The sequence below is a fragment of the Paenibacillus radicis (ex Xue et al. 2023) genome (assembly GCF_024722015.1).
In the GTDB taxonomy this organism is placed as follows: domain Bacteria; phylum Bacillota; class Bacilli; order Paenibacillales; family NBRC-103111; genus Paenibacillus_S.
In genome coordinates, this window is sequence record NZ_JANQBD010000009.1 from 1 (window position 1) to 57,671 (window position 57,671).

Annotated in this window: 45 protein-coding genes, 2 tRNA genes and 2 rRNA genes (1 of these 49 running past the window's edge); 39 read left to right on the top strand and 10 right to left on the bottom strand. The window is 46.2% G+C overall.

Annotated features, from left to right (window positions below):
• The 11 genes from NV381_RS13510 to NV381_RS13560 all read left to right on the top strand — a co-directional run.
• Positions 1-173: ribosomal RNA gene (locus NV381_RS13510) — 23S ribosomal RNA — on the top strand; the annotation flags it as partial.
• Positions 174-266: 93 nt separating this feature from the next.
• Positions 267-383 (top strand): 5S ribosomal RNA (gene rrf, locus NV381_RS13515).
• A 243-nt stretch (positions 384-626) separates the two neighbouring features.
• A complete protein-coding gene (gene guaB, locus NV381_RS13520; protein ID WP_258213824.1) occupies positions 627-2,084 on the top strand; it encodes an IMP dehydrogenase in 1,458 nt (485 codons plus the stop codon).
• A gap of 132 nt (positions 2,085-2,216) precedes the next feature.
• The gene (locus tag NV381_RS13525; RefSeq protein WP_258213825.1) at positions 2,217-3,506 is read left to right on the top strand and encodes a D-alanyl-D-alanine carboxypeptidase family protein; all 1,290 of its coding nucleotides are present in this window, start codon (positions 2,217-2,219) and stop codon (positions 3,504-3,506) included.
• Positions 3,507-3,612: 106 nt separating this feature from the next.
• Positions 3,613-4,494 (top strand): pyridoxal 5'-phosphate synthase lyase subunit PdxS, encoded by an 882-nt coding sequence (gene pdxS / locus NV381_RS13530; RefSeq protein ID WP_258213826.1) that lies wholly within the window; start codon positions 3,613-3,615, stop codon positions 4,492-4,494.
• A gap of 25 nt (positions 4,495-4,519) precedes the next feature.
• The gene (gene pdxT, locus NV381_RS13535; protein ID WP_258213827.1) at positions 4,520-5,092 is read left to right on the top strand and encodes a pyridoxal 5'-phosphate synthase glutaminase subunit PdxT; all 573 of its coding nucleotides are present in this window, start codon (positions 4,520-4,522) and stop codon (positions 5,090-5,092) included.
• A gap of 11 nt (positions 5,093-5,103) precedes the next feature.
• Complete coding sequence (serS, locus tag NV381_RS13540; RefSeq protein WP_258213828.1) at positions 5,104-6,384, top strand: serine--tRNA ligase; 1,281 nt, start codon at positions 5,104-5,106, stop codon at positions 6,382-6,384.
• Between the two features lie 47 nt (positions 6,385-6,431).
• Positions 6,432-6,521: transfer RNA gene (locus tag NV381_RS13545), tRNA-Ser, on the top strand.
• 217 nt (positions 6,522-6,738) lie between these two features.
• On the top strand, positions 6,739-7,086 hold the full coding sequence (locus NV381_RS13550) for a hypothetical protein (protein WP_258213829.1): 348 nt from the start codon (positions 6,739-6,741) through the stop codon (positions 7,084-7,086).
• An 11-nt stretch (positions 7,087-7,097) separates the two neighbouring features.
• Complete coding sequence (locus tag NV381_RS13555) at positions 7,098-7,280, top strand: hypothetical protein (RefSeq protein ID WP_258213830.1); 183 nt, start codon at positions 7,098-7,100, stop codon at positions 7,278-7,280.
• Positions 7,281-7,303: 23 nt separating this feature from the next.
• A complete protein-coding gene (locus NV381_RS13560; protein WP_258213831.1) occupies positions 7,304-7,447 on the top strand; it encodes a small acid-soluble spore protein P in 144 nt (47 codons plus the stop codon).
• Between the two features lie 374 nt (positions 7,448-7,821).
• On the opposite strand, the gene helD is transcribed toward NV381_RS13560, so the two are convergent.
• The gene (gene helD, locus NV381_RS13565; protein ID WP_258213832.1) at positions 7,822-10,227 is read right to left on the bottom strand and encodes an RNA polymerase recycling motor HelD; all 2,406 of its coding nucleotides are present in this window, start codon (positions 10,225-10,227) and stop codon (positions 7,822-7,824) included.
• Positions 10,228-10,385: 158 nt separating this feature from the next.
• Here helD and map point away from each other — a divergent pair, with 158 nt between their 5' ends.
• The 13 genes from map (at position 10,386) to nagA (ending at position 25,994) form a co-directional block, all read left to right on the top strand.
• The gene (map, locus tag NV381_RS13570; protein WP_258213833.1) at positions 10,386-11,132 is read left to right on the top strand and encodes a type I methionyl aminopeptidase; all 747 of its coding nucleotides are present in this window, start codon (positions 10,386-10,388) and stop codon (positions 11,130-11,132) included.
• Between the two features lie 254 nt (positions 11,133-11,386).
• Entirely contained in the window at positions 11,387-13,111 is a 1,725-nt protein-coding gene (locus tag NV381_RS13575) for a methyl-accepting chemotaxis protein (RefSeq protein WP_258213834.1), read from the top strand.
• Between the two features lie 679 nt (positions 13,112-13,790).
• On the top strand, positions 13,791-15,119 hold the full coding sequence (locus NV381_RS13580; RefSeq protein ID WP_258213835.1) for an extracellular solute-binding protein: 1,329 nt from the start codon (positions 13,791-13,793) through the stop codon (positions 15,117-15,119).
• 54 nt (positions 15,120-15,173) lie between these two features.
• On the top strand, positions 15,174-16,208 hold the full coding sequence (locus tag NV381_RS13585; RefSeq protein ID WP_258213836.1) for a Gfo/Idh/MocA family protein: 1,035 nt from the start codon (positions 15,174-15,176) through the stop codon (positions 16,206-16,208).
• A 25-nt stretch (positions 16,209-16,233) separates the two neighbouring features.
• Positions 16,234-17,427, top strand: a complete 1,194-nt coding sequence (locus NV381_RS13590; protein ID WP_258213837.1) for a DegT/DnrJ/EryC1/StrS family aminotransferase — start codon at positions 16,234-16,236, stop codon at positions 17,425-17,427.
• A gap of 53 nt (positions 17,428-17,480) precedes the next feature.
• Entirely contained in the window at positions 17,481-18,344 is an 864-nt protein-coding gene (locus NV381_RS13595) for a sugar phosphate isomerase/epimerase family protein (RefSeq protein WP_258213838.1), read from the top strand.
• Positions 18,344-19,342 (top strand): LacI family DNA-binding transcriptional regulator, encoded by a 999-nt coding sequence (locus tag NV381_RS13600; protein WP_258213839.1) that lies wholly within the window; start codon positions 18,344-18,346, stop codon positions 19,340-19,342. The genes NV381_RS13595 and NV381_RS13600 overlap by 1 nt, the downstream gene beginning before the upstream one ends.
• A 34-nt stretch (positions 19,343-19,376) precedes the next feature.
• Positions 19,377-20,135, top strand: coding sequence for a glucosamine-6-phosphate deaminase (locus NV381_RS13605; protein ID WP_258213840.1), 759 nt, complete (start codon positions 19,377-19,379; stop codon positions 20,133-20,135).
• A 30-nt stretch (positions 20,136-20,165) separates the two neighbouring features.
• The gene (locus tag NV381_RS13610) at positions 20,166-21,089 is read left to right on the top strand and encodes a carbohydrate ABC transporter permease (RefSeq protein ID WP_258213841.1); all 924 of its coding nucleotides are present in this window, start codon (positions 20,166-20,168) and stop codon (positions 21,087-21,089) included.
• Positions 21,086-21,913: a carbohydrate ABC transporter permease gene (locus tag NV381_RS13615; protein WP_258213842.1), complete on the top strand. Its 828-nt coding sequence runs from the start codon at positions 21,086-21,088 to the stop codon at positions 21,911-21,913. Before NV381_RS13610 ends, NV381_RS13615 begins: the two co-directional genes overlap by 4 nt.
• A 49-nt stretch (positions 21,914-21,962) precedes the next feature.
• Positions 21,963-23,219, top strand: coding sequence for an AGE family epimerase/isomerase (locus tag NV381_RS13620; protein WP_258213843.1), 1,257 nt, complete (start codon positions 21,963-21,965; stop codon positions 23,217-23,219).
• 65 nt (positions 23,220-23,284) lie between these two features.
• Positions 23,285-24,775: a neutral/alkaline non-lysosomal ceramidase N-terminal domain-containing protein gene (locus NV381_RS13625; RefSeq protein WP_258213844.1), complete on the top strand. Its 1,491-nt coding sequence runs from the start codon at positions 23,285-23,287 to the stop codon at positions 24,773-24,775.
• Positions 24,776-24,800: 25 nt separating this feature from the next.
• Positions 24,801-25,994, top strand: coding sequence for an N-acetylglucosamine-6-phosphate deacetylase (gene nagA / locus NV381_RS13630; RefSeq protein WP_258213845.1), 1,194 nt, complete (start codon positions 24,801-24,803; stop codon positions 25,992-25,994).
• Positions 25,995-26,119: 125 nt separating this feature from the next.
• On the opposite strand, the gene NV381_RS13635 is transcribed toward nagA, so the two are convergent.
• From NV381_RS13635 to NV381_RS13655, 5 genes are all read right to left on the bottom strand, one after another.
• Positions 26,120-26,947, bottom strand: a complete 828-nt coding sequence (locus tag NV381_RS13635; protein ID WP_258213846.1) for a carbohydrate ABC transporter permease — start codon at positions 26,945-26,947, stop codon at positions 26,120-26,122.
• Complete coding sequence (locus tag NV381_RS13640; RefSeq protein WP_258213847.1) at positions 26,944-27,867, bottom strand: carbohydrate ABC transporter permease; 924 nt, start codon at positions 27,865-27,867, stop codon at positions 26,944-26,946. Before NV381_RS13640 ends, NV381_RS13635 begins: the two co-directional genes overlap by 4 nt.
• A gap of 332 nt (positions 27,868-28,199) precedes the next feature.
• Positions 28,200-29,495 (bottom strand): ABC transporter substrate-binding protein, encoded by a 1,296-nt coding sequence (locus tag NV381_RS13645; RefSeq protein WP_258213848.1) that lies wholly within the window; start codon positions 29,493-29,495, stop codon positions 28,200-28,202.
• 101 nt (positions 29,496-29,596) lie between these two features.
• Positions 29,597-31,114: a response regulator gene (locus tag NV381_RS13650; protein WP_258213849.1), complete on the bottom strand. Its 1,518-nt coding sequence runs from the start codon at positions 31,112-31,114 to the stop codon at positions 29,597-29,599.
• Positions 31,092-32,924, bottom strand: coding sequence for a sensor histidine kinase (locus NV381_RS13655; protein WP_258213850.1), 1,833 nt, complete (start codon positions 32,922-32,924; stop codon positions 31,092-31,094). The genes NV381_RS13650 and NV381_RS13655 overlap by 23 nt, the downstream gene beginning before the upstream one ends.
• A gap of 249 nt (positions 32,925-33,173) precedes the next feature.
• On the opposite strand from NV381_RS13655, the gene NV381_RS13660 reads away from it, so the two are divergent.
• Both NV381_RS13660 and NV381_RS13665 read left to right on the top strand, forming a co-directional pair.
• A complete protein-coding gene (locus NV381_RS13660; RefSeq protein ID WP_419182268.1) occupies positions 33,174-33,839 on the top strand; it encodes an MgtC/SapB family protein in 666 nt (221 codons plus the stop codon).
• Positions 33,840-33,933: 94 nt separating this feature from the next.
• A tRNA-Arg gene (locus NV381_RS13665) sits at positions 33,934-34,010 on the top strand.
• Between the two features lie 5 nt (positions 34,011-34,015).
• On the opposite strand, the gene NV381_RS13670 is transcribed toward NV381_RS13665, so the two are convergent.
• Positions 34,016-34,183: a hypothetical protein gene (locus NV381_RS13670; protein WP_258213851.1), complete on the bottom strand. Its 168-nt coding sequence runs from the start codon at positions 34,181-34,183 to the stop codon at positions 34,016-34,018.
• Between the two features lie 556 nt (positions 34,184-34,739).
• On the opposite strand from NV381_RS13670, the gene NV381_RS13675 reads away from it, so the two are divergent.
• The 8 genes from NV381_RS13675 to NV381_RS13710 all read left to right on the top strand — a co-directional run bounded on the left by NV381_RS13675 (position 34,740) and on the right by NV381_RS13710 (position 45,581).
• Positions 34,740-35,633 carry a helix-turn-helix transcriptional regulator gene (locus NV381_RS13675; RefSeq protein WP_258213852.1) on the top strand — a complete coding sequence of 298 codons (894 nt, stop codon included), beginning with the start codon at positions 34,740-34,742 and terminating at the stop codon, positions 35,631-35,633.
• A gap of 22 nt (positions 35,634-35,655) precedes the next feature.
• The gene (locus tag NV381_RS13680) at positions 35,656-36,624 is read left to right on the top strand and encodes an ABC transporter permease (protein ID WP_258213853.1); all 969 of its coding nucleotides are present in this window, start codon (positions 35,656-35,658) and stop codon (positions 36,622-36,624) included.
• A gap of 3 nt (positions 36,625-36,627) precedes the next feature.
• Positions 36,628-37,539, top strand: a complete 912-nt coding sequence (locus NV381_RS13685) for a carbohydrate ABC transporter permease (RefSeq protein WP_258213854.1) — start codon at positions 36,628-36,630, stop codon at positions 37,537-37,539.
• Between the two features lie 34 nt (positions 37,540-37,573).
• Positions 37,574-39,265, top strand: coding sequence for an extracellular solute-binding protein (locus tag NV381_RS13690; RefSeq protein WP_258213855.1), 1,692 nt, complete (start codon positions 37,574-37,576; stop codon positions 39,263-39,265).
• A gap of 32 nt (positions 39,266-39,297) precedes the next feature.
• Positions 39,298-40,587, top strand: coding sequence for an arylsulfatase (locus tag NV381_RS13695; RefSeq protein ID WP_258213856.1), 1,290 nt, complete (start codon positions 39,298-39,300; stop codon positions 40,585-40,587).
• Positions 40,523-42,139 carry a sulfatase-like hydrolase/transferase gene (locus tag NV381_RS13700; protein WP_258213857.1) on the top strand — a complete coding sequence of 539 codons (1,617 nt, stop codon included), beginning with the start codon at positions 40,523-40,525 and terminating at the stop codon, positions 42,137-42,139. Before NV381_RS13695 ends, NV381_RS13700 begins: the two co-directional genes overlap by 65 nt.
• Positions 42,140-42,217: 78 nt before the next feature.
• Positions 42,218-44,050 carry a DUF3604 domain-containing protein gene (locus NV381_RS13705; RefSeq protein ID WP_258213858.1) on the top strand — a complete coding sequence of 611 codons (1,833 nt, stop codon included), beginning with the start codon at positions 42,218-42,220 and terminating at the stop codon, positions 44,048-44,050.
• Between the two features lie 61 nt (positions 44,051-44,111).
• Positions 44,112-45,581 (top strand): sulfatase, encoded by a 1,470-nt coding sequence (locus tag NV381_RS13710; RefSeq protein WP_258213859.1) that lies wholly within the window; start codon positions 44,112-44,114, stop codon positions 45,579-45,581.
• 108 nt (positions 45,582-45,689) lie between these two features.
• Here NV381_RS13710 and NV381_RS13715 read toward each other — a convergent pair whose 3' ends face one another.
• The gene (locus tag NV381_RS13715; protein ID WP_258213860.1) at positions 45,690-47,513 is read right to left on the bottom strand and encodes a glycoside hydrolase family 5 protein; all 1,824 of its coding nucleotides are present in this window, start codon (positions 47,511-47,513) and stop codon (positions 45,690-45,692) included.
• 208 nt (positions 47,514-47,721) lie between these two features.
• On the opposite strand from NV381_RS13715, the gene NV381_RS13720 reads away from it, so the two are divergent.
• Entirely contained in the window at positions 47,722-49,026 is a 1,305-nt protein-coding gene (locus NV381_RS13720; protein WP_258213861.1) for a sulfatase, read from the top strand.
• A 776-nt stretch (positions 49,027-49,802) separates the two neighbouring features.
• On the opposite strand, the gene NV381_RS13730 is transcribed toward NV381_RS13720, so the two are convergent.
• Both NV381_RS13730 and NV381_RS13735 read right to left on the bottom strand, forming a co-directional pair.
• On the bottom strand, positions 49,803-52,106 hold the full coding sequence (locus NV381_RS13730) for a DUF4179 domain-containing protein (RefSeq protein WP_258213863.1): 2,304 nt from the start codon (positions 52,104-52,106) through the stop codon (positions 49,803-49,805).
• The gene (locus tag NV381_RS13735) at positions 52,087-52,656 is read right to left on the bottom strand and encodes an RNA polymerase sigma factor (RefSeq protein WP_258213864.1); all 570 of its coding nucleotides are present in this window, start codon (positions 52,654-52,656) and stop codon (positions 52,087-52,089) included. Before NV381_RS13735 ends, NV381_RS13730 begins: the two co-directional genes overlap by 20 nt.
• Before the next feature lie 236 nt (positions 52,657-52,892).
• Here NV381_RS13735 and NV381_RS13740 point away from each other — a divergent pair, with 236 nt between their 5' ends.
• The 4 genes from NV381_RS13740 to NV381_RS13755 all read left to right on the top strand — a co-directional run.
• A complete protein-coding gene (locus tag NV381_RS13740; RefSeq protein ID WP_258213865.1) occupies positions 52,893-53,570 on the top strand; it encodes a response regulator transcription factor in 678 nt (225 codons plus the stop codon).
• Positions 53,567-54,967 (top strand): HAMP domain-containing sensor histidine kinase, encoded by a 1,401-nt coding sequence (locus NV381_RS13745; RefSeq protein WP_258213866.1) that lies wholly within the window; start codon positions 53,567-53,569, stop codon positions 54,965-54,967. Before NV381_RS13740 ends, NV381_RS13745 begins: the two co-directional genes overlap by 4 nt.
• Positions 54,968-55,177: 210 nt before the next feature.
• Positions 55,178-56,308 (top strand): Fe(3+) ABC transporter substrate-binding protein, encoded by a 1,131-nt coding sequence (locus NV381_RS13750; protein ID WP_258213867.1) that lies wholly within the window; start codon positions 55,178-55,180, stop codon positions 56,306-56,308.
• Between the two features lie 2 nt (positions 56,309-56,310).
• Positions 56,311-57,671: the 5' portion of an ABC transporter permease gene (locus tag NV381_RS13755; RefSeq protein WP_258213868.1), read on the top strand. 292 nt of this gene lie beyond the right edge of the window; 1,361 of the gene's 1,653 nt are visible here — the first part of the coding sequence; it begins with the start codon at positions 56,311-56,313; its stop codon lies beyond the right edge, outside the window.

Below are 57,671 nucleotides of genomic sequence, written 5' to 3' on the forward strand. Positions count from 1 at the left end.
ATAGCTACGTACGGAAGGGATAAGCGCTGAAAGCATCTAAGCGTGAAGCCCCCCTCAAGATGAGATTTCCCAGTATGTAAGACCCCTTGAAGACGACGAGGTTGATAGGTTCGGGGTGGAAGTGCCGCAAGGTATGGAGCTGACGAATACTAATCGGTCGAGGGCTTATCCATAAATATCTGCGATGTGTAACATCGTTAGAACAAAGCGTTGCTCAACGCTGCTTGTTTCGGATCTAGTTTTCAAGGAATAAACCTTGACATTCGTTTGGTGATGATGGCGGAGGGGAACCACGCGTTCCCATCTCGAACACGACCGTTAAGCCCTCCAGCGCCAATGGTACTTAGACCGCAGGGTCTTGGGAGAGTAGGACGTTGCCAAGCAAAGCAACAGAAAAGAGTCTTTTGGGTTTATATCCAAAAAGACTCTTTTTGTTTTATGAAGCTTTGAATTTTTAAGGGGCATACTAAGAAAAGGAAAGTTTGGGAGTCATATTTGCATATTTTACAACTCCTTCCAATGCTTCCAAGCGCACAACAATATATACTTGACATTAAAAAAGGCCTTTTGATACTATTGCAATAATATCTACCGGCAAGTATGAAAATGAGGGAGGATTTAGTTCCGTGTGGGAAAACAAGTTTGCTAAAGAAGGACTAACATTTGATGATGTATTATTGGTGCCGCGAAAGTCGGAGGTTTTTGGTAAAGAGATCGATATTTCAACGCAGTTAACGGATAAGATTAAATTAAACATTCCTTTGCTTAGCTCTGCAATGGATACAGTAACGGAATCGGCTTTGGCCATTTCTATCGCAAGAGAAGGGGGCATAGGGATTATTCACAAGAATATGCCTATCGCCCAGCAGGCCGAGGAAGTTGACCGGGTTAAGCGTTCAGAGAGTGGAGTTATAACAAACCCGTTCTCACTTACAGCTGAGCATCATGTTTATGATGCCGAAGAGCTGATGGCTAAGTACCGTATCTCCGGTGTACCGATTTGTGATGAGAATAAAAAGCTTGTAGGCATTCTGACAAACAGGGATCTTCGTTTTGTACATGATTATTCGATCAAGATCAAGGATGTTATGACACGCGAGAATCTAGTCACGGCTCCTGTAGGAACAACCTTGCAGCAGGCAGAAGGCATTTTGCAAAAGCATAAAATTGAAAAGCTTCCAATCGTTGACGAGCATAACACACTTAAAGGTCTTATAACGATTAAGGATATTGAGAAAGCCATTCAGTTCCCTAACTCGGCGAAGGACAAGCAGGGCCGTTTGGCAGTAGGCGCTGCAGTAGGTGTCTCCAAGGATGTAATGGAGCGTGCGGCGGCTTTGGTTGAAGCAGGAATTGATATGATTGTTGTAGACTCCGCGCATGGACATCATATTAATATTTTAAAGACGGTTAGGAAGCTTCGTGATCAATACCCTGATCTTCCTATCTGCGCTGGTAATGTTGCTACTGGTGATGGTACGAGAGATCTAATTGAAGCTGGCGCATCGATGGTAAAGGTTGGTATTGGTCCTGGATCAATTTGCACAACTCGTGTTATTGCAGGTATTGGTGTACCGCAAATTACAGCCATCTACGACTGTGCGTCGGTTGCCAAGCAATATAATGTGCCGATTATCGCAGACGGCGGGATTAAGTACTCTGGGGACGTTACAAAGGCTATTGCAGCTGGCGCAAGCGCAGTTATGATCGGTAGCCTGTTCGCTGGTACCGATGAAAGCCCTGGTGATTCGGAAATTTACCAAGGCAGAAAGTTTAAAGTTTATCGCGGCATGGGCTCGCTTGGGGCTATGAAGGAAGGCAGCAAGGACCGTTATTTCCAGGAAAATGAAAGCAAGCTGGTTCCTGAAGGTATCGAAGGACGCGTTGCTTACAAGGGGCCGTTGGCTGATACGGTGTATCAATTGATCGGTGGTTTGCGTTCGGGAATGGGTTATTGTGGAGCGAGTACTATACCTGAGCTTATCAACGATACCTCTTTTATCCGTATTACCGGAGCAGGGCTACGTGAAAGCCATCCACATGATGTTCAAATTACGAAGGAAGCTCCAAACTATTCTATGTAAAAATAGCAGTGATTTTAGAAGAGAGACGGCGCCTGATGAGGCTGCCGTTTCTTTTTTTGAACATGCCTCTGGTGCTGTGGTACAATAGTAAATACGCGTTTATATACTATTTTACTAGGAGGAGTGAGAGCTTTGTTGCTGTCTGTAAGGCGCATATCTGTCCTGATTGTTGTTGCATTGCTAATTCAGTTATGTACGTTTGTTATTCAACCCAAAAGTGTTATGGCGGCAGATGCGCCGGCGCCGGATTTGAAGCTGGATGTGAAATCTGCCATTTTGATAGAAGCCAGTACGGGTCAAGTTTTGTTTGAGAAAGATGCGGATACAGCATTACCCCCAGCCAGTATGGCCAAGATGATGACAGAATATTTGGTTATGGAAGCTGTTAAGAGCGGCAAAATTAAGTGGGATGACATGGTGACGACAAGCCAGTATGCTGCGGATGTAATCGGGTCCGGGGGGCTTCTTGCTTTTAAAGAACAGGCCACGGTAAAAGATTTGTTTGCGGCAATGTCCATTTATTCAGCGAATGATGCTTCAGTAGCGCTTGCTGAGAAGATTGGTGATACAGAAGAGAATTTTGCTAAGCTCATGAATGAGAAGGCCAAGCAGCTTGGACTATCCGATCAGGCGCATTTTATTAATGCTACGGGTTTATCAAGGGCTGACCTTGGCAAATATGCTCCAAAGGAGCTGCAAGGGGAGACTCTTCTTACCGCAAGGGATGCTGCAATTTTGGCTTATAATATTATCAAGGATCATAAAGAAATTCTTGAATACACCAAGACTACTTCCAAGAAATTTCGCGAAAAAGATAAAACACCGATGATCAACTGGAACTGGATGCTGGAAGGCAATAAAGATAATGTTAACTTCAAGAAATACGCATATCCAGGATTGGATGGTCTGAAGACAGGTTCTACAGATGATGCGGGTTATTGCTTTACAGGTACGGCAGAACGGAATGGCTTTCGGTTAATTAGTGTGGTTATGGGAACGAAGAAAGAGCCCCAGCGTTTTGAAGAAACAAGAAAAGTGCTGGATTATGGCTTTAATAATTTTGAAACGAAACAAGTGCTTACAGCCAAGTTAGAAATAGATTCCTTGAAGGTAGTAAATATTAAGAAGGGTGTTGCTACTCAAGTACCGGTTGTAACACAAACAGGAATTACCTTCGTTGCGAAAAAAGGAGCTACACCGGATCAATTCGTAATAACCGCTTCACCGGCAGATGAAAGTAAGCTTGTAGCCCCTATCGCCAAAGGGGATGTGCTGGGAACGGTGAAGGTGACTTATGCGGGTACAGAAAAAACGGCTAATTTGATAGCTGTGGATGATGTTGAAAAGGGTAGCTGGTTCCGACTGTTCTTCCGGGCTATTGGCAACTTTTTTGTAGATATGATCTCGGGAACAAAGAAATAAGAAACCAAGCAAAGCGGTTGTGTATTTAAAGGTATTCCTGTAAAATAATTGTTTAGTAGTTTGTGGATTAAGAAATTTATTGATAGATGTTTGGAGGAGTAGGAAAATGGAAACTGGTACATCGCGTGTTAAAAAAGGTATGGCCGAAATGCAAAAAGGTGGCGTCATCATGGACGTCATGAATGCAGAGCAAGCAAAGATTGCAGAAGCAGCAGGGGCTTCCGCTGTTATGGCATTAGAGCGCGTGCCTTCTGATATCCGTGCAGCTGGCGGGGTAGCTCGTATGGCTGATCCAACGGTTATGGAAGAGGTAATGAAGGTTGTAACAGTTCCTGTTATGGCTAAAGCTCGGATTGGGCATTTTGTTGAAGCAAAAATTCTTGAATCTATGGGCGTCGATTATATCGATGAGAGTGAAGTACTAACACCTGCAGATGAAGTTTTCCATATCTTTAAAAAGGATTTCACGGTTCCATTTGTATGCGGAGCAAGAGATCTGGGTGAGGCATTGCGTAGAATCGGCGAAGGCGCGTCTATGATCCGTACCAAAGGTGAGCCAGGAACTGGCAACATTGTTGAAGCTGTGCGTCATATGCGTACAATGGTTGGCCAAATTAAAAGAGTACAAGCTATGTCAAAAGACGAGCTTATGGCAGAAGCTAAAAACCTGGGAGCACCTTATGAGCTGCTGCTGCAAGTTCACGAAACAGGTAAGTTGCCTGTAGTTAACTTCGCTGCTGGCGGTGTATCCACACCGGCGGATGCGGCTTTGATGATGCATCTGGGTTCAGATGGCGTATTCGTAGGATCCGGTATTTTCAAATCGGAAAATCCTGAGAAGTTCGCAAAAGCAATCGTAGAAGCTACAACGCATTATACGGATTATGCCTTGATTGCGGAGGTTTCCAAAAACTTGGGAGCGCCAATGAAAGGTATCGAAATCTCCAAGCTGGATGTTACACAGCGCATGCAGGATCGCGGCTGGTAATTGTCAGCTGAGAGGGTGGACAGGTATGAAAATAGGGGTTTTAGCTTTGCAAGGGGCCGTTGCTGAGCATATCAGGCTTATTAACAAGGCAGGCGGCGAAGGCGTCGTTGTTAAAAGAACGGAGCAACTCGATGAAGTTGAAGGCATCATTATTCCAGGCGGCGAAAGCACGACCATCGGAAAGCTGATGCGCACCTACAACTTCATTACGAAGCTGCAGTCGTTCTCGCAGCAAGGAAAGCCAATCTTCGGTACCTGCGCCGGTCTTATTGTGATTGCCAAGGATATCGCAGGACAGCCGGAGGCCCATCTTGAGTTGATGGATATCAAAGTAGCCCGTAATGCGTTCGGACGTCAACGGGAAAGCTTTGAAACGGATTTGGCTATTAAGGGAATTGCTGACGATGTTCGAGCGGTATTTATTCGAGCGCCATTGATCGAGGAAGTAGGTCCAGGCGTCGATGTATTAGCAACATACCGCGATCAAATAGTTGCGGCGCGTCAAGGACACTTGCTCGCGGCTTCGTTCCATCCGGAACTGACTGATGATGAGCGGATGCATGCATATTTCCTGGACATGGTACGTGAAACGAGGTAGGAGGAGTCTCCTTGTTGGATGTAAAGTTATTACGCAGTGATATAGGACGCGTGGAGCAGGGGATGAAGAACCGCGGCAAAACGCTGGACGATATAAGTCGCTTCACCAGCCTTGATACGAAGCGAAGAGAGCTTCTTCAAGAAGTGGAGCAATTGAAAAACCGCCGCAACGTCGTTTCTCAAGAAGTCGCCGCTTTGAAGAAAGCGAAGCAGGATGCTGATGCATTGATTGAGGAAATGAAGGGTGTTGGCGATCGGATCAAGGAGCTGGACGACGAAATTCGTGTTCTGGAAACCGATCTGAATGGCATTATAATGGCTTTGCCTAATGTTCCGAATGATAGTGTGCCTGTTGGGAGCTCAGAAGAGGATAACATCGAAATTCGTCGTGTAGGCGAACCTGCTAAGTTCTCTTTCGAGCCTAAGGCACATTATGATATTGGGCATGACCTCGGAATTCTCGATTTTGAGGCTGCTGGGAAAGTAACGGGCTCGCGGTTTGTTTTCTATAAAGGGTTGGGTGCGCGTCTGGAACGGGCTTTAATCAGCTTTATGATGGATTTGCACAGCGATGAACATGGCTATGAAGAAATGCTGCCGCCCTATATTGTCAACCGCGATAGCTTAACGGGTACCGGACAGCTTCCGAAATTTGAAGAAGATGTGTTCAAAATTGCGGATACCGATTATTTCTTGATACCTACAGCCGAGGTTCCGGTAACCAATTATCACCGGGATGATATATTGACGCTGGAGGAGCTTCCGAAATATTTCGTCGCATTCAGCGCCTGTTTCCGTTCTGAGGCCGGTTCTTCGGGCAGAGATACCCGTGGCTTGATTCGCCAGCATCAGTTCAATAAGATTGAACTGGTGAAGCTGACGGCGCCTGAGAAGTCCTACGAGGAGCTGGAAAAGCTCACAGCGGATGCTGAGAAGGTGCTGCAGCTGTTGAAGCTGCCTTACCGTGTACTTACGTTGTGTACAGGCGATATTGGGTTCTCCTCGGCGAAAACATATGACTTGGAGGTATGGCTGCCTAACAGCAATACGTACCGAGAAATTTCGTCGTGCAGCAACTTTGAAGATTTCCAGGCTCGCCGAGCGAATATTCGCTTCCGTCGTGATGCCAAAGCAAAACCTGAGTTCGTTCATACACTGAATGGCTCCGGCTTGGCACTAGGCCGTACGGTGGCTGCTATATTGGAAAATTATCAGCAGGAAGACGGCAGCGTTCTGATTCCTGAGGTGCTTCAACCCTATATGAACCATGCAACCAAGATCACTAAAAAATAGCACTTGATATTGCATGTACAATTATGATACAATGCTTTTTGTCACCTGGAGAGGTGGTCGAGTGGTTTAAGGCAGCGGTCTTGAAAACCGCCGAGGTCGTGAGGTCTCCGTGGGTTCGAATCCCACCCTCTCCGCCATTTATTTATTAAATGGCCACTTACGTGAGATGATAGATTACAACCCTACATAATTAAACCAAAAGCTGTGGAATCCATGTTAACTTGGATTGTGCGGCTTTTTTTCTCGTTATCAGGATGGCACCGCGCATTTATCAGGTTCCTTTTTTTACTGCTGTCTGTTGGGTATAAAGTCGTTTAGGGTTCCGCACCTTATAGAAGTGGAGGTGTTGATAAAATGGCAAAGACCGATAGCTTGGCAATCGATCAACAGCAGCTTGTAGAAGCATGGCAAAGAACGATACCAACGGTGCTTAATACATCCGACAAGGCAGAGGTTAAGGCGGATGCAGCTGATCCTAATGCCCTATGGGTAAGTATTGTAACTGAAGGGCGTAACGGTTACAGCTTTGACTTTAAGTGCACGTACGTGGACTCTAGAGAGGTTAAGGTGGAATTTGTCGATGTAGAGGTTGAAGGACGGAATGCGGATGAGCGAACTACGGTGATCCAAACGTTGATCGATGACTATGTCAGGCATATTCATGAGTGTGCGCAGCAGTTGCATGCTCTGACATCTAAATAGCGGAGGGCACAATGACAAAAAACAAAAGTGACGTAGATAAAAATTTGCAAAATGTAGTTAAGGATTTTGATAAGCAAGTCGTTACCAGTCATCAGGCGCAGCAGGTTCAGCAGCAAACGAATGATCACCGGCATCAGGATGCGCTCAATCACGATAAGCCGATAGGCGATTCAGTTCTTACCGATAAAGACTAATAGAGACGAAAGGAGCTCAGAATATGCCAAAGGATATTCCACAACCGGTAAACCCGCCAAGCGGTAAAAAGAATCAAGACGAGCATAATCAGGTTCAAGAACCGCTCTCGGGGTCTAAGAAGGTCAAACAGCAGAATCATTCCCGTCATAATAACGGCGAAGGATAGACGAGTGTCTATAAAAGAAAAAGAGCCCTTTCGAGGGTTCTTTGTTTGTTCATTTCTTTGTCAGTTGAGAATGGGTAAGAGAGGCGTCCAAGCTGCGAAGATTCGAGATTATAAGTTTTTCGATGTCAGGAAATGAAAGCATTCCAACAACATGGAGTGTGCCAGTTCTTCATCATCAGCATAGCTGTATAGCATTCCGCCTTGAGCCAATTCCTCGCAAACATCATCCAACTCGGAGCAGATCGTGATAGATAATTCATTATATATGATGTAGAACCTACCATTTGTAAGCAACCTTTTGCACACCCCATTTCCATAGTTTCCTCATTCTACCATGAAGTATAAAAAAAGAGAACCGACGAATCGGCTCATTTTTAATAGGTCTCCGAATGGTTATAAGCATGCGCATTAAGCGCTAAAATAAAGCGGGTCAGTTCATCGATATAGAAGATGTGAAGCCGATGCATGGCTCGCGTACAAGCTGTGTAGAATAGTTTGCGCTCGCTTTCTTGATCATATTGACTATGAGAAGCATTCCACAGCAGCACAGCATCAAATTCCAGGCCTTTGGCCAAATAAGCGGGCATGATCAGAATACCCTTTTCAAAGGAATGATCGTTCTTGGTGATTAATGCTACCGGTATCGAGGGAAATAGCCGCTCATAAGCTACACGGCTCTCCTCTGCCGTTTTGGTAAGAATAGCAATGGATTGTATTCCCTCAGCCTGCAAGGCATTCAAATCAGCGATTACGCTTGCTGTGAGGCTATTTATGTCAGTGGCTCTTAGGACAAGCGGTTTTTCGCCATTACGATTAAAAGGTTCTATGGCTTCACCATTCGGCAGCATAGCTTTGGTGAACTCAACGATCTCACGGGTAGATCGGTAGCTTCGTACCAAGCGAATGATATCCGTTTGTCCGGCGCCGAACAATTCAATGACATGGTTATATCCATGCGGATTGCTTGGTGTGTCTACGTTATTTTTTTCATTGGATTCACTAGTGACCGTGCTATTAGTATAGATAGCTTGGTTCATATCACCCAACAAAGTCATTTTGCTGCGGGGGAACAGTCTTTTCAAAAAGGTGAATTGGAATGCCGAATAGTCCTGAGCCTCATCTATAATGACATGACGAACCGTGTTGTATGATTGAAAGCCTTCAATTAGCTCATTCAAATATAGCAAGGGAGTGGCGTCTTCAAAAGCAAGCTGTTGGTTGTCGAGCTGTGCAACGGTTTGGAGGCATATAGCTTCCCAATCCGCCGGCAGCAATGTTCCCTCTATGGACTCGAGCAGGCTGCGGCTGTGTTCTTGGAACAACTGCTTGTAGAGGGCGTGAATGTTAATGAATTTCAGCTTTTTAATCTTACGGCGAAGCGGCTGGAAATTCTGATGAACGACATATCTGCTCAATAGAAATGCTTCCTGTTTGGCATCATAGAACAGTTGTTCCTGATCTGTGTTCCTCTCCTCCATAGTGCTGAAAGCCTTCTGGTACTCATCCTTGTCGAGCAGCTCCATAGCTTCCTTCACCCAAGCTTCAGTTCGCTCGGCTTTGGCCAAAGCCTTAAGCTCCTTAAGCAGCCAGTCTTTCATCAGTTGTACCCGGTTGCTCAGCTTAATGGACGGATCTATACCGTAAAAATAGTCGCTCAATTGCTGCTGGGATATCAACACTTTGCCGCGAAACCTAAGATCTTTGAAGATCATATCGGCTTGCTCCAAATGCTGCGCATAGCTGTCCATAATACGAATAAAAGCATGAGAGGACTTGAACTGGATACCGCTTTGGCGTATGGCGTACGCAGGGTCGTTTCTCGCTGTTAGCCTATATTCCATCTGGGTATACTGATCTTCGACATTATAACGGCTGCCTAAACGGTATTGTAAATATTGCTGATAGGTCGTTTGCTGCATGTTGGTTTCCCCGAGCTCCGGGAGCACCGTTGAAATATAGCTGTTAAATAAGTCATTTGGCGAAAAAAGCACCATATTATCAGCATTGAGCGTGTTTCTGTGCTTATACATAAGGTAAGCAACTCGTTGCAGCGCAACGGAGGTCTTACCGCTACCTGCTGCACCCTGGACGATTAGAACCTGATGCCGGTCATCCCGAATGATCTGGTTCTGCTCTTTTTGGATAGTAGCCACTATGCTTTTCATTCGATCATCGGCGTTTTGACCGAGCATAGTCTGTAAAATTTCATCGCCAATGGTGATTCCTGTATCGAACATTGCCTTCATTTCGCCCTGCCGAATGACATACTGCCGTTTCAACTCAACTGTTCCGTCAATTTGTCCGCCGGGTGTCTTATAAGAAGCAGGTCCTGGCGGGAAATCGTAAAATAAGTTGGAGATAGGCGCTCGCCAATCATAAATCCAATACTGCTGCGTAGCTTCGTCAAAGAAGGATGAGGTTCCTATGTAAATGCTCTCCGTATCCTGATAGCCGCTTTCTGTAAAATCTATCCGGCCAAAATAAGGAGTATCATGCAGTCGAAGAAGTTGCTTCAGCGTGTCCTCAGCATGCAGAAGATCTCTTTCCTGATTGACCATAACCATAGATTGCTGATTAATGCTTGTATAGGTCTCCATGATTTCGTCCGGATTATTCATATTAACGGTAATGTCGGCCCAAAAATCACGGTTGGTGTCGATAGCGGTTTCTAATCTTTGTTCGGCGAGCTGTCCTACTTCATTAACGCGAGTTTTGATCAACCCGGCAACGCGGCGAAGCCGCTGCTCTTCTTCGTTCCATGCACGGTCATGCATTGTCATACCTATACCAGCCTCCTTCACACAGAGTGTACAATTGCGGAAAATGTATGCGTACATTCTGAAGTTAATGTAACATATAGTCACTTTTTCATGCAATTGCGTAAGCTAGTAGTATAGGTAGGCCGTACAGCTGAGCGAAACTTTAAGGAGGTGGCCCCATGATCATTTTAAAGACACCACAAGAAATTGCCAAAATGCGTGAAGCGGGGAGAATTCTGGCTTTATGTCATCAAGAAATAGGTAAACGAATCGGACCAGGCGTTACAACCTTGGAGATCAATGATTTTGCAGAGCAGTTTATTACAAGGCATGGTGCTCAGCAGGTAACTAAAGGGTACAAAGGCTTTCCATTTGCAACTTGCGCTTCGGTTAACGATGTGATCGCTCATGGATTCCCGAACCCTGTGCCGCTAAAGAGTGGTGACATTGCCAAGATAGATATTGTGTGCAGTTATAACGGATGGATGGCGGATTCAGCCTGGACCTACATGATCGGAACGGTTTCCCCTGAAGCCAAGAGGTTGGTGAAGGTCACTAAGGAATGTTTGGATCGTGGTATCGCGCAAGCAGTGGCTGGACGTCATATTGGAGATGTGATGCATGTAGTTCAGAAGCATGCCGAAGATGCGGGGTACTCGGTTGTCAGAGATTTGGTTGGGCATGGGATCGGTCAATCGATGCACGAGGCCCCTTCATTCGAGCATACGGGCAAGCCGGGGAAAGGCTTCAAGCTGAGAGAAGGCATGGTCATTACGATAGAACCGATGATTAATGCAGGAGGCTATGAGATGTTCATCGACTCCGATGGCTGGACAGCGCGAACCTGGGATGGAAGCTTATCCGCTCAATTTGAGCATACCGTGGCGATAACAAAGGAGGGCCCACAAATCTTGACATTGGTGTAAAAGGATTGATGAGAGCTCTTCTTGTAGGGCTCTTTTTTATTCGTGCAAAAGCTATACTTGGATTCAAATACAGTAGTTAGTCAGAGAGTATGCAGGTATATGTTTTTATATTAGGTCTATATACCTATACATAATTGGAAACTCGGCACCGAAATTATCAAGGTGTTAATTTGACTGCAAAAAGCAATTTTTTCCAGTAGAAATTAACAACAAAAAATCCATATAGAGATAGATTATATTCGGAGGCTGCGAAGATGAAATTGACATTGTTCAAAAAACTTTTATTTAGCTTTTTGGTAGTTTTACTGCTGTTGTCGACCATAAGTATTACAGCAATAACGAACATGGGCAATATGGGTAAGAAGTCGAAGCAAACGACTGAAATAGGGTTGACGAATGTTATTCTGCTAGGCAATTTAAATCATAACCTGATTGAGCTTGACGATCTGATGTTGCGAATCCAGTTAAATCTCGAAGATCAAAGAGCACAGGAAGGCCTAGGCATGGATGCCGAAAGTCAAACGGATAAAGCAACCCGTCTGTTCAATGAAATTCAAGGAAAGGTAAAGAAGGTTGATGGAATAGCCTTTACTGAAAAGGATGCCGGTTTGATCAAGTATTTTGCTCAAAACTGGAATGCTTATGCTGAAAAGTTTCCGGCGATCTTGAGCGGTGTACAAAAACGCGGACCTGAAGGGATGGATCTCATTCGTCAGGGGAATGTTTTTTTAAGCAGCTGCAGCGCAATTGTCAGTATGCTTAGTGAAAATAACCAGGGATATGCCAATGAGTGGGCTGCTGAGCTCACTGATTCGTATGAGTCTGGCGTTGCCTGGGTTATAGCGTTGAGCTTAATTGCTATAGCCGCTGGCCTCGCTGTATCGTTCTTGATTGCCAGACATGTATCCAAACCGATACAAGAGATGAGCTCCATTGCAAAACGAGTATCATCAGGAGACCTATCCGTTAATAATTCCATTCTCACTCGTCAGGATGAAATTGGAGAGCTGAGTGGAGCTTTCGGACAGATGACTGACCATATGCGCCAAATGATACTTAAAATTAACGAGCATGCCCAGCTAGTGGCAGCTTCCGCAGACCAGCTTAATATAAGCTCGGATGAGATGCAGATCTCCTCACGGCAAATTGCAGAAACGGTTAAGGATGTAGCTGACGGCGCGAATAAGCAGACCCTAAGTATGGAAGAGACATCGCGTTCTATGGAGGAAGTTGGCGCAGGAATCGGACGACTCGCCGAGAATGCGGCTTCCATCTCTGAAACGGTGGAGTCATCAAGGCAGCAAGCGGAGAATGGGGGCAACTCTATTCAAATTACAGTCCAGCAGATGAGCTCTATAAGTGAATCCGTTCACCAAACGGATCTTGTTATCAAGATGCTCGACCATAAATCACAGCAAATTGGCAGTATCCTGCAAGCTATCCAAGATATCGCCCAGCAAACGAATCTACTCGCGTTAAATGCAGCGATAGAAGCGGCAAGAGCTCATGAACATGGAGCGGGATTTGCTGTAGTAGCGGCAGAGGTACGTAAGTTAGCGGAGCAGTCCAGCAGCTCTTCGGGTGAAATAGCTCAACTGCTGAATGAGATTCAAACGAGTATTCATGAATCCGGTGAATCGATGAGTAAAGTTAAGGATGAAGTACAAACAGGAATTGAAATGGTTCGCGAGACAGAGCTTAATTTCGATCATATCAGGCAATCAACAACAGAGATTGCTTCTCAGATTCAGGAAATGGCGGCGACCTCGGAAGAAATGTCCGCTGGAGCGCAGCAAATTACAGCAGCTGTCCAACAAGTTACGGCTATTGCCCATAAATCATCTACAGCATCACAGAATGTGGCGTTAACTGCGAGCAATCAGCTAAAAACGACGGGTGAGGTTCAATCCTCCGTAAAATCCCTATCCGAGATGACGGAAGAGCTGCATCGTCTATTATCACAGTTCAAGGTTTCGTAAGAAAAGACGATAGCAAGGCAGCCAACAGACAAGCATTCCAGTCCATAGGACTGAAATGCTTGTCTGTATTTTTTTGCAACTAATAAATGTATGAGAGATTGTTGCACTGAATTAGAAAAATTTTACTAAATTAAGAAAAGAGGGTTGAATAAAATTTGTAAGCGCTTTATAATACATTTGAAACGGTTCAAATTATCGGATCGGCTATATTTGCTTTTACAGTGTAAAAAGGATCCTTTACCGGAACTCTTTAGTAAAAACTTAGAATATGAAACAAACGTGTTACTACAATGATAATTTAGTTGACATTAAGTTATCGCGAATCTATACTGAAAATAATTATTTAACTCAAATTTTGAACCGGTTCAAATCCGAAAGCAACCACTTTTTCCTATTGGAAGACGATTTTTACTGGGTTTCAGCAGTTTTATAGGGTTTGTTTCTATTATTTATTGAAAAATCATTTATTGCGTCGACAGGTATTTTCATAATTCAATGTCATGTTATATAACGTTGAAGTTGTGTAGTGAGAAAAATGATTTTTTTTGAAATTGATTTGAACCGGTTCAAATCAATATTTAAGGAGGTGGTTGTAGAATTTTTATGATTGCTGGAAGTCAACCAAGTGTTACCTGTGGAAAATTTCTACCAAATTCATTTTCAGGGGGAGAATCAACTAATGAAATCAAACCGTTTATTGACAACCGCACTGACAAGCGCTCTTTCATTATCCATGGTTTTGGCAGGCTGCTCTAGCGATAGCGGAAAACCGGCCGACGGCTCGAAAGCACCAGCAGGAGATAAGTCAGCTAAGCCTGTGGAAATATCCATCTGGGGCGGATGGCCGGAGCTGGATCCGTGGTTTCAAAAAATGGCCGATGAGTTCAAGAAAACTAATCCGAATGTAACGGTCTCGATTTCTTCATTCCCGCTTCGCGACTACGAGAAGAAGGTTGCAGCAGCGCTTCCCTCAAAAAGCGGGGCAGATATCCTTCCCTTAAATCCGAATCTGGCGCTTCGCTATATTCAAGGTAATATGCTTCAACCCGCACCTGAGGATTTAGTCAAACAAGTGAATTCGGGTATTCATCAAAAATTGGTTGTCGATAACACAAAAGTGAAGGATAAGACCTATGGCGTACCTGCTCTGATGGGGGCGGGAGCCATTTACTATAACAAAGACATGCTGAAAGAAGCCGGGCTTACCGCTCCTCCAACTGCAGATCAACTGCTGGAGTACGCACAGAAGTTGGCTAAAAGAGATGCCTCCGGTAATCTGGAGCGTGCAGGTATGAGTCTTCGGTTAAGCGGCGGGGGCAGCGGGGTTGGAGAAAAGTTCTGGAATCTCCTCGCACAGAGGGGCGGCAGTATTATTAAAGAAGCTTCTCCAGGAAAATACAAGGCGGATTACAACACGGATGCCGGGCTTCAAACGTTGAAAATGTATGTAGATATGGTACATAAGTACAAAACGGATGATCCCAAGGTTAAGCATGATACTGAGGCGTTTCAAACCAAGCTGGCTGCATTTTATGTCCGGGAATCCAACGTTATCATCGATACTAAGAAAAAAGCTCCTGATTTAAACTATGATGCGGCACCGCTTAAGTCCAATGTTGTAAGTATAGTTAATTTCTACGTATCTAGCGCACAAAAAGAGAAGGCGGATGCAGCCTGGAATTTCATTCGCTTCTTAACGAAACCTGAGAATCATGCACAAATGATTGCAATGACGGGTTGGTTGCCTGCGCGTGATGACCTGGATCTGAGCAATCTATATAAAGATTACCCGCAATATAAAGCGTTCTTCACCAAGCAAGATTTACAGGCATACCCGCCGGTTGCTGAGTTTGATGAGATCCTGACCAAGTTTGCCGACCGTTTAGCTACTAAGGGCTTCACTGATGCATCTTTTGTTGACAATCCGGAGAAGATGAAAGCTTTCTTGGATGAAGCAGCTAAAGAAACGAACGATATTCTGAAAAAAGCTGGAGTATTGGCGGAATAGTGAGACAAAGCGAGTCTAATTGAAGATTAGGCTCGCCCATCTAAGGGGTGAAACATGCCAAGCAAATTGAAATTCGCCATTGTTGGGGCTGGTGTAATTGCAAGATTCCATGCAGAATCTATTCTTCAGAAGCATGCGGATGCAGAATTGATAGCCATTGCCGACCCAAGTATTGAAAAGGCACGAAGACTGGGAGAGCAGTTTAACGTTCGTTATGTATTTGATAACTATGAGGAACTGCTTAAGCTTTCGGACATTGATGTCGTATGCGTATGTACGCCAAGTGGTATGCATAGCGAAGTAACCATAGCGGCGGCCCAAGCCGGGAAGCATGTGTTGTGCGAGAAGCCATTGGAGATTAAGGCCGATAAAATGACCGCGATGATCAAGGAATGCCGAAAGCAGCAGGTTAAGCTCGGCTGCGTATTTCAAAGGCGGCTCATGCCGGCGGCGCTGCACGCACGCCAAGCGATTCAAGATGGCAAGCTCGGCAAGCTTGTTATGGGAAATGCGTATTTGAAATATTATCGCAGTCCCGAATATTACGGCAGCGGCGGATGGCGAGGCACTTGGGATCTCGACGGCGGGGGAGCTTTAATGAATCAAGGTGTACATGGAGTGGATCTAATCCAATTTTTAATGGGAGATGTTGCATCCGTATTTGCTTATACCGCTCCGCTTGTCCGCAGTATTGAAGTCGAAGATACGGCGGTAGTTGCCATAAAGTTCATAAATGGGGCATTTGGCGTTATTCAAGGGACGACTTCCATCTATCCGGGCCAGGAAACGCGCTTTGAGCTGCATGGGGATAAAGGAACGATTGAGTTTGGCGATGAAGGCATTAAGCAGTGGAATTTCATGGAGCATAAGGAAGAAGCGCCGGTAATTCATGACACACTTGGACTTGGCTCCAGCAGCAATCCGCAGCAAATTTCAATCGAGGGGCACTGCTTTTATATTGAGGATATGATTCAAGCTATTCGTGAGGATAGGGAACCGCATATCAATGGAGAGGAAGCAAGGAAATCCGTTGATTTGATCCTGGCGATTTATGAATCGTCACGTTCCGGCAAAGAAATCATGTTGTAATCTGACCAACCAGGAGGGTAATCCTATGGTAAAATTAGCAATAGATGGGGGAGTACCGACGAGAACCAAGTCGTTCCCCGACTGGCCGATATATGGAGAAATGGAGGAGCGTCTCCTTCTCGAAGTGCTGCATTCCGGTAAATGGGGAGGGACAGGACGTATCCAGCTCCCGGAAGCGGAGAAGCAATTTGCAGCAATCCACGACGCGAAGCACGCAATTACCGTAGTCAACGGAACGGTAGCTATTACTATTGCGCTGCAAGCGGCTGGTGTCCAACCTGGCGATGAGGTTATCATGCCGCCGTACACCTTTTTTGCAACCGCGTCGGCTGCACTGATGTTTGGTGCTATACCCGTATTCGTAGACGTAGAGGAAAACACACTTCTGCTTGATGCGAGTAAGGTTGAAGCCGCCATCACACCTAGAACAAAAGCGATAGTTCCCGTCCATATTGGTGGAGCTATGGCTGATATGACACAACTGAAAGCCATTGCTGATAAATATAAGCTGCGTATTATTGAGGATTCAGCGCAGGCGGTAGGGGCGCGCTGGAATGGTTCAGGAGCCGGAACGATTGGCGATCTGGGCACGTTCAGCTTCCAGTCAACGAAGAACATTAACTCAGGCGAAGGTGGAATGATCCTTACCCAGAGCGATGAGATGGCAGATCTGGCATGGTCCCTTATTAACGCCGGAAGAGTTCGCAGCGGTGAATGGTATCAGCATGAAAATGTGGGCTGGAATCTACGAATGACGGAATTCCAGGCCGCTATTCTGATCGCCCAGTTAAGCCGATTAGAGCAACAGATGATAACCCGTGAGAAAAATGCGAAGCTGCTCGAAGAGCTAATGCGCCAAATCGAGGGCATTCGGGTTCTTGATAGAGACCCTCGAATCACCCGCCATGCCAATCATTTGTTTTTATTCAAAATAATGCCGGAGCTTGCCGAACGAATCTCTAAACAAGAGGTATGCAGAGCAATAGGAGCCGAAGGTATTCCTGTACATGAAGGTTACGTATCCTTGAATTTAAATCCGGCGATTATCGAAGGAACCCGCAAGTGGACAGGTGAATCCCGTACTTATTCGTGTCCGGTTAGTGAAAGGGCTTGCCTTAAAGAAGCGTTGTGGATGCATCAGAACGTACTATTAGGCGATGAACAGGATATGTATGATATTGCACAGGGAATCACAAAGGTACTGAAATCGTATTCATAGGACTGTCATCTTACGCCGACCTGCCAGGCAATTGCAAGGAAAGGAAGATAAACATGATATGGGACCGCTTGGGTGTGCTGACTGATGAAATTTCTCCATCCTTAACGAAAGCGTTGGATTGGGCTGTTCAACAAAAATTAAGACATGTAGAGATTCGTACAGTAGATGGGATCAACGTTATGAACTTGACGGACGATCAATTAATCGATATTCGCAACAAGGTGGAGCAGTGCGGTTTATTCGTTTCTGCTGTCGCCTCTCCAGTTTTCAAATGTGCTTTGGATTTGAATCGTCCTGTTGCAGGCGGTGATACATTTGGTCTGGGAGAGGAAGATATAACAGCTCATTTTGCCAAGCTGGAAAGAGCTATAGATATCGCGAAGCTGCTCGGGACATCACGTATTCGTATCTTTTCTTTTTGGAGAGAGCAAGAGCCTGAGAGGTATATAGATGATATTGCCGCCCATTTAAATACAGCAGCGGTAAAAGCAGGAGCAGCCAATGTTACTCTTTTACTGGAGAACGAGCCTTCCTGCAATGGGGGTTATGCAGCGGAAGTCGGGGCACTGGCCAGAAGGGTAAATCACCCTTCGTTAAAAGTATTATGGGATCCTGGCAACGAGGCTTATGGCGGTCGACACGCATTTCCTCAAGGCTATGAGCTCGTGAAGGATACTATAGGGCATGTTCACTTGAAGGACGCATTGATTGGTTCCGATGGCAGCCCGCGCTGTGTCCCGATCGGTGAGGGAAGCGTAGCGTATTTCGAACAAATAGATGCACTTGAACGTGACGGGTATTCAGGCTTATACACGATAGAAACACATTATATTCCAGAGGGTGGAACACCCATGGAGGGTACTCAGCGTACGATCGAAGGACTATACAAGCTACTTGCTTCGGAGGATTTTTGTTAATGAATATTACTATATCCGATCTCTCCAAAATGACAGGACTGGCCAAAAGCACAATCTCTGGCGTACTGAACAACAAAGAGGGCTTTTCAGAGAAAACCAGACAGAAGGTGCTGCAAACCGCAGCCCAATACGGCTATGTTCCTAATGAGATTGCTAGAGGATTAACCTCAAGATTCACCAAAACAATTGGCTTGCTGATCAAAGATATTACGAATCCCTTTTACAACCATATTACCAAGGGCGTTCAGGAAGTGGCTGCAGAGCATGGATATACGGTGTTTTTATGCAGCAGTGGCGAGGACCATAAGATGGAAGTGGAACAAATTCAGGCAATGGTTGGCAAAAGGGTCGACGGTCTTATTATTGCTCCGCTGTTGGAAGAAGTCAGCTTTGACCACATCTATGCTTTAAAAAGGAAAAAGCTTCCGTTTGTATTGCTCGGGAACATTCCCGGACTCGATTGCGATACTGTGGAATTTGACGATTACAGCGGAGGCAAGCAGGTGACGGAGCATTTGCTGCAAAAAGGCCATACGCGAATCGGCTTCGTTAACGGCCTCAACACTTCGAAAGCGGGCAAGCTGAGGTTCGCCGCCTTCCAAGACACACTTTTCGCCCATAGTATCACTACAGATCCCAAGTATATTTTCAAAGAGGCAAAGTCGTTGTCTGATGGTTATGCCATTGGAAACCAGCTAATTGCGATGGAAGATCGACCGACTGCACTTGTTTGCTTCGATGATGTTATAGCAATGGGGGTAATAAAAGCTTTTGACAATGCAGGCTTAAAGGTACCGGACAATTTGTCCGTAACTGGCTTCGATGATATTGAACTCGCCATTTTTCCATTAACTACTGTTTCGATTCCAACCCTGGAGGCAGGGAAGGCATTGGCACAAACATTGATCGATCGTATTATGCAGGAGCGTGTCTCCAAGAGCAAACATATCGTGTTTGAGCAAAAGTTAATTCCTCGAGCTTCAGTAAAACAGCTTTAGATGCAAACTAAAAATAAGGGCTGGGTGATTAGTCATGGGTTACATAGATCAGGTAGATCGTTTACAAATTCGCAGATATGAGACACGTAAGGAAATGGGAGAAGCAGTAGCTGCTGGCTTAGCGGATAAAATGATTGAGCTTCTTACTATAAAAGAAACAATCGCCGTGATCTTTGCTTCCGCACCTTCGCAGAATGAATTCCTTGGCGCTTTGCAATCTATTGACAATATACCGTGGGAGCGTGTCATCTGCTTTCATCTGGATGAATACGTGAGCCTGTCCGCTGAAGCTCCGCAAAGCTTCTCTCGTTACTTAATGGATACATTGTTTAACCGCCGCAAGCCGAAGCAGTTTCACGCTATTGATGGGTTGAACGATCCTGCTGCGGAATGTGCACGTTATTCGGCGCTGCTGGCTGCGCAACCGATTGATATCGCTTGTATTGGCATTGGAGAAAATGGACACATCGCCTTTAACGACCCCCATGTTGCGGATTTTCAAGATCCTAAAGCCGTCAAGGTTGTCTTGCTGGATGAGATTAGCCGACAGCAGCAGGTCAACGATGGCTGCTTTGCATCGCTAGGTGAAGTTCCTCTGGAAGCTATAACATTGACGATCCCGACAATCCTGTCAGCAGCTTCGATTTACTGCACCGTTCCTGGCGAGCGTAAAAGCTCGGCTGTCCGAGACGCCATTCAAGGACCTGTAGATGTCAGCTGCCCCGCCTCAGTATTAAGAAATGCTACCGCGGCATATATGTACCTGGATAAAGAGAGCGCCTCGCTTCTATGAGTAAAGAAACCTATAGAGGGGGGATGGAATATGTCGATAAATAGGAAAAATAAGTTTCGGCTGAAGCCGGCCCATTGGTTCTGCATAGTAGGCTTGGCTCCGATCCTGATCTTGTACGGATACTTGCGGTTTATACCCATAATTAAAACCATGTATATCAGCTTCTTTGAATGGGATTTGGTATCTGATAAAAAACCTTTTGTAGGATTTGAAAACTTTGTCACGTTATTTCAAAGCGAAGCTTTTCTAATTTCACTTAAAAACACTTCCATTATCGCTTTCGGCATTTTAATTTTCAGTGTACCCAGCGCTCTATTGATTGCTTACCTCCTTAGTAAAGGAGTGCGTTTTAAAGCGTGGTATGAAGCGTTCTATTTTCTGCCGGTAATAACGCCAATGGTTCCTGTAGCTGTAACCTGGAAATGGATACTTGATTCCAATCACGGATTGCTTAACTATTTTTTATCATTCTTGGGTATAGCCAAGCAAGCTTGGCTGTTCGATCCTAAGCTGGCCATTGTTTCCGTCATTATGCTGACCGTATGGAAAACGATCGGTTATAATATGATCATTTTCCTGGTTGGGATAACCGGAATTCCGAAGGATAATTATGAAGCGGCTTCGATTGATGGGGCGACAGGGGCCAAAGCCTTCTGGTATATTACACTCCCGCTCCTTAAACCGATTACGGCTTTCGTATCCATTATAACGATTATCCACGGCTACAATGTTTTCAGCCAAATCTACATTCTGGCTTCGGATATTCAAGGTTCCCCGGGATATGTGGTCAGGGTGCTTGTGTACGATATGATCGAAAATGCATTCCGGTATTACAAAATGGGCTACGCATCTGCTGAGGCCTTCATACTATTCCTTATTGTGTTGGTTCTTACGTTGATTCAGCTGTGGCTTGCCCGTGAGAAAACTACGTCGAAAAAGGGGTTGAAATTATGAGACAGCGAAACAGGATTGCATCCTTTGCCAGTCTCCTTGTACTAACGGTTGGTGCCGTTATTATGATAATCCCCTTCTTATGGATGATTTCCACTGCGTTCAAGACATCTCCGGAATTGAATGTTTGGCCGCCCACGTTCATTCCGAATCAGTTCAATTTCAGTAACTTTGCCGCGGTATTCAAGGCTGCTCCCTTTCATCTATATTTTCTAAACAGCTTGAAGATGGCAACCTTTTCCGCAGCGGCAATAGTGTTCACCTCTATGCTGGCCGGCTATATTTTCGCCAAGTTTCGTTATTTTGGATTGGCCTTCCTGTTTTCCATCTTTTTATCAACCGCGATCGTACCTTTTGAAATCTATATGATACCTTTGTACTTACAAATGCAGCAGTTGGATTTGCTTAACAAGTTCACGGGTATGGTGATGCCTTATCTGGTTATGAGCTTCGGTATCTTTTTTATGAGACAAAATATCATTCAACAAATACCCGATGAAATTATTGAATCTGCAAGGGTCGAGGGTGCCTCTGAATGGAGAATCTTTTTCCAGATCGTGTTTCCTTTAATGACAGCGCCGATTAGTGCACTCAGTATATTTGCCTTTATAGAAGCGTGGAATTCATTCGTATGGCCTCTGCTCGTTGTTGGGGATAAGTCGTTGTTTACGATGGAGCTGGGATTGGCTATGTTCCAATCGACTTTCTCTATTGATATGACAGTGATGTCAGCCGGGTCGGTCATCTCGATTATCCCGATTATGATTGTGTTCATTTTCCTGCGAAAATATATTATTCAGAGCGTTAGTATGACGGGAAGCAAGTAGTTAAAGGCTCAACACAATACTACACAATTCAATGATAATGAGGTGAACAATGAACAAGCTGTTGCCATTTTATCAGGATCATGTGCAGCATGTACTGCTTCCCTTTTGGATGAGAGCGCTTGATGACAAGCACGGGGGTGTGTACACCTGCTTCAACAATTTAGGGAGTGAAATGATAGGCACGGACAAATATACATGGTCGCAAGGTCGGTTCATATGGCTGCTGGCGAAATTATCAAATCTGTGCAGCAAAGGGCTGTTACATGGGGACGCTGATTTTTATTTGCAGCATGCACGAAAAACGGTCGATTTTTTACAGCAGCATGTGTTTATGGAGAATGGAAACTGTGCTTATGTATTGTCCGAGTCGGGTGAAAAGAAGGAATTGGCAGCGGGGGAAGGCTATGACACGAGCTTTTATGCCGATTGCTTTGTAGTTCTGGGCTTTGCCCAATATGCTGTAACGGCCCACGATTCGGAGGTGCTTAAAGCTGCCCTGCGGCTGTATCATCGCATTGATGAAAGGTTGGCCGATGGAGATATACGCAGCGAGCCGTATCCCATCCCGGATGGATATAAGGCGCATTCCGTATCCATGATAATGCTGAACGTTTCGCAGGAGCTTGCTGATGCGTTGGAGATTTTCCATCATGAAGAAGCAGCGGAAATACGCAGGAAAAGCAGTGCCTATATGGATGAGATTATGGAATGCTTCCTTGACTCGGACGGTTTAATACGGGAAATGCTTCCAGCTAATCCAAGCGATAGCGATACATTGCTCAGTACACACATCACACCCGGGCATTCCCTGGAATGTATGTGGTTCGTCATGCACGAAGCGGGAAAATTAGGCCGTACAGAGCTGATTCCTAAAGCGATACAAGCTGTGAAGCGGGCTGTACAGCTAGGCTGGGACTCCGAATATGGAGGATTGTTCCGCTATGTCGACCGCAAGGACGGAGCCCCGCAGGGACGTAAAGCAGGCGGACGTTATGAAGGACTCGTTTGCGACACCTGGGATATGAAAATTTGGTGGCCTCACTCGGAGGCGCTGTATGTGCTGCTGCTTGCACACAAGCTGACGGGGGACACCGAATGTCTTGAAAAATATGAACAGATGCATGATTACGTGTTCCGTACCTTCCCTAATTCCGATCCCTCCATAGGGGAATGGGTCCAGATTCGCAATCGTAGAGGAGATCCGGTGCAGAAGACGGTCGCTCTGCCGGTCAAGGATCCTTATCACATTATGCGCAATGCTTTGCTAATCATTGAATTGCTGTCTGATGAGTCAGTGAATAAGTAAGTAAGAAAAATAAGGGGACGCGGGAAAACCGCGACTCCTAACCCAATCGACAGGAGCGAAAGCCTATGGAAGCGCGCTTGCTGCTTGGCTCCGCCAAGGCGGACATTACTCCGGAAAGGCCTATACCTTTGGCGGGGTTTGCTCATCGCCAAGGGACGTTCGAATCCGTTAAACACCCGCTTCATGTGCGGGTTTTTTTCTTTAAGCAAGAGGAGGCAGGGAGCACTTCTATACGATTGAATTCAGAACAGGATGAATCCCATAGGATGGCCTGGTCGGCACAAGCACTGCTCCTATCCGCTGATTTGATCTGGTGGGGCAGCGAACGACTTGAAGGCTTAAGGCAGCAATTGGGGCGACGATGGGGATTCAAGAGTGAAGAGATAGTATTCCATGCTACCCATAATCATTCAGGTCCACAGACGAGTGGTGCTTTCACTTCATCAATCGGCAAGCCTGACCCAGCCTATATTTCCTTCTTGGAAGCAGCCATACTGACTGCCGTTGAAGAGGCAGCTTCCACATTTGAGCCTGTAACGGTGGAGAGCGGCCGGGGGGAGTGCCACATGGGCATTAACCGTAGAAAGTGGGTGAATGGTCAGATCTTCATGGCTCCTAATGCAAGCGGCGCTACAGACCCCGCTGTTACAGTTACACGGTTTAACAAGCTTATAGGTGGAGAGACGAAAGCGCTGCTGGTTCATTATTCTTGTCATCCGACGACAACAGGAGACAACGACGTTTCTTCGGAATTTCCGGGGATTGCGATGGAGCTTCTGGAGCATGCCATTGGGGGGGATGCAATCGCAGCTTTTGTACAAGGCTTTTGTGCCGATGTACGGCCTGCCCTAGTTGAAGGAGAGAGCTTCTTCCGCGGAGGCGACAAGCATGTAGAGCAGCTGGGAAGAATGCTGGCTGATGAGGTGCTTGCCGTGCTGGGAAGGCCTATGGCTCAGCTTCCCCCTGCAGTGCTTAGCGGACGGCAATTGACGGTCCCTCTTCCGTTTCAAGCTGTGCCCACTCCGAAGGAGCTTAAAGAAATGGCCGAGGTGGCTTTGCACTCTATCGAGAGAAGTGTGGCAGAATCCAATTCAGAATTGGTGATAGATGCTGATTCGATTCCACCTTCTGCTGACAAGTCCCCTTCACAGCATTCTGACGCAGCTGTTGCCAATCCGCAGCTTCTGAAGCTGCAGCCGGAAATTATTATCGAGTGGAGCAGGCTGCTGCTCAGCGAGCCGGAACGGCTGCGTGCGGCAGCCGATTTGGAGATGACCCTGCTGACACTTGCAGAGGGCTGCTCCATCCTCGCCGTAAATGCTGAAATGTCCGTTCATTACGGACTATGGGCAAAGCAGCTTCTGGGTAATGGAGTGATGCCGACAGGATACAGCAATGGGATGATCGGTTACGTGCCAACTTCCTCCCAAATTGACGAAGGTGGATACGAAGCGCACGACTCAACCTATTATTTTGGCCTTCCGGGACCGTTCGCCCATGAACTGGAATCATCGATTTATGAAGCCATAAAGCAGTTCCGTTCTCATAAGGAATAAAAAGATAGAAAGAAGGAGGTGTACCATGTCAATCGAGACAGCCGTAACAGAAATTAGGGGAAAGCTAGTAACAACGGGGGAATCGGTTCTTATAGAACTGGAAGGAGGGCGAATTGCCAAGATATCTCCATCCAGTCACCAGGAACCTGATAATGATGAGCTGTGGATCGCACCGGGCTTGATCGACTTGCAGATCAACGGGTATGCCGGTTACGATGTTAATCTTTCCGATTCCTCTATGGAAGAGCGCATTGAAACTATCCGGCTAATGGTTGATAAGGTGCTGGCAAGCGGAGTGACTTCCTTTTGCCCAACCATTATTACAGCTGGTTATGAACAAATCAACGATACCTTGACTGCGCTGCGACTAGCCTGCGAACGATATACGGTGGTTGACGAGACAATCGTCGGGATTCATATGGAGGGGCCGTATTTGTCCGATCAGGATGGTCCAAGGGGAGCGCACCCGAAGGAGCATATCCGTGACCCGGAATGGACGGAATTTACGAATTGGCAGCATGCCTCTGGCGGCCGTATTCGAGTGGTTACAATCGCTCCTGAGCGAAGCGGGGCTCTTGCCATGATTCGCGAGCTCGCAAGGGAGGGGATATTGGTGTGCATCGGGCACACAGCTGCTACTCATGAAGAGATTGCGGCAGCTGTTGATGCAGGAGCTCGCATGTCTACGCATCTCGGTAATGCGGCCCACCTTCAGCTGCCTCGGCATCCCAATTATATATGGTCTCAATTGTCGGAGGACCGGTTATCCGCGAGTATTATTGCGGACGGTCATCATCTGCATCCATCCGTTGTAAAGGTGATAGCGCGAGTTAAGCATGATCGGCTTGTGCTAGTCAGCGACGCTGTTCATCTTGCCGGGATGAAAGCAGGTATCTACAAGACGCATGTGGGAGGCGAAGTCGAGCTGCTGCCGTCGGGACGTTTGCAGATGGCTGCCAACCCGCTCATGCTTGCCGGTGCAGCCGTATCGTTGTCCGAATGCGTGCAATGCTTTATGCGGTTTACGGGCGCCGAGCTGAGCGAGGCCGTCAGAATGGCTACGTTAAAGCCCGCTCAACTGCTTGGTGAGCAGCAGATTGGGGCCATTGAGGCAGGTTATTGGGCTGACCTGATCTTGCTCGCGTGGGATAAAAGGGAAGGCAGCATCAGTATCCGATCCGTTATTAAACGCGGCAAGCAAGTTCATAACATACAGTGATTGTGCATGCATTTGAATTGCAAACTCGAAGGCAGCCATAGTGCTTTCATGGGCATAACCGGACGATTCCCTATGAGCAATGGTCAGAGCACGGCTTGTTTGTAGCCCGATGTGCTGGTTGACCATTATTTAAGCGCTCCTTCCGTAAGCCCCCCAATAATATACTTTTGAGTAAAGCCATATAAAATAATAATCGGGAGCATTGAAATAAAGAAACCGGCAAATGCCAAATTGTAATTGAAAGCATACTCACTTTTGAAATTATAAATGAAGAGCGGCAGCGTCCAATAATCCGGATGACGGTTCAGAATGATTAAGGGGAGCTGGAAGTCGTTCCAGATCCACAAGCTGTTCAAGATCAGAACGGTAGCGATGATAGGCAGCATAAGTGGGTATATAATCCGTGTAAAAGTCGTCCATACCCCGCTGCCGTCTATTTTGGAAGCTTCGTCAAGCTCCAACGGTATATTTTTGAGAAACCCGACACATAAGAATATGCCTTGAGCAAAGGCCAATGTAACATACATTACGATAAGTCCGTTTTGATCCAACAGCTTTAGATTGCTCATATGTCTGTATATGGGAAGCATAATGGCTTGGAACGGAACGAAAATGCCGGACATCACAAATAAATATAAAAATTTATAGTAGGGCTTGGAAAAATTCCGCGAAATAGCGTAAGAGACCATTGGAATCAACAGCAGCATGAGCAAGATAGAAAGTATAGTTACATAGACGGAATTTCCCACAAACTTAAAGAAATTAGCTTTATGAATGACCTCAACGAAATTGCCCATATAGAAGCTGGAAGGCAGAGCAAAAAAGCTTTTTGCAGTTTCGGCTGTTGTTTTCATAGCGATGGTCAGAGTCAAATACAAGGGTGCGAGCACAAAGCACATACCAACTACGAGTACGAGATAGGACATTGTCCGAGATATTACGCTAGTCCTCACAGCTGTCCGGCCTCCTTGCGGTTCAACAATTTGATTTGGATAAAGGAAATCGTAGCTATCATCAGGAACACATAGATGGCTTCCGCGGTACCGTAGCCGAATTTCATCTCCGTCATCCCATGCTTATAGATCAGGAAGCCCATCGACTCCGTCGCATGTGCAGGACCACCATCCGTCATAGCGACGATATAATCGAACACGGTGAGAGCACCTTTGATGGCAATGACTAAATTAACCGTCAGCATCGGGATCAGGAAGGGGACCGTGACAGAGAAAAAGCGTTGTACCGGGGTTGCCCCATCAATGACAGCGGCTTCTTTTAAATCTTTGGGAACACTCGAAAGTCCTGCAATAAAGATAACCATTGGCGTTGCAATTCCATGCCATATATTCGTAAGGGCAATTCCATACATGGCAGTATTTTTATTTCCCAGTATGTTTTTGGACAGCCACTCCAGGGAAAGCGCCTCTCCTAAATGAGGAAGTACGGAATAAAAGACTTGATTGAAAATTAGGCCGACTGTAAGCATGCTTAATACGGCTGGAAAGAAAAATATGGACCGGAAGAAACCGCGAAGCTTCAGGCTGCCGCTTAATAAAATGGCCAATACTAACGCGATCAGCAGTTTAATGACAACGACCAGAGATGTATAGAGGAAAGTAAATTTCATGGAATCGATAAATCGGCTGTCTTTCATAATGTTAATGTAGTTATTCAGCCCAACGAAACGAAACGATTTGGAAAAGCCGTCCCAATTCGTCATGCTGTAGAAGAATCCCATCCCTACCGGGAACAGAAAAAAAACAATATATAACAATAGGGTGGGCAATGTGAGCAAAAAGAAAATGAGCCCTGCCTTGCTTGCAGTTATCGACTTTTTCTTTTTTACAGAGAGCCCTGTATTGGGTACAACCTCCATAGTCCACCTCCATACGTTCTAACCTAATTGAAATCATAGAAAAACCCCCTGGACACGGATCTGCTTGCCTCGGGGGCTATGTTTATAATATCAGACTCTATAAGTTTTCAGCGGAGCTGAACAAGTCGGATATTGCAAGAAAAGCTACAACTTAGACACGAATGTATCTTCCCTGAAAGTGCTTCGATCAGAAGCTTTTCTTATAATATCAGACTCTATAAGTTTTCAGCGGAGCTGAACAGGTCGGATATTGCAAGAAAAGCTACAACTTAGACACGAATGTATCTTCATCGAAAGAGCTTCGATCGGAAGCTTTTCTTATATCATTCCAACTATTGATTTAGCTTATTGTAAAAAATCTTATCCAGAGCTTTCAGGTACCCATCAACATCGCCTGTGGCGAACATTTCCTGGGTTGCCTTACCTACATCGCCATTTACTCCCGGCGGCCATACCCGCTCAATGGTAGGATATACTTTGCCTGCTGCAATCAGATTGCTCAAACTCGTAATTTCCTTATTGTTGTTAGTCACTCCATTAATGGCTGCAGGATAACCGCTTAGATCGACATACTTCTGAACAACTTCCTTGGATGACATAAATTCGATAAATTTCTTGGCTTCCGGTTGATTTTTACCTTTGGCAGGAATGCCAATTGCCGTATCAACGGATACTTGGACCTTGGTGTTGTCCGCTGTTGCCGCTGGCATAGGGAACATCGAGAATTTCAAGTTAGGATTGGACTTTTTGATGGGTTGAATCGCCCAAATTCCTGTATACCACATAGCTGATTTGCCGTTGGCAAACTCACGAAGAGCGTCATCATATCCTGTACCTAGCGCATCCTTCTGAGCGTATTTTCTAAGATTGTACAGCTTTTGGGCAAAAGGCTTGAATTCTGCGTTATCGGTAATATGAGCTTTACCTTTCATGACGCTATCGAGAAAATTTTGAACATCAGGAATTTGAAGTCCCATCCTGGATACGACTTCCTGACGGATGCCATTCCAATCCTTATCATGGAAATAGAAAGGCGTTTTGCCTGCTGCTTTGATTTTGTCAGCGGTTGCAAGAAGCTCGTCATAGGTTTTCGGAATTTGCAAGCCCAATTCATTAAACATGTCGATGTTGTAGTATACGCCGAGAGTGGCTACGGCAATCGGTACCAAGTAGTTCTTTCCATCAATTTTACTAAGGTCTGCGAGTGCGGGAGAGACGTTAGCCATCAGAGGTCCGCCAGTCAAGTCAACCACTCTGCCTTCCTTGGAAAGCTGCTGAAACACGGCATTGTGAGGGAAATGGGTAAACGCGGCTGGAGCATCATCAGTGGACACGCGCATGGTCCATACATTTTCCGGATTAGGGACATTATTCTGCTCAACGGTGATGTTAGGATTTTTACTCTGAAAATCTTTAATTAATTCATTGACTACATCGACCATTTCGGATTTCATTTGGAAGTACTCAATTTTTACCTTTTGGCCGCTTGCTGCGGGTGCTGCCCCGGGGCTTTCGGCTTTGCCATCCTTACTCGTACCAGCTCCGCCAGAGCTATCATTGGAGCAAGCGGTTACAATTACTAAAGCTGAAGCTAATAGGACAGAAGTCCATTTTCCTGCTACTCTCATTTTTATTTGACCCCTTTCGTTTGCTGATATTCCAAGTATATTTAAGGATGTCACTATGAAATATGAGATAGATGACTTTATGAGTATGAGAAAAATGACTATTAAGCGTCGGGCTGCTTATTGCCGCTTTTATATTTTCCGGGCGTTTCGCCAAAGCTTTTCTTGTACATCTGGATAAAGTAGGAATAATCATTAAAGCCCACCGCACTTGCTACCTCAGCTACAGTCAAAGTAGTATCATTTTCGAGCATCGATTTAGCCTTCAGCATTCGCACAGAGAGCAGAAATTGGGAGAAGCCCATCCCGGTTTTTTTCTTAAATAGACGGCTTAAATAAGCTGGATCTGTAAAATACATATTTTTGGCCAAATCTTCTAGCAGGATATCTTGTTTGTAGTTGTGCAGCATGTAATTTTTGATGTCCTCGATCATGTCTGTTTTAATTCTGCTCTGCAATAGACGCTCACCGAGCTTCGCTATCACCTGGGCAAACTCCTCGGCTATGCCTTCCACGGAATGATATTCATGCAGATCAATTTGCTGCAGGAAAACTTCAGCTGCTTCATTTCTTGTATTCATTAGCTCAATAACTGAATTTAACATTGCTGTAACTTTGGCACACATATCATGAAGCACGTTTACCGATAAATTATGCTGGGCGGCTTCCGTCATAAAATGGCGCAACGTATCAGCAGCGTCTGTCGTCTGACCCTTCATCAGCTTCTGGTGCAGGCAGGAAATCCACTCATCGATAGCGGCATAGTTATAAGGACGGTTCCTACAAGCAAATGCGGCGTCATAAACTTGATTTTCCCCAGAGATCAGTCTGTAGAGCAGAGCGGTTTTAGCCTCTTTATAAGATGCTGCAAGTTCCGTAATATTCGTATGTACGCTGCTTAGTCCGACAGATAAGCTATATTCACTTGATTGAGAGGAATCTCTGATCATTTGCTTAAAAAACTCCCGATGTTTCCCTATCCATTCTGCTATTGGGGAAGTTCCTCCCGAATCATACATCCACACGACGAGCATATCTGCATACCGCCTATCTCCAACGATAATAGTTCGCAGCTGGGCCGCTGACAGCAGCCGTTTCACAGCTTGTTTTATATCATCTTTATAATTAACATTCATTCGGAGGATCGCAATAGCGTATCGATCGACAACCTCTATATCCAGAGGGATGAACTTGCTTGGAGTCCCCTCGTATAATAATGCGGCAAAGCTGTCCTCCAGTCTTTTTTCAGTGGACATGACGACTTTATCCCTGTATTGCTCCAATAAAGTCCATATATGCTCCTTATCTACGGGCTTCAATAAATAATGCTCTACTTTGTAACGAATTGCCTGCTGAGCATATTTAAAATCATCGTACCCGCTGATTATAATGTTGGCCGTATCCGGGTGGTGCTCGTATATGAAAGCGGCCAGCTCGATCCCATCCAGGAAGGGCATGCGAATATCTGATAATACGAGGTTGGGCTTAACGTTATTAAGCAGCTCCATAGCTTCCCGGCCATCCTCCGCTTCATACACAATCACATGCGGATTCCAATCCTGAATCATTTGGACCAGCGCTTTTCTAGCAAAAAATTCGTCATCGACCACCAGTATTTTCATCAGCATTCATCTCCTTCACTCCCGGAATGGTCATTTCGATACAAGTTCCTGTTTGCAGCTCACTGCTCAGCTTAATCCAATAGTCTTCACCGTAGAAATTTTTAATTCTGGCATGGACATTGCGCAACCCGAAATTATCCTTGGAGTCCAGGCTTGCAGTCTGGAACGGATTTGTGAAAATATCGTTTAGTTCAGCCAGCTTCTGGTCGCTCATGCCGACTCCGTCATCCTCAACTCTGATATGGAGCAGATGTCCTTTTTTGGTGATGGAGATAATTAGAGTTCCTTTGCCTCCTTTGGGCTCCAGCCCATGATAGAAGGAGTTTTCAACTAAGGGCTGAAGCAAAAACTTCAATATTTTATAAGGAAACAGATCCTCCTCTATCTCATACACAACTTGAAATTTACCTAAAAAGCGGATTTGCTGAATACTGATATAATTTTTGATTTGTTCCAGTTCATTGTGAATCGTTGCTTCGTCACCGGTTTTGATGTTATACCGATACATATCGGATAAAGACCTTGCCATAGTCGAAATATCGCTGACTCTATTTAACTCGGCTACGGAATGAATGACATTTAATGTATTGTACAGAAAATGCGGATTAATTTGCGCTTGAAGCATGTTCATCTCCGCGCGTTTCTGCAGCTGACCGGAAATAATCTCGAGCTCGCGACTTTCCTTGAGGCGGTGAATCATTTCGTTGTAGCTGGTTACCAGCCGACTTATTTCGTCTACACGGTTCTCGTGAATGGGTACTCGGTCCAAATATCCGGAGTCAACCAGCTTCATTTCGCTGTTCAATTTATGTATGGGTTTAATAAACCGTTTGGAGAAAAATAAGGCGAGAATAAAGGCAGTGATCAAAGAAATGAAGCTTAGCAAAATATAATTCCGCGTATTGTTCAGGAATGCTTGATCGATCAGCCTTGTCGGGATGTAATGGATAACTTTCCATTTGGTCATGTCGTTGACTCGGGCGCTAAATAAATACGATTCTTGGTTCATGTACAGCTTCTGAAACTTTTTCCCATCACTCAGTTGATTGTCAAAAAAGGCCGCAATGTCCTGCGTTTCTTTGCTGTCTAGAGTTTCGGTTGGAAGATTGGAATGGTAAATAACCTTGCCATCCATTATCACGATTGTCCCCAGCTCATTATTCGAATTGGCAATACCCCCAAGGATGTTTTGGAGAGCTCTAAATCGGATATCTATTTTCGCATAGCTTTCAATAGTTTTATTTATATTGATATCGGTTAAATATCTGACTATAGAAATTTGTTTATCCTTATTCCCTTTTGTATTGTTTTCGTAAGGAGGGGAGATGACTATATTGCCATTAAGCAGCTCTTGTTTGTTCATTTTATCGATAGTTTGCTTCATTCCGGGCTCGAAGGCCGACATGCTGGTGTAGACGCGTCCGTTGGGGGCCATAACTGAAATTGTTGAAATATTCCCATTCATCAGCACCAATTGATCCATTGCTCTCTGAACGTAGAGGGTATCCTCCACATGCTCTCTGCTTTCCAGCTGATACCTCTTGGTTAAAATGGATTGCAGCTTGGGATCGGTTAAATAAAAGAAGGAGTTCAGCGAAACATTAGAAATAAAGTCACTTATGATCACGTTGGTCCTATTGCTAAATTCGTTCAGTAAATCTTCATAGTAGCCTTTGGTTTGTTTGTACAAATTGACCCCGTAGATAAGTAGAGCCGCTAGTACGGAAATCATAATAATCATGATATAGGACATCAACAGCTTGCTTTGGAATGAAACCGGTTTCAAATGGCGAATAAAGGATTTTCTCATATTCCACTCCCTTCGAGAGGACTGCAGTAATGGGTATAAAAAAAGTAAACCTTTGGTAAGGGAATTGTCAATTGTCCTTAAGGAGCATAGTTAAAAAGCTCGCAGAACTTTATTTAACTGAGGGGCAGGTGTAATATGGAATACACAAAATTAGTACATTAATAAGACTCATTTCCTTATTCGTGCTGCTGCCTGCTGATTTGGCAACGCACTCATTAATAAATACTAGCATTATGGAGGCTGATAATTATGCAATATGAGTATTTGCTGCGGGTTATTCTAGCTGGAATTTGCGGTGCGCTTGTTGGCTATGAGCGTAAAAACCGAATGAAGGAGGCGGGCATTCGTACACATTTTGTTGTGGCACTTGGTGCTTGTCTTATGATGGTTATTTCAAAATACGGATTTCAGGACCAAAACGGATGGGATAATGTAGCGTTCGATCCATCGCGTATTGCTGCTCAGGTGGTGAGCGGAGTAGGATTTCTGGGAGCCGGCATGATCTTTATGCAGCGGCAGACTATAAAAGGGCTCACAACCGCAGCCGGCATATGGGCTACTGCAGGGGTGGGGATGGCTATTGGAGCCGGGTTATATATACTAGGCGGGGGCGTGACCCTAATTATTCTTCTCGCTCAAAAGCTATTGCATGGTCGTTTCAACTGGCTCGCCTCCCCCAAAACCGAACAATTGATTATTCGGCTTACGAATGAGACGGGGGCAACGTATAAAATTCAACAGCTGCTTGAAGAAAAAAACATAACGATTCTTAGCTTTCATGCTGAAAGTAATGGAATCGACTCGGATGAGCTTATGTTGGAGATGATTGTAAGGTTTCCGGGCTCCTACAGAGTGGAGCAATTGCTTCCGATTGTGCAGGAGGCTTCGTTTGTAAGGGCAGTGGAGCTTAAGTAAAGCAGCTGAAATACAGTAGATTATACGGGGCTATCCGAAAAAAACGCAAGCACTTTTTTCCTTCGACGTTTTGTGGTAAACTAATGCTTATCGCGCGCCCGTAGCTCAGCAGGATAGAGCGTCAGTTTCCTAAACTGCAGGTCGTACGTTCGAATCGTATCGGGCGCGCCATTACTTTAAAGTTCAAGCCACTCCTCGGAGTGGCTTTTTGTGTATTCAAATTCCCTCGAACAAAGGTTGGTGAGATCAGGTAAAGAGGTTGGCTTGTCCAGAGTCACTCCGCCAACATAATCTGCCGCTGCTCTCCAATCTACCCTTGCCATTGTTCTTCTGTATGCTTCCAACCGCTGAGCCACCCTTGCCAAAGTTTACCGGTCTACCTCGCCTTGCCTTTTTCCGTCTCCAAACACAAGAACAAATGCTTTCAGCAAGATAATTGACGCGAAAATGTTTACAGCGCTACGCTTTTCCAAAAAGGAGGCACTCGCTTATGTTTTTCAAAACCGTCTATCTCACGCTGCTTCTGTAAACTTCTTGCCTGAGCTTCGGGTATGTTGAGTTTTTGGTCAATATTTTTTTCACTAACGAAGTAATCGTTGTACAGATGCTCTTTTGTACAGGATTATGGACAAAATGATAAATCAAACTGATCAAAATGATATTTATTTTTTGAGTGCGATGTATTAAGATAAAAGGCAATTAATAAAATCTTATAGGAATAGTGTGATTTAAGTTTGGGAGATTGTGAAGACATGCTACTGTTATCGCCAAGGATGAGATAAAGATGATAGGTTTCGACGGGGAGGCTGGCCTAGTCATGAGTAATGGAATTCGATCTTGCAAGCCAGAGCTGGACACGGATTCAGTCCATCGATTTCAGCAGGATCAGAGGAAATGGCTATGAAAGAATATGCATATGAATATGCGGAGCGCTTGTATCATACGCCGACCGAATGGGAACACAATGGAGGCCTCTGGGCGATTCGAGCGGGGCAAAATTTGGCGAAACCGAATTATGCCGTAGGTCCGAGAGTAATCGAATGTTATTCCTTGCACTTTGTGTTGAGCGGTTCACTAGCCCTCGCCCATGGTGGGCAAACCGTTCATCTGGATAAAGGGGATGTGTTTTGTCTTTATCCAAACATAATGTATAACTACTGGATTCACCCATTGCCGCGGTCCGATGAAGCGCTGAGAATGTGTTGGCTGGCGTTGGATGGACCGCAAATCGAAGCTTTGCTGGAGCGGGTAGGCTTTATGCCTCAGCATCCCTATTTGCGAAAGCGAATGAACTCGGAATGCGAAGGAACTGTCAAAGATTTGATCTACCTCATGCGCGACCCGAGAGGCCAGGAGGAATTGCTGCTACAAGCGAAGCTGTATCATTTGTTCAGCCTGCTAGACCGCTCCCAATCGCAGGGAAGCACGGACGAGGCCAAAGACGGCTGGCTGCAAAGAAGTCTTCAGTATATGCAAACGCATTACATGGAGGGCATCTCGGTCGCTAAAGTGGTGGAATTTGCATCTGTGCACCGTTCTCATTTTTATAGCGAATTTACACGCCGGGTGGGCACCAGTCCTCAGCAATTTTTAACGAAGCTGCGAATGGAACGGGCTGCGGAGATGCTGGAGAGCGAATCGTTTTCCATAACGGAAATCGCCTTATCTTTAGGGTATCCTGATCTGTTTTCCTTTTCCAGATCCTTTTCCAACTTTTATGGAATTTCTCCTTCTCGTTACAGGTCCAATCAAAAAAATCAAAAGCATGACGAGGGCTCGGCACAATTCTTATAAACGGAAGGAGGCGAACTGAACGATGAAAGCTACTGCGCTCGAACAAAGCTCGACGCCGTCAAAGCTATCGCGCAAGTCCAAATGGGTAGCCTGGAACAAGATAAGAAAGGGCTGGCAACTGTATCTCATGATCCTTTTGCCCGTGCTGTATATTTTAATATTCAAATACATTCCGATGATGGATGCGCAGATTGCTTTCCGTAATTATGTCTTTACGAAAGGAATTTGGGGAAGCGATTGGGTCGGTTTTGACAATTTCATGCGTTTTTTTCAGTCCAGCGAGTTTGCCAAGGTGTTGAAAAATACGCTGGGCCTCAGTATATACCAACTAATTGCCGGCTTCCCGTTCCCGATTTTACTGGCAATCAGCTTGAATTACGTGGGGAGCGAGCGATATAAGAAATGGGTGCAGATGATTACGTACGCCCCTCATTTTATATCGGTTGTCGTCATCGTAGGCATCATTATGCAGCTGCTCGATCCGCGCACAGGGCTGGTCAATGTTTTGATACAATCGCTCGGCTTGGAACCGATTCATTTTATGGGCGAGGCTCGCTATTTTCAGTCCCTTGTCGTATGGTCGGGTCTTTGGCAAAATTTAGGATTTAGCTGCATCATTTATATTGCCGGACTGGCCGGAATCGATCCTTTGCTTCATGAAGCGGCCGTTGTTGACGGAGCGAGCAAATTTCGCAGAGCCTGGCATATCGATCTGCCGGGAATTATGCCCTTGGCCATTATTTTACTCATTCTCAATACGGGAAATCTTCTGGATACCGGCTTTGAAAAGGTGCTGCTGATGCAAAATCCTTTGAATATCAAGACGTCCGAAGTCATCGATACGCTGGTGTACAAGATTGGCCTCGCTTCGCCCGCTGCTGATTTTTCATATTCGACGGCGATTGGGCTCTTTAAATCAGTGGTTGGACTCCTATTGTTGGTGTCGGTCAATCAGCTGGCCCGTAAATTCAAGCAGGAAAGCCTATGGTAAAGAATGGGGAGATGCGTTGTGAAGGTTAATTATGCGGCCGAAACAGGGGGAGATAAAGTTTTCACGGTGCTGAACTACGTGATTCTCACACTTTTTGCGGTTACGGTTCTGTATCCACTCGTCGCCGTAGTTAGCAATTCCGTGAGCTCGCCCGTGGCCGTCGGAGCGGGAAAGGTTTGGTTATGGCCCGTGGATCTTAGCTTGGACGGGTATAAAGCCATTTTCGAGTATAAAAAGGTGTGGACGGGCTTTGGCAATTCCCTTTATTACACCATCGTCGGGACGGCGGTCAATATTATATTTACGCTGCTGGCCGCTTACCCGCTGTCGAGAATGGATTTTTACGGACGCAATGTGTTCATGTCGTTATTCGTGTTTACGATGATTTTTCACGGGGGAATCATTCCGACTTATATGGTGGTCAAAGAGCTGGGGATGGTCAATACGCCATGGGCGCTCATTATCCCCGGAGCGATAAGCGTCTGGAATGTGATTATAACAAGAACCTACTTCAAGACGACGATTCCCCAAGAGGTGCTGGATTCGGCTCAGATTGATGGCTGCAGCGACCTGAAGTTTCTGATCCGCATGGTCATCCCGCTATCCGCGCCGATTATTGCGGTCAATGCTTTGTTTTATGCAGTCAATCATTGGAATACATATTTTAATGCTTTAATTTACTTATCCAACGCAAAATTATTTCCGCTGCAGCTAGTGTTGAGGGAGGTGCTGGTGTTAAGTCAGGTCACCCCCGATATGCTGGATCAAGTGTCGGATGCAGCTAGGCTGGAAGGCATGACGGACGTTTTGAAATACGCGTTAATTGTCGTCTCGACGCTTCCACTGCTTATTTTATACCCGTTTGTGCAAAAGCATTTCGTTAGAGGAGTTATGATCGGATCACTGAAAGGCTAGAGCATTTATGAAAAAGGATAAAGGGAGCTGGAGTATGAAAAGAGCGAGTGTACTATTATTAGCCACGACTATGTTGTCTGTAACGGTATTAAACGGGTGCACGAAGCAGGAGGAGAAGGCAGCAAGCACTCCGTCTGAGCCGGAATCGGTCGTATCCCAGCCGGGAGTTTTGCCGATCACGAAAGAGAAGACGACGCTCAAGGTGCTTGTTACCGGGCGGCCTAATATCGATTTTCCAACAAGCTCCGCCACCAAATGGGTGGAAGATCAGACGAATGTGCACGTTGAATGGCAAGTGGCCCCCGAAGGAGCGGAGGCACAAGCTAAATTGAATGTCGTCCTGGCAAGCGGGGATTATCCCGATGTGATCATGAATTTTGGAGTGTCGAATACGCAACAATTAAGCAACGGCAAGCAAGGTATATTTATTCCGCTGAACAAGCTTATTGAGAAATATGGAGTGGAAATCAAGAAGGTATTCACTAAATTTCGGACGGTTAAGGAAGATATTACTTCCTCGGACGGCAATATTTATTCGTTGCCCCGAGTCGCCGAATGCTACCAGTGCTCGATGGGACAAAAGCTGTGGCTGTATAAGCCTTGGCTGGACAAGCTGAATTTAAAGGTACCGACGACGCCTGAAGAATTGTATCTGGTTTTGAAAGCATTTAAGGAGAAGGACCCGAACGGCAATGGCAAGGCGGATGAGATACCTCTGTCTGGCTCCATTGGGGGCGATCATACGACGATCGATGAATTTTTGATGAATGCCTTCGTGCTCAATAGCGTAAGCGGTACTGGCGGCGGATTTTCGATTACAGATGGACAGCATATGTATGTGAATAATGGAAAAATTGAAGCTTCTTTTGTTCAGCCCGGATGGAAAGAAGGGTTGAAATATTTGAACAAGCTGTATACGGAAAAACTGCTGGATCAGCAATCCTTAACCCAGAATTTGAAGCAGCTGAAGGCGTTGGGAGAAAATCCGAAGGAAGTGATTCTGGGCGCAACGTCCGCGTTGGGTATAGGCACCTTTACGCAATATGGCGGTCCAAGCGGAAGATGGAAAGATTACGTGGCTGTGGCTCCGTTGAAAGGGCCAAGCGGTGTTCAGATCACTCCTTATAACCCTAACTCGACCTTTACTGGAGAATTCATTGTAACGAAAGCGGCCAAGCATCCCGATGTTGCCGTGAGATGGGCGGATTTTATGTATAACGATGATGTCACCTGGAAGCTGCAAAAAGGCGAGGAAGGCCTCAATTGGCGCAAACCGCAGCCGGGAGAAATCGGGGCCAACGGGAAGCCTGCGGTGTTCACCCAGTTAGCTCCGATTGCGGAAGAAAAGAGCAATAACAACTGGTATCAGCGGGGATTGTTCGCAACCGACGATGCTCAGCGCTATACATCCACGGTGGACCCTAAAGCGCCTAAGCCGCAAGCCGTTATTTTGTATGAAGCAACGAAAAATCAATATGAGCCTTATCAGCAGAAAGCGGATACGATCATCCCTACACTATTCATGGATGTGGACCAAAGCAAGCAGGTTGTCGATTACTCGAACTCGATTGGAGCCTATGTCGGGGAATCGATGGCGCGTTTTGTAACCGGGGATTTGAATATCGACAAAGATTGGGATGCGTATATCAAGCAATTGAACACGTTGAACTTGCCTAAGCTGCTCGCGATTTATCAAACGGCTTACGAGGCGAAAAAGAAAAAATAAGGGCCGATGAAGGAACAGAGGAGGTGCGTGCGATGTCTCAGCCCAACATCATTTTCATATTGGCGGATGACCTTGGTTATGGAGATTTAGGCGCATACGGGCAAAAGCTCATTCAGACGCCCCACCTCGATCGAATGGCGGCGGAAGGCATGAGATTTACAAGACATTACTCGGGAGGGCCGGTTTGCGGACCCTCCCGCGCTTGTTTGATGACAGGACAGCACCAAGGGAATGGTTATATTAAAGGAAATCCGTCGCAGGGCAATGATGTGCCGCTGCGACCGGAGGATACGATCCTTACGGAAGTATTAAAGGAGGTCGGCTACGAGACAGCGTGCATCGGAAAATGGGGGCTTGGCAAGGCGGGAAGCAGCGGATATCCGACCCACAAAGGGTTCGATTATTTTTATGGCTACGATTCGCATCGGGTGGCGCACGATTATTACCCGGAGTCTCTATGGCGCAACGAGAAGCTGGTAAAGACCCCTGAAGGGGCTTACAGCCACGACTTGTTTACGCAGGAAGCGCTGGATTGGGTCAAGCGGGATTGGGATCGGCCTTTTTTCCTTTATCTGGCCTATACGACACCGCACAACCCCTATAATCCGCCGGATAACGAGCCTTACAGCGACATGGACTGGCCTGAAGCTTACCGAAATTATGCGGCCATGATTACCCGGATGGACCGGGATATCGGCAGGCTGCTTGATTTGCTTCAAGAGTTGAAGATCGATGAGCAGACGCTTGTGATCTTAACGAGCGATCACGGTCCCGGCAGCGAGTACAAGCGCGAAATCGCGGATATGGTTCGCTTCTTCGGCAGCTCGGGGCCGTATCGCGGTATGAAACGGGATGTATACGATGGAGGCATTCACGTGCCGCTGCTTGTCAGATGGCCGGGGACGATTCGTTCAGGCGTAACCGATCATATCAGTGCATTTCAGGACTTCATGCCGACCTTAGCGGAAATTGTGGGCGGCGCTGTTCCTGGAAATGTGGATGGCATCTCGATGGTGCCGACGCTGCTGAATCTTCCTGGGCAGGGGCGGCACACATGGCTGTACTGGGAATTTATCTCGATGGGGCAAATCCGTAAGAGCAGACAGTCCTTGCTGGATGTGCGCACCGGGTGGAAGGCCGTTCGCTCAGGCAGCAAGGGTAAGCTCGAACTGTATCAATTGGAAGAAGATCAAGCAGAAGCCGATAATCTGGCGGATGTGTATCCAGAAATTACCATCCGTATGGAGCGTCGGCTGAATGAGATTAGAGGCCACAGTGATTTATGGCCGTTACCGGAATTGGGCGAGCTGCCTTTGGAGTAAGGCGGGCAGCGGGTTAAATAAGAAATGGGAAGGAAGGGTACAATTGAGCAAACAATTGAAACAACGGCCCCATGTGCTTTATATCATGGCTGACCAATTCCATGCCGAGTGCTTTGGCGTTGCAGGCAGACAGGTTCGGACGCCGCACCTGGATCAACTTGCGGGCGAAGGCGTCTTATTCGAGAAAGCCTATTGCAATAATCCGGTTTGCGCGCCATCGCGCGCAAGCTTTATTACAGGACAATATCCTCATACGCATGGCATATTAGGCAATGATATTCATGAACTGAACGACCGCAATGAGCATACGCTGTCAGCGGTGTTTCGCCGCACAGGCTACCAGACGGCGCTGATCGGCAAGTCGCATATGGTCGGCGCCTGGGATCGGGAAGGGTTCGAGCATCTGCGTTATTGCGATTTATGTGATTGCGATCGCAATGATCCGCTGCAAAATCACTATTTTAAATACTTGCATGATTTGGGCATTGCGAATTTATATGATCTGGGTACACTCAAGCCGGAGCATCCGGGCAGTCGTGTACGTGCTTTCGAATCGCCAATTCCGGAGCAGCATTCCTTGGAAACGTGGACGGGAGATGAAACGATCGCGTTTCTCAAAAATAGAGATGAGCGGAGACCGTTCTTTGCTCATATGAGCTTTCAACGTCCCCATGAGCCGTATACGGTTCCTTTTGACAGCGGTTTGTTATACGACCCGGATGCGATCGAGCTTCCTGACAGCGTCAGTGACTTGTTCGCAAGCAAGTTCGCCGGAAAGCCCGAAATCATGCGGCAGCTTGCCGATACTTGGGGCGGCATCCCCTACATTCCAGAGAATGAAGCCGATTTAAGGCGACAGCTTGCTTTCTACTATAGCCTGATTACCCGGATCGATGAGCAAATTGGCCGCGTGATCGATTATTTGAAGCAAACGGGAGCATACGATAACACCATTATTATCTTTACATCTGATCATGGCGATTTTGCCGGCGATCATGGGATTATTAATAAAAACATTGGCATTTATGAGTCGATTCATCGGATTCCGTTTCTGCTCAAATACCCGGGAGGACCTGCAGGACGCAAGATGGCCGGTATTATGGAGAGCGTTGATCTGTTCCCTACGTTATGTGAGCTATGCGAAGTGGCGGCGCCTGCCCAGATCGAGGGAAGAAGCTTGATGCCGGTCATTGAGCAGGGACTCCCCGGCAAACCGTTTACAGCTTGCGAATGGTCGTTTCCTAAATATTCGTCCACTGTGAATGCCATACGTACGGATCGTTACAGACTCGTCTATTACGGTCAAGGAGAGGGCGAGTTGTACGATCATGCAAGCGATCCCGACGAGCTGCATAATCGGTTTGCGGATTCAGACTATGTGGCCGTGCGCTTGCAGCTGCTCGAGCAGCTTTTCGATCATATTAATCGTTATCGGGTGAAATCTTCGTCAACCCTATCGAAGGCGGTGAGCTATCGCAGCCGCAACACGATGACTCGGCTCTTGCATACGGGTCAGCGGAATTGGGATGAAATCAAGCACTTATACCGTTGAAAAGGCAGGGCAGTACTATCGTTATGGGGCAAATGATGGAATCGCGGAAACGGTATCCTATCCTGAGGAGGAGATGACATGGCATTAAACGTAACCAATGGGGTTCAGGCGCATTGCTCGTCACATCGGCAATTTGCCTATGAATTGACATGGTTGCCGGAGAAAAACTACGTTCCTGGCAGTGAAGTGGACATCAGGGCGGGATTATTCCGCCAGTTTCATGAATGGAAGATTCATCATATCGAAATGGAACGCGTCGAGATTTTATTTAGCCCCAACATCAATAAAGCAGGGCCGGATGTATTCCAGAATCGGAAGCAGCGCCTAATATTGAAAGTAAAGCTGCTACATATGATTCCTAAGGGCCAGCCTCAATCCATCAAGCTTGTGGCGACGCCTCCCCTCTTTGCCGGCATGGATACGGAATTGTTCGTATGGGTTCGGGAGCCGCTATCCGCTTGGGCAGGGAAGGATGCTGAGCTCAACCCGGTTGTGAAGGAAGCGGCGGACGGATGCAGGCTAACGGTTCAAGCCGGGCCGGTGGAGCGATTCTCGGTGTACTCGCAGCCAGCGTCCGGGGTCAATGGGAAAATAAGAACGTCTCTTGTTCCCGAGGATCGATATGGAAACCCGTCCCAGTTCGAGAAGCCGGTTACCGTCAAGTGGTCATGGCTAGGGGAATCTGCCTCTGCAACTGTACAGCAGTCCGAAATCATTGAATTGGCTACCCCGGAACAGGCGACGAGCCTGAAGGTGCTGATCCGCATGGATGAGCTGTCGATCCACGAAAATATTGCCAACGGTCGGGTCGACGGCGAGTTTCTGGTCGTAACCGGCAATCCCGTGGTTGCCCAAGCGAAGCGGGGACTTCTGCCCGCATTCGGTGACATCCATTGGCATACCCAGGAGGCAAGCGGCGCTGACGGCGGCCGTCCGATGACGGATGCGTTTGCAAGTGCCAGAGACGAGTTGAATATGAATTTTGCAGCGCCCAGCGACCACGATCCTGAGGGGGCGGAATGGGAGCAAACCGTTCAGATTATCGATGCTTATAATGACGATGATCGTTTCGCCACTTTATATGGCTGGGAAAATTCCACGAATCGCGGTCATGAAAACTATTATTTCACCGATCCGAACCATGCAGCCGTTCGCGGCGGTAAAGCCGAGTTCAAGCCGGAAAACCTGGAAATGGCGACAAAACAACTGGATACTTTCAGCGATTTCATTGCGGTTCCTCATCATACCAACAGCAATGCAACCATGAAGAAGGACGGGGTTCCCGCATGGCATCAATATAACTGGTCCGAGCCTCGCGAGTATAGACGACTGGTTGAAATTGTGCAAAATCGTGGCAATCAAGAGAAGAACGATTACGCGGATGTTTGGCGTGGACTGGTGCACAATCATTCTGCGTCGGTGCAGGATGCTTTGCGAGCAGGCCATAAATTAGGCTTCACAGGCGGCACCGATAATCATGTAGGCTGGCCTGGCCGCGTGATTTATCAGAACCGCAAGAGCGTCATTCTTACCGGACTATGGACCGAACGCGTGGAACGGCAAAGTATATTTTACGCGCTATGGAACCGCCACACATGGGCCGTTTGCGACACGCGGGCGATTGTCTGGTTTACGATCAATGGTGTATTGATGGGCGGCGATATTCAGCTTGCGCAAGGCGAAGCGTTGACAGCACATATTCAAATTCATGCGGAAGCACCTCTGCAAGCCATTGAGATTGTTTCCGAGGGTCAAACCGTATGGGCCTCTTCCAGCTCATCTCCCGTTGTGGACGTCCAAGTGCCGCTAGGTCAAGTAACCGGGACCGGGGCTACGCATTATTATCTCAGAGCGGTACAACGCGATGGGGGCTTCATGTATGCAAGCCCTGTCTTTGTGGAGAAAATTTGAGCGGTGACGGCCTCGTCGATCAAGAACATATAAAGCCAACCGCAATGAAAAGAGGTGTTTTATGAAAGCTATCGTCATCTTGATCGATACATTAAACAGGCATTCGTTGTCGGTGTATAATTCCGAATCTGTCGTGCAGACTCCGAATCTCGAAAGGTTTGCCCGCAAAAGTGCGGTTTTTATGAACCATTGGTCAGGCTCTCTTCCTTGTATGCCGGCCAGACGTGATCTGTTCACGGGCAGACTGAGCTTCCTGGAGAGAGGCTGGGGAGGCTTGGAGCCTTTCGATGTCACCCTGCAGGAGCAGTTGACGAATAACGGCGTATTTTCCCATATGGTCACGGATCATTATCATTATTTTGCTACAGGCGGGGAAAATTATTGCCAGTCGTTCACAACCTGGGACTTCCATCGCGGACAAGAGTTTGACCCATGGGTGTCCAGGGTGAAGCCTGCCGAGCTGCCTTCCGCTTACTTGGGCAGAGTCAACAATCAGTATGAGTTAAACAGGCAACGGCTCGTGAAGGAAGAGGACTATTCTGGAGCCCGTACGATCCAAGCGGCTTGCGACTGGCTGGAGCATAATCATGATGCCGATCAGTTTATGCTGATGGTCGAAGCGTTTGACCCGCATGAGCCTTTTGATTGTCCTCAAGAGTATTTGGATTTATATAACGATACGTATACAGGTCCCCGCTATAATTGGCCCAACTATGGGCCTAATCGGGAGACGCCTGAAGCCACAGAGCATCTTCGCAAGCGGTACGCCGCTACACTGACGATGATGGATCGGTGGCTCGGAAAGCTGCTCGATACGATAGGCCAGCATAACCTCTGGGAGGATACGCTAGTTATTTTGACAACCGATCATGGCTTTCTTCTCGGCGAGCACGAGGTGCTTGGCAAAAATGTGATGACGGTGTATAACGAATTGGCCCATCTGCCGCTTATGGTACATCTTCCGGGCGGCCAGGGAGCAGGCGAACGGATCGAGGCGATCACGCAAAATATAGATCTGATGCCGACGTTGCTGGAGCATTTCGGTATTGCCGTGCCTAAGGAAGTACAAGGCCATTCTCTATTGGAACTGCTGCAGGGCAGATCGAAACAGCTTCGTGAAGTTGCTTTATACGGTTACTTTGGGATGGATGTCAATATGACAGACGGGACGTATACATATCATCGCACGGCCGAGAGTGCTGACAATCAGCCCTGCTTTTTGTACACGGCTTTGCCGACGGCATTTCGCAGCTTTGTCAGAAGATCCGATATGAACGAGGTGGAATGCGGCCGATTTCTTCCCTATACGAACTATCCTGTATTTAAATTCCCCGTTACAGGCAATGGACCGGAATTAGGGCATCGGCCTCTGGAGAGGAAGACGCTGCTGTTCGATATTCAAGAAGACTATTATCAAACGGAAGCGATAAATGATGCAGAGCTGGAAGTGAAGCTGGGGGTCAAAATGCGGCAAGCCCTGCAAGAAATGCAGGCGCCTGAGGAACAGTTAGTTCGTCTTGGCATTACCTGAACAGAGGAAACGGTAAATTACAACCATTGAAAACTGCACCTCAATTGTTAGTTGTGTCTAACAATTAGGGTGCAGTTCACTTTTGAGGCAGTTTTTTTGGGAGGGAGGTCAGTAGCTAGTCCATATTTTCATATTGGCTAATTGGGTTACGTTGTTAGAAATCGTAGAGGAGAACTCCACCTTGATATATTGTGTGCCACTCGCCAACGCATTTGTATTTCGGAAATAAGTGCCTTTCCATCCGCCGGACGTAGCTACGGGTGTATCCATTGTTACGGCAACGGGGGTCCAGCTTAGCCCGTCGGAGGAGCTGTAGAATTGGATGCCATCATTCGTTTGGAAATAAATGTTGGCATAAAATCCGCCCAAATTGGATTGCTTATAGGTTACGTATCCCGTGTTAGTATCGGTGCGAATTGCCCGGGAGTCGTCTCCATCAAAATAGGCTGGATTTGCGGTGGCAAATTTCCAGTTGGAGGACTTGGAGTCAACGACGGACCAAGCGGTAAGATTGTCTTCATATTCCCACACAGGCGCCCAGTTCGTCACTTCCACATCGGAAATTTGCGTCACGAAGAAATCGGTCGTAGAGGCTAATTCGATCTTTAAATACTCCGTGCCGCTTGGCAATCCATCCGTGCTGCTGTAATAACTGTGGGACCATCCCGCTGTAGTAGCCGCGGGCGTTGTATGTGTGGTTGGAAGTGGCTCCCAGTCGGTTCCGTTATGAGATACGTAAAATTTAATACCGCTAAAGCTGTCATGGGAATAAATATTCGCTTTGAATTGTCCGATCCCCGATGCTTTATAGGTGATGTAGCCCGTATTCGTATCGGTGCGTGTGGCTCGGGAGGTGTCGCCGCTAAAATAAGACGGGTTTCCATTTGCAAATTGCATGTTCGCTGAATAAGAATCCACCTTAGTCCAGTCGTTCAAGCTATCGGTTGTTGTGGTTCCGGGTATCCAATAGTAGCCTTTGAGCTTGGCGTCGTTAGCAAAGTCGTAGTATCTTGTAAATTCGCCGTCGGCTCGTCCTGCTTGAAAGCTCATCCAACTGATGCCGTTTTCTTCAAGCGCTTGTCCTTGATACTTGTTACCGCTTAGGGAGACGACTCCGCCTTGTCCCGGAAAGCCCCACTCTGTATTCATGACGGGATAATCATCTCTTAAACTTTTGATATATTGCAGATTCGGTGTTCCATAGGTATGGAAGGAAACGATATCTTTTCCATTCGCCCAAACAATGCCCGCTTTCGTCGTAAAGCTTGCCACCTTGGCATTCATACTCTCGTCGGCATGGGAAAACGAAAGATTCAAGATAGGTGTATTCGGTGCGGCAGCTCTCATAATTTGATAAACAGCTGCCAAATCATTCAGGTTGGCATTGGAATAATCGGAAGGACGCCATTTGACCGGCTCGTTGGTGATTTCATAAATAACGTGAGTTTCATCCTTATAACGGTCGGCTGCGACACTCCAGAATTGAGTTAAATAGTTTTTGTTAAACGTTCCCGGCGTATCGCCAGGGGTGATAATGAGATACAGGCCGTTATCTTTGGCATGCTGAACCATGATGTCCAGATGGGACAGATTGTCGGCAATCGCCCAGCCGCCCTTTTGTTCACCTTCGACTTCTGTGCAATCCGCACCTATGGTGCCATTGAACGAGCGTTCATCCCAATTCGTCACGCGGATGGCGTTCAATCCAACGTCTTTGGTTCTTTGCCAATATTTCGGGTCCTCGGATCTGGACGTTGGGTCGGCATAGCATTTGCCATACCAGGCGACTCCGGCGCGGATGAGTTTATTGTCGCTTGTTTTCAGTGTGCCGTCGGAGACAATAGGTCTTGCGGGGGCAGTGGCGGACGCGGTCAGCGACAGCATAGCTGAAAGCGCCAAAAAAAGAATAATGAGACCGATGCTTTTTTTCATTGTACTTCCTCCTTGTATAAATAATATTGACGTAAAAATTTGAATATAACATACTATTCCCATGAAATTTATAAGATTTAATCGGAATAGGTTTATCTTAAAGCTTGAAGCGGCCGTTTGGAATAACACGATGTCTTCTTTTCTTTTTCAATTTGTTGGGGGGACCGCAGAAGCAGATAAATCCATTTAAAGAAGGATGAGGTTATATATGATGAAGACGCATGTACTTTATGTTTTTGCCGACCAATTGAGTATGCTTGCTTTAAATTTATTTGGCGCAAGGAACCGGGTTCACACGCCCCATATCGACGAATTGGGAGCAAAGGGGGTCAAGTTTCATAGAAGCTATTGTGTAACCCCTCAATGCTCCCCTTCCCGCTCCTCTATATTGACAGGCTTATATCCGCACAAGACCGGGGTGATCGGAAATATAGGCACGAAGAATACGGCGGAGCTTGATGCCGGCTTACCCAATCTCGGGAATATTTTGCAGCAACGGGGGTACCGTACGGCGTATTTCGGCAAATGGCATTTGGGGCGTGCCGCTGTAACGGAGTACGGCTTTGAGGCGACTGCCGATTTTCAGAAGGACGACGAAGAAACAACGGAGCATGTGCTGAACTTCCTGGACGAGCAAGCGGACGTGAAGGATCATCCATGGCTTTGCATGGTATCCTTCAATAATCCGCACGATATTTACCGCATGGCTCAGGACAAGCTGCAGGGGAAGACGTTGAATACCTCACACATCATCCTTCCAGACAATTTTATCGACGACTTGTCGGCAAAGCCTGAAGCGCAGCGTTTATTTCGGGATGAGGATCAGGGAAAAGCGCTGCAATCGTACGGGGAAGAAGACTGGAAATATTATTTGGCTTATTATTACGAGCTGATAGAGCGAATCGACCGGCTGTTAGGCAGGATCATAACGAAATTGAAAGATACGGGACAATACGAGCATACGCTGATCGTGTTTACTTCTGATCATGGCGATATGATGGCCGCGCATCGTTCGCCGTTTAAAGGGCCGATGATGTATGAGGAGCTTGTGAAAATTCCGCTGATTTATTGTTGGGAGGGTGTTCTTCCCGCCGGAGAGAGCCGGTATCAAATGACAGTCAATGCGGACCATCTGCCAACGATCATTGATCTGTTAGGTTTCGAGGTACCCGAACAGTTCGACGGGGTCTCTATGAAAGAAAGTTTGTTTAAGCGGGAAACGGCTGGCCGCGAATATGTAGTGATGCAGTATTATTCCAAGCAAAAATGGATCAATCCGATTCGGACTATAACAGACGGAAAGCATAAGTACAGCCTCTACAGCAGCGGAGAGGAGGAGCTCTATGATTTGGCTGCGGACGGCTCCGAATCGCACAATGGGGCCTATCGCCCGGATGATATGGAAATTAAGAAAAGATTGCAGGACGAGCTAAGGCGCTGGATGAAGCAGTATCAGGACCCCTTCGAACAATATACCCGAACAGACCGGCAGGGCCAGCTGTTGGAAAAATAAGCGGGGGCTTGAACAGAAGCCGTAAAAAGTAAAGGCCGTGAGACCAACTCTAGCAGTGCGTACGGCATATAATAATAGAAAGGCAAAAAGGGAGAGGCCGAGCCCCTTTAACTCCATTCCTTGTTCTCGATATTCGTCTAACGCATCTTGCAACGCTTTATTGTGTTTAAACTGCCAGAACTTTCTCATTGTTTTGGCATGATAAGCGCAACAGATATAACGGATCCCTTTATTTTTCAAAAATATTAGCATGTTTGTGGAGTAACAGAAGAAATATTTATCGTTCATCTATAGGCTAGCGATGTTTCCTAAACTGCAGGTCGTACGTTCGAATCGTATCGGGCGCGCCATTAAACCATAACCAAAAGAGATATGCATCTATTTGATTATTTTATTGTCCTTTAAACTGTCTATACTTACGTAAAGACCATCGCTTAAGCGCACGATGTGCCATTTACCTGAACCAGTGTCAGTTCCAAATTGTTCTAAGACTTCGAGATCGACAAAATCGATGACATATATTGCTGAAATACAGCATCGCAATGTCAGTTGGGAAGTCCCCATCGATTTGAATTCATCCGCATCTACAACGATCGTTAATGATTAGCTGCGCAGCATGGGTTCTTTTTGTCTTTACACTTAAGTATGACGAAGTGAATTGGAAAAACTTTCTCTTTTCACAAAAAAAGTTCATGCAGGTATTTAAACGAATAATAAGCCACTCCGAGGAGTGGCTTGAAATTCACTTAAATGGCATACCCAAAAGGCAACTGCATCTATTCGATTAGGTCATTATTCTTTAAACTGTCTATACTCACGTAAAGTCCATCGCTTAAGCGCACGAGGTGCCATTTACCTGAACCAGTATCGGTTCCGAATTGTTCTAAGACCTCAAGATCGATAAAATCGATGACATACAGCTCTTTTTGACCCTTTAAGTCATAGAAAGCCATTTTATAGAGCCCATTCTTATTTTTCTCAGCATTATGAACGATAAAATCAATCTTGTATTTTTCCTTTAAATCTTTTAGGCTCATATATTTCGCACGAAAATGGGCTTCTATGGATTTTTTGATTGCCTCATCATCAGCAGTAACAGTCTTCTGCGGCTGCGCTACCTGCTGTGGTTCCGGCTGCGCTCTCGCTGACTCCTGTTGCTTCTCCTGGTCCTGAGGCTCCGGTTTCACTAGCTGTTGCTCCTCCTGGTCCTGAGGCTCCGGCATCACTGGCTGTTGCTCTTCTTGCTCTTGAGACTCTGGTATCATTAGCTGTTGTGACTCCGGTTCCAGCTGCGCCAACTGCTGTGGCTCTGCCTCCAGTTGCGGCTCTTTAGCAGTCTTTTCTTCAACGCTATCATTGACGAACGCTGTAGAAGGTAATGGATTCAAATCAATGAGTTCTTCCCAACTGACATCGCGATTCTCCATTTCGGAGATATGGTAGGATAATGTCAGCTCCTGAGGTTGATGCAGCAAATTGATGAGCAGTACACCTTGAAGGGTGACCTTACGGTCCTCACCAACAGTCGATTTTTTCTCGAGTTTTACATTGTACTCTTTACCATTTTCGTCCCTGGCCTGCCATACATTAAGTCCGACTATATCCTTCGCAAGCTCTGCCTGAAATTGAATGACTCCGCCTTTTCTCTGGATGGGTTGCCCGTTGATATCCGATTCTTCCTCATAATCTTTCAAAGAAAAATCACTAAAAGTGAACTTACTGCCGTTATATTCTGTCTTAATCTGCTCTTTGTTCAAACTGTCAAGGTTCATCTTGATGTTGAAATTGGCGAGCTCTTTCGAATATATGGCACGAAGCTTGAACATAAGCTTCTCTGGCTTTTCGGTCAGCGGCGCAAAGGCATGCCACCACTTATAACCCGATTCGTCGTTTCCTAGTGAACTCAACCCATAATTGATCGTATTTTTCGAATTATAATTTTTACCAGTCACCTCATCCCAAGCTGCTACAACTTGACCTTGTTGGTCAAGAAGCTCGTAAGCGAGTGTATAATCTTGAATATCATGAGCAAGAGTGAAGGGCAGCAGCGGATCCCCTAGCTTACGTTGCTCCGTCAATCCATTCAAGCGGATAATCTCCTTTTTCTGCTGATACAGTTCTGGGGTCAATTGGGTTTCCAGTGAGAGCAGCGTCAAACTTGGCGCCAGTTCGATTCTTTTCAAGCTGATTTTTAACCCTTGTGGAGAGATGTATTGCTTGTTAATCCCAACCGTTTTCGTTACGGCTTTGGCCTTAGCCATATCAATCGGGATATTCAACACCCAGTCCCCGGAAGTTTGGCCAATCTTCTTCCAGCTAAGCTCAACGGTCACTTCATCCGGCAGCTGCTTCCCTCCAGTGATAAGATCCGTCAATGCCTGCTCCACCATGAGCTGCTCACCTTTCTTACTGGCTCTCCATCCTCCCATCTTTCGGTCAATTAATGGATTCCCCGTTACGTCCTTAATAATAAATTGCAATTCCCTCGATTGGTTTAAGTCTACAGAGTTGCCGTCTTGATCCGTGGCTTCGCTGATGATGGCAATCCGCATCGTGTCCGCCAAAACTTCTTTTACCTCTATGGTAATTCCCTGATCCGTCACTTTCAGACCGAGCGGTTTTACAAAACCTTCGTTATAAGCATTTTTCATCCCTGGATCAACTTGTTCTGTGCTATTGAAAAAACTTTTTACGTAGTTTGCAAAAGTCGGAGATACATAGGTTCCTAACGATATGACTACTGCCAATCCGACCGCAGCTATCGTAATTTTTTTCATAATATCAAGGCTCCTTTGTTTCCAATTGATTAGTTTAGGGGAGTCTATCATAACTTCAGCGGGATTCGTTTCTTCCGATGGTGTGTATGGAGTGAGCTGATCCAAAATGTTTTGCATGAACGTTTCATCCGTTACTTGTTCCTCCCATGAATCCTCAAAATCTTCATGCTTATTTATCCAATGCTCCAATTGCAGTTGGCAACCCTTGCAGCTTTCCAGATGTTTTTCAAACTGAATACTTTCAGATTGGGAAAGCTGGCCTTCCATATAGTCGTTCAAAGGGTTAGTTTCCATACATTTCATACAAGAAATCCCCCCTTTCTTTTGATGCGTTCATGCTTTTGCGCAATTTCAATCGTGCGCGATGTAGACGCATTTGCACAGTACTCACCGGGAGTGATAAATGCTCACCGATTTCCTCATAGCTCAGTAACTGCTGATGCCGCAGCATAAACACGACACGCTGATCTGGGTCCAGCTCCTCGATCAACTTTTGTAGAGAAGCTTTACGTTCTTTTTCCAGATAATTGGTTTCCGGCGTATCGCTATGGGCGATTTCGAAATCGAGATTGATTAAGCTGGGAGTACGCTTGCGTTTACGAAGCTCATCGACAGACCGATTCGCGGTGATCCGGTATAACCAGGCAGAAAAGCTGTGCTCAGGCTTATATTCCTGTAGATGGTTGTAGGCTTTAATAAAAATTTCTTGGGCGATATCCTGTATGTCAGGCGATGGACCGAGCATTTTTAGGAGTAGGGAAAACACCCGTCCTTTGTATTTGTTAATAATTAAGGCAAAAGCCTGCTTATCTCCGTTAAGGATGTGATCTATAATTTCCTGGTCTTCTTGCATTTTTGCCCTCCTATCCAAAAAGAATGCTGCGCAGCATGGAGCTTTTTTGTACTTACACTTAAGTATGACGAAGCGAAAAGGGAAACCTTTCTTTTTTTGAAAAATTTTATGCAGTTATGCTGCAGTTCTTTGCCCGACTCATCGTTTAGCTTGCTGTTCATCCTGATTGTGGAACTCTCCGTTTTCTTTTATAATTACCTCAGTTGATAATAATTCTCAAATAAAAGGGGGAGCTGATGAAAACTATATTGCTCATAGAAGACGAGAGAAATTTATCGCGTTTGATCGAATTGGAGCTTCGGCATGAATCGTTCGAGGTGATGGTTGCTCATGACGGAAAGCGGGGATTGGAGCTGGCTTTACAGCAGGACTGGGGTGTTATCTTATTAGACCTTATGCTTCCTGGTATGGATGGAATTGAAGTGTGCTGTCGTATACGTGAGGTGAAGAGAACACCGATTATTATGCTAACAGCCAGAGACAGCCTTAAGGATCGGATATCCGGATTGGATAGTGGTGCTGACGACTACATAGCAAAGCCTTTTGCGATCGAGGAGCTGCTGGCACGCATAAGGGTAGTATTCAGAAGACAGGAAAATATTTCGGAGGCGGCGATGCAGCTTCTTACTTTTCAGGACATCGTAATGAATCTGGATTCGAGGAATGTTACCAAGGGCGGCAAGACCATCGATCTGACCAAGAGAGAATACGACCTGCTTCAAGCCTTCATGAGGAATACGAATCGGGTACTGGACCGGGAAACTTTGCTGGATATGGTATGGGGGTTTGAAGCTGGGGTGGAAACGAATGTGGTGGATGTGTACGTGCGGTATTTGCGCAATAAAATGGATAACCCCGCGGAGGATAGCTGCATACAGACCGTACGCGGCATTGGCTATGTGATGAGACGATGAAGCGGTTACCCTTACAATTCGCCCAAATCCCTATAAAATGGAAGCTGACGATATGGTCTACACTGCTGCTCGTTTTGCTATTCGCGGTTTACAATATAGTGCAATATGCTTTTGTTGAAAGATGGATGATTAAGCAGGAAGAAACGAACACGCAGCAGGATATGAGGGAGATATTGAATTACTTTTTGGAGAATGAGGTATCCTTCGAGGAAGGGGAGTTCGTGCAAGCGCGTAATTTTCTCGAAAGAATCAACCGTCCCGATCAGCTTATTCGAGTTCTAAATGAGAAGGGGGAGCCTATTCTTACGGTATCCGATGATATTCCGGAGCAGTGGGTGGAGGCTAAAGCTGTAAGCACAAAGGAATTGGTCGGGATAAAACATACGAACGATCGTTTAGTTATTATGAGAAGCCCGCTTACGATTTTCAAATTCAATGGGACTGTAGAAATCATAAAAAACATTGTGAACTTCGAAAAGCTAACGGACGCCCTCTTCTACGTGATGGTCCTATGTGGTCTGGGAGCTGTGGTGATCAGCGGCCTTGGCGGACGGCTATTGGCGGGACAACTGCTCAAGCCACTGCAAGGGATGGCCGAAACGATCCGAAACATTAAGCAAAAAGGTCTGCACGAGCGTATGCAGTTGAACAATAATAAGGATGAGATCGCTACCTTGATGGTCATGTTTAATACAATGATGGATCAGGTGGAGCGCTCCTTTCAGCAGCAAAGGCAGTTTGTAGAAGATGCTTCTCATGAGCTGAGAACACCGGTAGCTATTGTGGAAGGACATCTGTCATTGCTACAGCGGTGGGGAAAACATGATCCTGCGATATTGGAAGAATCGTTGAATGCTTCGATCCAAGAGGTTGCGCGTCTGAAAATGCTTGTGCAGGAGCTGCTGGCGCTTAGTCGTGCCGAGAAGCTGGACCCGGAGTATAACTCCGAAGTTACAGATCCGGAGCAAGCGATTCGGACTATTATTAAAAATATGGCGGTGCTCCACCCGACGTTTGATATACAAGCAGAGTTGGAACCACTCGAATCGGTTTTGGCAATATCACCTCAGCATTTGGAGCAGATTCTGCTCATTGTGTTGGATAATGCAGTCAAGTATTCGGAGCAGCGCAAACTCATTTGCGTCCGGGCTACCGTGAACGAAGAAGCAGCCCTTATAGAAGTAATCGATTCGGGAATAGGTATTGCAGGTTCCGATATGCCATATATCATGGACCGTTTCTATCGCGCGGATAAGGCCCGCAGTGGTGAACAGGCAGGGCATGGACTAGGTTTAGCGATTGCTAAACGTCTGGTAGAAATATATAACGGAACGATCACTTTGCAAAGTATAGAACATGAAGGTACTACGGTGTGTATTTCTTTACCGAAAAGGTAAAGAAATTTTTTTTTCACATCAAATTCTCATTATCGTAAGTTATACTGTTAACTAGTCGAGATCAACTGGTAATGATATTCATTATCATCAATAAATTTTAACCGATTTAGGGTTTTAGGGAGAGAGGGGAGTCAACTTTTCTAGCCAATTTTATTGAGAATGAGTATTACTATCAAATATTAGTTAACGAAATGGAGATGTAGATTTCAAATGAGAAAACAAACCTTGTTCAGCACTATGCTGCTGATCATCCTGTCACTTATCGTAGCCGCATGCGGTTCAAGCCCTTCAACGGGTGGTGCGTCTTCCACGCCACAGCCTAAGGCAGAGAGCGCCGATCCGGCGAAGTCCTCGCAAGCTCCGGCAGCGAGTCCAGCTGCAGGCAAGGAGCAGGCTGTTAATATTTATACAGCGAGACACTACGAGGTGGATAGCGTATTATTCAACGCTTTTACGAAACAAACGGGGATTAAAGTTAATGAAATCAAAGGTACGGCCGAAGAGTTGGTTGAGCGGTTGAAGCGCGAAGGTACGAGCTCAGAGGCTGACTTGTTTATTACTGTAGATGGAGGCGTGCTGAACTACGCCAAGCAGAACGGTGTACTTCAAGCGATCCAGTCTCCCGCTATTGACAAGAACGTCCCCAAGCAGTGGCGCGATAAGGATAACAACTGGATTGGCATAGCAACCCGAGCTCGGGTTATCGTGTATGCTAAGGACCGGATTAAGCCGGAGCAATTGTCTACATATGAGGATCTGGCCACAGATAAGTGGAAAGGGAAGGTGTTGGCCCGCTCTTCAACCAGCTTGTATAACCAGTCACTTGTAGCTTCATTCGTTGAACTTGATGGAGAAGCAAAAGCTGAAGCATGGGCCAAAGGTATTGCCGCTAATCTGGCTCGTAAGCCGGAAGGCGGAGACCGTGATCAAGCCAAGGCTATTGCAGCCAAAGTTGGCGATGTCGCGATTATGAACACCTATTATGTAGGTCAAATGCTGGCATCCAAGGATGCGGAAGAAGTGAAAGTGGCCCAGAACATTGGCGTCTTTTTCCCAAACCAAAACACGACTGGCACACATCTTAATATTAGCGGCGTAGGTCTGACCAAGAATGCCAAAAATAAAGACAACGCGATCAAGCTTATCGAATTTATGACTTCCAAAGAAGGCCAAACTCTTTTGACGCAAGGCAGCTTTGAGTTCCCGGTTAATGAAGCGGCGGATAAACCGGAGCTATTGAAAACTTGGGGAACCTTCAAATCCCAGCAAATTGATTTTGCCAAGCTTGGAGATCACAATAAAAAAGCGACTGAGCTTCTTAACAAGGCAGGCTGGAAGTAGGCATGGTTGTTTCCGCTTGGCTGCGTAATCTGAAGAGATTTAGTAACGGATGGAATTTATTAAGCGTAATAGGGGCCTTCGCGGCCCTTCTTCCGTCTTTATATATTGCGACTGGTCTTTTTCGTTCCCCTAATGAGAATTGGCAGCATATTAAGGACTATTTACTGCTGGATTATGCTTTGCAATCCTTATGGCTTGTGCTAGGAACAGCAGCCTGTACCGTGTTGGTTGGTGTAACGCTTGCCTGGTTAATAGCTGCCTATGAGTTCCCGCTGAGACGTTTTTTCACATGGGCTTTTGTGCTGCCGCTGGCTATTCCGCCGTACATTGCAGCTTACACCTATGCTAATATGTTGGGTTATACAGGCAGTGTTCAAATTTTTATGCGCAATGTTCTGGGTTGGAATCTGAATCAAGCCTATTTCGACATCATGTCGATGAAGGGTGCTATTGTTATTTTCAGCTTGTTTTTATTTCCTTATGTGTATCTGATCACGAAAACGTTTCTGGAGAGGCAAAGTGCCTCTTTCATTGAAAATGCCAGATTATTAGGCAAAAATCCGCTGTATATTTTTTTCAGGGTCGTATTGCCGCTGTCTCAGGCCGCGATTATCGGGGGAGTAAGTCTGGTCGCCTTTGAAGTATTGAATGATTTTGGGGTTACCAAGTACTTCGGGATTCAGTCTTTTACTACCGCTATTTTTCAGACCTGGTTTGGCATGTATGATGTAGAATCGGCGATGCGGTTGGCTGCACTGCTTATGAGCTTTATTGTCGGCTTATTCATAATCGAAAGAGTTCTCCGCAAACGGAAACGATATCATGCTTCGACAAGCAGGACTCGTCCTCTTAGCCGAAGGACGCTGCGCGGTATTCCTGCTCTTATGGCTATTCTCTTCAGCGGTCTTATTGTTTCGTTGTCCTTTCTGGTTCCAGTCCTTCAGCTGATTGTATGGGCGACATGGACGTATAAGGAGGTTATGAGTGCCCAATTCATGGGGCTGCTCACCAATACCCTTTTTATATCGCTGGTTTCGATCATTGTATTGATGCTTTTTGCTGTTATTGTGGCTAACGTATGCCGCTATCAGCGCTCTGCTTTTACACTTATATTGTCCAAACTTATTTCCTCTGGGTATGCGATTCCAGGTGCCGTTCTCTCGATCGGGGTGCTCGCGGTGTTCATCTCAATGGATAACCGGCTTGGCGGAGTTTATGAGAAGCTCGGTTGGGGAGCCGGCAAGCTGGTGCTCAGTATGTCCTTACTCATGCTCATCTTCGCATATGTGATCCGGTTTTTGGCCGTTGGTTTCAACTCTGTGGAGGCGGGGTTCGATAAGATCGGAAACCGCTACACGGAAGC

What these genes read in the sequence shown, in the direction of transcription:
- pdxS (WP_258213826.1), top strand. Translation starts at nt 3,613, where the DNA reads ATGGAAACTGGTACATCGCGTGTTAAAAAAGGTATGGCCGAAATGCAA.
- pdxT (WP_258213827.1), top strand. Translation starts at nt 4,520, where the DNA reads ATGAAAATAGGGGTTTTAGCTTTGCAAGGGGCCGTTGCTGAGCATATC.
- NV381_RS13550 (WP_258213829.1), top strand. Translation starts at nt 6,739, where the DNA reads ATGGCAAAGACCGATAGCTTGGCAATCGATCAACAGCAGCTTGTAGAA.
- NV381_RS13555 (WP_258213830.1), top strand. Translation starts at nt 7,098, where the DNA reads ATGACAAAAAACAAAAGTGACGTAGATAAAAATTTGCAAAATGTAGTT.
- NV381_RS13560 (WP_258213831.1), top strand. Translation starts at nt 7,304, where the DNA reads ATGCCAAAGGATATTCCACAACCGGTAAACCCGCCAAGCGGTAAAAAG.
- helD (WP_258213832.1), bottom strand. Translation starts at nt 10,227, where the DNA reads ATGACAATGCATGACCGTGCATGGAACGAAGAAGAGCAGCGGCTTCGC.
- map (WP_258213833.1), top strand. Translation starts at nt 10,386, where the DNA reads ATGATCATTTTAAAGACACCACAAGAAATTGCCAAAATGCGTGAAGCG.
- NV381_RS13575 (WP_258213834.1), top strand. Translation starts at nt 11,387, where the DNA reads ATGAAATTGACATTGTTCAAAAAACTTTTATTTAGCTTTTTGGTAGTT.
- NV381_RS13580 (WP_258213835.1), top strand. Translation starts at nt 13,791, where the DNA reads ATGAAATCAAACCGTTTATTGACAACCGCACTGACAAGCGCTCTTTCA.
- NV381_RS13585 (WP_258213836.1), top strand. Translation starts at nt 15,174, where the DNA reads ATGCCAAGCAAATTGAAATTCGCCATTGTTGGGGCTGGTGTAATTGCA.
- NV381_RS13590 (WP_258213837.1), top strand. Translation starts at nt 16,234, where the DNA reads ATGGTAAAATTAGCAATAGATGGGGGAGTACCGACGAGAACCAAGTCG.
- NV381_RS13595 (WP_258213838.1), top strand. Translation starts at nt 17,481, where the DNA reads ATGATATGGGACCGCTTGGGTGTGCTGACTGATGAAATTTCTCCATCC.
- NV381_RS13600 (WP_258213839.1), top strand. Translation starts at nt 18,344, where the DNA reads ATGAATATTACTATATCCGATCTCTCCAAAATGACAGGACTGGCCAAA.
- NV381_RS13605 (WP_258213840.1), top strand. Translation starts at nt 19,377, where the DNA reads ATGGGTTACATAGATCAGGTAGATCGTTTACAAATTCGCAGATATGAG.
- NV381_RS13610 (WP_258213841.1), top strand. Translation starts at nt 20,166, where the DNA reads ATGTCGATAAATAGGAAAAATAAGTTTCGGCTGAAGCCGGCCCATTGG.
- NV381_RS13615 (WP_258213842.1), top strand. Translation starts at nt 21,086, where the DNA reads ATGAGACAGCGAAACAGGATTGCATCCTTTGCCAGTCTCCTTGTACTA.
- NV381_RS13620 (WP_258213843.1), top strand. Translation starts at nt 21,963, where the DNA reads ATGAACAAGCTGTTGCCATTTTATCAGGATCATGTGCAGCATGTACTG.
- NV381_RS13625 (WP_258213844.1), top strand. Translation starts at nt 23,285, where the DNA reads ATGGAAGCGCGCTTGCTGCTTGGCTCCGCCAAGGCGGACATTACTCCG.
- nagA (WP_258213845.1), top strand. Translation starts at nt 24,801, where the DNA reads ATGTCAATCGAGACAGCCGTAACAGAAATTAGGGGAAAGCTAGTAACA.
- NV381_RS13640 (WP_258213847.1), bottom strand. Translation starts at nt 27,867, where the DNA reads ATGGAGGTTGTACCCAATACAGGGCTCTCTGTAAAAAAGAAAAAGTCG.
- NV381_RS13645 (WP_258213848.1), bottom strand. Translation starts at nt 29,495, where the DNA reads ATGAGAGTAGCAGGAAAATGGACTTCTGTCCTATTAGCTTCAGCTTTA.
- NV381_RS13650 (WP_258213849.1), bottom strand. Translation starts at nt 31,114, where the DNA reads ATGAAAATACTGGTGGTCGATGACGAATTTTTTGCTAGAAAAGCGCTG.
- NV381_RS13655 (WP_258213850.1), bottom strand. Translation starts at nt 32,924, where the DNA reads ATGAGAAAATCCTTTATTCGCCATTTGAAACCGGTTTCATTCCAAAGC.
- NV381_RS13660 (WP_419182268.1), top strand. Translation starts at nt 33,174, where the DNA reads ATGCAATATGAGTATTTGCTGCGGGTTATTCTAGCTGGAATTTGCGGT.
- NV381_RS13675 (WP_258213852.1), top strand. Translation starts at nt 34,740, where the DNA reads ATGAAAGAATATGCATATGAATATGCGGAGCGCTTGTATCATACGCCG.
- NV381_RS13680 (WP_258213853.1), top strand. Translation starts at nt 35,656, where the DNA reads ATGAAAGCTACTGCGCTCGAACAAAGCTCGACGCCGTCAAAGCTATCG.
- NV381_RS13685 (WP_258213854.1), top strand. Translation starts at nt 36,628, where the DNA reads ATGGGGAGATGCGTTGTGAAGGTTAATTATGCGGCCGAAACAGGGGGA.
- NV381_RS13690 (WP_258213855.1), top strand. Translation starts at nt 37,574, where the DNA reads ATGAAAAGAGCGAGTGTACTATTATTAGCCACGACTATGTTGTCTGTA.
- NV381_RS13695 (WP_258213856.1), top strand. Translation starts at nt 39,298, where the DNA reads ATGTCTCAGCCCAACATCATTTTCATATTGGCGGATGACCTTGGTTAT.
- NV381_RS13700 (WP_258213857.1), top strand. Translation starts at nt 40,523, where the DNA reads ATGAGATTAGAGGCCACAGTGATTTATGGCCGTTACCGGAATTGGGCG.
- NV381_RS13705 (WP_258213858.1), top strand. Translation starts at nt 42,218, where the DNA reads ATGGCATTAAACGTAACCAATGGGGTTCAGGCGCATTGCTCGTCACAT.
- NV381_RS13710 (WP_258213859.1), top strand. Translation starts at nt 44,112, where the DNA reads ATGAAAGCTATCGTCATCTTGATCGATACATTAAACAGGCATTCGTTG.
- NV381_RS13715 (WP_258213860.1), bottom strand. Translation starts at nt 47,513, where the DNA reads ATGAAAAAAAGCATCGGTCTCATTATTCTTTTTTTGGCGCTTTCAGCT.
- NV381_RS13720 (WP_258213861.1), top strand. Translation starts at nt 47,722, where the DNA reads ATGATGAAGACGCATGTACTTTATGTTTTTGCCGACCAATTGAGTATG.
- NV381_RS13730 (WP_258213863.1), bottom strand. Translation starts at nt 52,106, where the DNA reads ATGAAATGTATGGAAACTAACCCTTTGAACGACTATATGGAAGGCCAG.
- NV381_RS13735 (WP_258213864.1), bottom strand. Translation starts at nt 52,656, where the DNA reads ATGCAAGAAGACCAGGAAATTATAGATCACATCCTTAACGGAGATAAG.
- NV381_RS13740 (WP_258213865.1), top strand. Translation starts at nt 52,893, where the DNA reads ATGAAAACTATATTGCTCATAGAAGACGAGAGAAATTTATCGCGTTTG.
- NV381_RS13745 (WP_258213866.1), top strand. Translation starts at nt 53,567, where the DNA reads ATGAAGCGGTTACCCTTACAATTCGCCCAAATCCCTATAAAATGGAAG.
- NV381_RS13750 (WP_258213867.1), top strand. Translation starts at nt 55,178, where the DNA reads ATGAGAAAACAAACCTTGTTCAGCACTATGCTGCTGATCATCCTGTCA.